The 48817-nt window shown below is 66.7% G+C and carries 42 protein-coding genes, 2 tRNA genes, 2 pseudogenes and 1 riboswitch; of the genes and pseudogenes, 24 read left to right on the top strand and 22 right to left on the bottom strand.

Features of this window, described 5'->3' with window-relative positions:
• The first annotated feature begins 222 nt into the window (after positions 1-222).
• Positions 223-882 (top strand): class I SAM-dependent methyltransferase, encoded by a 660-nt coding sequence (locus BSZ39_RS02290; protein ID WP_073715783.1) that lies wholly within the window; start codon positions 223-225, stop codon positions 880-882.
• On the opposite strand, the gene BSZ39_RS02295 is transcribed toward BSZ39_RS02290, so the two are convergent.
• From BSZ39_RS02295 to BSZ39_RS14090, 9 genes are all read right to left on the bottom strand, one after another.
• A complete protein-coding gene (locus BSZ39_RS02295; protein WP_083602877.1) occupies positions 879-1166 on the bottom strand; it encodes a WXG100 family type VII secretion target in 288 nt (95 codons plus the stop codon). The genes BSZ39_RS02290 and BSZ39_RS02295 overlap by 4 nt on opposite strands.
• A 138-nt stretch (positions 1167-1304) precedes the next feature.
• Positions 1305-2411: an HD domain-containing protein gene (locus BSZ39_RS02300; RefSeq protein ID WP_073715784.1), complete on the bottom strand. Its 1107-nt coding sequence runs from the start codon at positions 2409-2411 to the stop codon at positions 1305-1307.
• 66 nt (positions 2412-2477) lie between these two features.
• Positions 2478-3950, bottom strand: coding sequence for a sensor histidine kinase (locus BSZ39_RS02305; protein WP_073715785.1), 1473 nt, complete (start codon positions 3948-3950; stop codon positions 2478-2480).
• A complete protein-coding gene (locus BSZ39_RS02310; protein WP_073715786.1) occupies positions 3947-4660 on the bottom strand; it encodes a response regulator transcription factor in 714 nt (237 codons plus the stop codon). The genes BSZ39_RS02305 and BSZ39_RS02310 overlap by 4 nt, the downstream gene beginning before the upstream one ends.
• 11 nt (positions 4661-4671) lie before the next feature.
• Positions 4672-5940, bottom strand: coding sequence for a M18 family aminopeptidase (locus BSZ39_RS02315; protein WP_143180331.1), 1269 nt, complete (start codon positions 5938-5940; stop codon positions 4672-4674).
• A 32-nt stretch (positions 5941-5972) separates the two neighbouring features.
• Entirely contained in the window at positions 5973-7445 is a 1473-nt protein-coding gene (locus BSZ39_RS02320) for an amidohydrolase (RefSeq protein ID WP_073715788.1), read from the bottom strand.
• Positions 7446-7448: 3 nt separating this feature from the next.
• Complete coding sequence (locus BSZ39_RS02325) at positions 7449-8015, bottom strand: NYN domain-containing protein (RefSeq protein ID WP_073715789.1); 567 nt, start codon at positions 8013-8015, stop codon at positions 7449-7451.
• A 65-nt stretch (positions 8016-8080) separates the two neighbouring features.
• On the bottom strand, positions 8081-8929 hold the full coding sequence (locus BSZ39_RS02330; RefSeq protein ID WP_083602878.1) for a PspA/IM30 family protein: 849 nt from the start codon (positions 8927-8929) through the stop codon (positions 8081-8083).
• 73 nt (positions 8930-9002) lie between these two features.
• Entirely contained in the window at positions 9003-11036 is a 2034-nt protein-coding gene (locus BSZ39_RS14090) for a TPM domain-containing protein (protein ID WP_073715790.1), read from the bottom strand.
• 70 nt (positions 11037-11106) lie between these two features.
• On the opposite strand from BSZ39_RS14090, the gene BSZ39_RS02340 reads away from it, so the two are divergent.
• From BSZ39_RS02340 to BSZ39_RS02355, 4 genes are read left to right on the top strand one after another with little or no spacing between them, the layout of a single operon-like run.
• Positions 11107-11820 carry a type 1 glutamine amidotransferase gene (locus tag BSZ39_RS02340; RefSeq protein WP_222842844.1) on the top strand — a complete coding sequence of 238 codons (714 nt, stop codon included), beginning with the start codon at positions 11107-11109 and terminating at the stop codon, positions 11818-11820.
• Between the two features lie 55 nt (positions 11821-11875).
• On the top strand, positions 11876-12253 hold the full coding sequence (locus BSZ39_RS02345; protein WP_073715791.1) for a cold-shock protein: 378 nt from the start codon (positions 11876-11878) through the stop codon (positions 12251-12253).
• A 7-nt stretch (positions 12254-12260) separates the two neighbouring features.
• Positions 12261-13022: a DUF3027 domain-containing protein gene (locus BSZ39_RS02350; RefSeq protein ID WP_073715792.1), complete on the top strand. Its 762-nt coding sequence runs from the start codon at positions 12261-12263 to the stop codon at positions 13020-13022.
• Complete coding sequence (locus BSZ39_RS02355; protein WP_222842845.1) at positions 13019-14284, top strand: MFS transporter; 1266 nt, start codon at positions 13019-13021, stop codon at positions 14282-14284. The genes BSZ39_RS02350 and BSZ39_RS02355 overlap by 4 nt, the downstream gene beginning before the upstream one ends.
• A 31-nt stretch (positions 14285-14315) precedes the next feature.
• On the opposite strand, the gene BSZ39_RS02360 is transcribed toward BSZ39_RS02355, so the two are convergent.
• Positions 14316-15263 (bottom strand): NAD(P)-dependent oxidoreductase, encoded by a 948-nt coding sequence (locus tag BSZ39_RS02360; RefSeq protein WP_073715793.1) that lies wholly within the window; start codon positions 15261-15263, stop codon positions 14316-14318.
• 76 nt (positions 15264-15339) lie between these two features.
• Between BSZ39_RS02360 and BSZ39_RS02365 the strand changes: the two genes are divergently transcribed.
• From BSZ39_RS02365 to BSZ39_RS02380, 4 genes are all read left to right on the top strand, one after another.
• Positions 15340-16803, top strand: coding sequence for an NCS2 family permease (locus tag BSZ39_RS02365; protein WP_073715794.1), 1464 nt, complete (start codon positions 15340-15342; stop codon positions 16801-16803).
• A 106-nt stretch (positions 16804-16909) separates the two neighbouring features.
• A complete protein-coding gene (locus BSZ39_RS02370) occupies positions 16910-18883 on the top strand; it encodes an OPT family oligopeptide transporter (RefSeq protein WP_073715795.1) in 1974 nt (657 codons plus the stop codon).
• Positions 18884-19104: 221 nt separating this feature from the next.
• Positions 19105-19593, top strand: coding sequence for a MarR family winged helix-turn-helix transcriptional regulator (locus tag BSZ39_RS02375; protein WP_083602882.1), 489 nt, complete (start codon positions 19105-19107; stop codon positions 19591-19593).
• A complete protein-coding gene (locus BSZ39_RS02380) occupies positions 19590-20948 on the top strand; it encodes an MFS transporter (RefSeq protein WP_073715796.1) in 1359 nt (452 codons plus the stop codon). The genes BSZ39_RS02375 and BSZ39_RS02380 overlap by 4 nt, the downstream gene beginning before the upstream one ends.
• Here the strand turns inward: BSZ39_RS02380 and BSZ39_RS02385 are convergent.
• The gene (locus BSZ39_RS02385; protein ID WP_073715797.1) at positions 20945-22054 is read right to left on the bottom strand and encodes a phosphoserine transaminase; all 1110 of its coding nucleotides are present in this window, start codon (positions 22052-22054) and stop codon (positions 20945-20947) included. The genes BSZ39_RS02380 and BSZ39_RS02385 overlap by 4 nt on opposite strands.
• A gap of 50 nt (positions 22055-22104) precedes the next feature.
• Here BSZ39_RS02385 and BSZ39_RS02390 point away from each other — a divergent pair, with 50 nt between their 5' ends.
• The 3 genes from BSZ39_RS02390 to BSZ39_RS02400 all read left to right on the top strand — a co-directional run bounded on the left by BSZ39_RS02390 (position 22105) and on the right by BSZ39_RS02400 (position 25067).
• A complete protein-coding gene (locus BSZ39_RS02390; protein WP_073715798.1) occupies positions 22105-22785 on the top strand; it encodes a metal-dependent transcriptional regulator in 681 nt (226 codons plus the stop codon).
• Between the two features lie 162 nt (positions 22786-22947).
• Positions 22948-23097, top strand: a riboswitch (cyclic di-AMP (ydaO/yuaA leader).
• Positions 23096-23905: a C40 family peptidase gene (locus BSZ39_RS02395; RefSeq protein WP_073715799.1), complete on the top strand. Its 810-nt coding sequence runs from the start codon at positions 23096-23098 to the stop codon at positions 23903-23905. Its footprint overlaps the riboswitch before it by 2 nt.
• Positions 23906-24137: 232 nt before the next feature.
• Positions 24138-25067: a universal stress protein gene (locus BSZ39_RS02400; RefSeq protein WP_073715800.1), complete on the top strand. Its 930-nt coding sequence runs from the start codon at positions 24138-24140 to the stop codon at positions 25065-25067.
• Between the two features lie 68 nt (positions 25068-25135).
• On the opposite strand, the gene rocD is transcribed toward BSZ39_RS02400, so the two are convergent.
• Positions 25136-26359, bottom strand: coding sequence for an ornithine--oxo-acid transaminase (rocD, locus tag BSZ39_RS02405; RefSeq protein WP_073715801.1), 1224 nt, complete (start codon positions 26357-26359; stop codon positions 25136-25138).
• A 174-nt stretch (positions 26360-26533) separates the two neighbouring features.
• Here rocD and BSZ39_RS02410 point away from each other — a divergent pair.
• The 3 genes from BSZ39_RS02410 to BSZ39_RS02420 all read left to right on the top strand — a co-directional run bounded on the left by BSZ39_RS02410 (position 26534) and on the right by BSZ39_RS02420 (position 31279).
• Positions 26534-26606: transfer RNA gene (locus tag BSZ39_RS02410), tRNA-Arg, on the top strand.
• A 172-nt stretch (positions 26607-26778) separates the two neighbouring features.
• Positions 26779-31065, top strand: a complete 4287-nt coding sequence (locus BSZ39_RS02415; RefSeq protein WP_073715802.1) for a hypothetical protein — start codon at positions 26779-26781, stop codon at positions 31063-31065.
• A 1-nt stretch (position 31066) separates the two neighbouring features.
• Positions 31067-31279: a hypothetical protein gene (locus tag BSZ39_RS02420; RefSeq protein WP_073715803.1), complete on the top strand. Its 213-nt coding sequence runs from the start codon at positions 31067-31069 to the stop codon at positions 31277-31279.
• 11 nt (positions 31280-31290) lie between these two features.
• Here the strand turns inward: BSZ39_RS02420 and BSZ39_RS02425 are convergent, their stop codons facing one another.
• The 4 genes from BSZ39_RS02425 to BSZ39_RS02440 form a co-directional block, all read right to left on the bottom strand.
• The gene (locus BSZ39_RS02425; protein WP_073715804.1) at positions 31291-32046 is read right to left on the bottom strand and encodes a hypothetical protein; all 756 of its coding nucleotides are present in this window, start codon (positions 32044-32046) and stop codon (positions 31291-31293) included.
• Between the two features lie 332 nt (positions 32047-32378).
• Positions 32379-32771: a large conductance mechanosensitive channel protein MscL gene (mscL, locus tag BSZ39_RS02430; protein ID WP_073715805.1), complete on the bottom strand. Its 393-nt coding sequence runs from the start codon at positions 32769-32771 to the stop codon at positions 32379-32381.
• A 47-nt stretch (positions 32772-32818) separates the two neighbouring features.
• Positions 32819-33481 (bottom strand): SAF domain-containing protein, encoded by a 663-nt coding sequence (locus tag BSZ39_RS02435; RefSeq protein ID WP_073715806.1) that lies wholly within the window; start codon positions 33479-33481, stop codon positions 32819-32821.
• A gap of 94 nt (positions 33482-33575) precedes the next feature.
• Positions 33576-33797: an FmdB family zinc ribbon protein gene (locus BSZ39_RS02440; RefSeq protein WP_073715807.1), complete on the bottom strand. Its 222-nt coding sequence runs from the start codon at positions 33795-33797 to the stop codon at positions 33576-33578.
• 169 nt (positions 33798-33966) lie between these two features.
• Between BSZ39_RS02440 and BSZ39_RS02445 the strand changes: the two genes are divergently transcribed.
• Positions 33967-36549, top strand: coding sequence for a penicillin acylase family protein (locus BSZ39_RS02445; protein WP_222842846.1), 2583 nt, complete (start codon positions 33967-33969; stop codon positions 36547-36549).
• On the opposite strand, the gene BSZ39_RS02450 is transcribed toward BSZ39_RS02445, so the two are convergent.
• Positions 36546-37217 (bottom strand): 5-formyltetrahydrofolate cyclo-ligase, encoded by a 672-nt coding sequence (locus tag BSZ39_RS02450; protein ID WP_073715808.1) that lies wholly within the window; start codon positions 37215-37217, stop codon positions 36546-36548. The two genes, BSZ39_RS02445 and BSZ39_RS02450, sit on opposite strands and share 4 nt — an antisense overlap.
• 88 nt (positions 37218-37305) lie before the next feature.
• On the opposite strand from BSZ39_RS02450, the gene BSZ39_RS02455 reads away from it, so the two are divergent.
• The 4 genes from BSZ39_RS02455 to BSZ39_RS02470 all read left to right on the top strand — a co-directional run bounded on the left by BSZ39_RS02455 (position 37306) and on the right by BSZ39_RS02470 (position 41130).
• A complete protein-coding gene (locus BSZ39_RS02455) occupies positions 37306-38256 on the top strand; it encodes a UTP--glucose-1-phosphate uridylyltransferase (RefSeq protein WP_073715809.1) in 951 nt (316 codons plus the stop codon).
• Positions 38257-38265: 9 nt separating this feature from the next.
• A complete protein-coding gene (locus BSZ39_RS02460; protein ID WP_073715810.1) occupies positions 38266-39486 on the top strand; it encodes a molybdopterin molybdotransferase MoeA in 1221 nt (406 codons plus the stop codon).
• A 3-nt stretch (positions 39487-39489) separates the two neighbouring features.
• Complete coding sequence (locus tag BSZ39_RS02465; protein WP_073715811.1) at positions 39490-40074, top strand: GNAT family N-acetyltransferase; 585 nt, start codon at positions 39490-39492, stop codon at positions 40072-40074.
• Positions 40075-40140: 66 nt separating this feature from the next.
• Entirely contained in the window at positions 40141-41130 is a 990-nt protein-coding gene (locus BSZ39_RS02470) for a hypothetical protein (RefSeq protein ID WP_073715812.1), read from the top strand.
• Here BSZ39_RS02470 and BSZ39_RS13360 read toward each other — a convergent pair whose 3' ends face one another.
• On the bottom strand, positions 41131-41295 hold the full coding sequence (locus BSZ39_RS13360; RefSeq protein WP_143180333.1) for a hypothetical protein: 165 nt from the start codon (positions 41293-41295) through the stop codon (positions 41131-41133).
• 140 nt (positions 41296-41435) lie between these two features.
• On the opposite strand from BSZ39_RS13360, the gene BSZ39_RS02475 reads away from it, so the two are divergent.
• The 3 genes and pseudogenes from BSZ39_RS02475 (at position 41436) to BSZ39_RS02490 (ending at position 43340) form a co-directional block, all read left to right on the top strand.
• Positions 41436-41511: transfer RNA gene (locus tag BSZ39_RS02475), tRNA-Ala, on the top strand.
• Between the two features lie 726 nt (positions 41512-42237).
• A pseudogene (locus tag BSZ39_RS14965) lies at positions 42238-42381 on the top strand (transposase); the annotation flags it as partial.
• 317 nt (positions 42382-42698) lie between these two features.
• On the top strand, positions 42699-43340 hold the full coding sequence (locus BSZ39_RS02490; RefSeq protein ID WP_073715813.1) for a polysaccharide deacetylase family protein: 642 nt from the start codon (positions 42699-42701) through the stop codon (positions 43338-43340).
• Here BSZ39_RS02490 and BSZ39_RS02495 read toward each other — a convergent pair.
• From BSZ39_RS02495 to BSZ39_RS02505, 3 genes are read right to left on the bottom strand one after another with little or no spacing between them, the layout of a single operon-like run.
• Complete coding sequence (locus BSZ39_RS02495) at positions 43255-44040, bottom strand: siderophore-interacting protein (protein ID WP_073715814.1); 786 nt, start codon at positions 44038-44040, stop codon at positions 43255-43257. The genes BSZ39_RS02490 and BSZ39_RS02495 overlap by 86 nt on opposite strands.
• A 4-nt stretch (positions 44041-44044) precedes the next feature.
• Entirely contained in the window at positions 44045-45799 is a 1755-nt protein-coding gene (locus tag BSZ39_RS02500; protein ID WP_158025073.1) for an ABC transporter ATP-binding protein, read from the bottom strand.
• Positions 45800-45816: 17 nt separating this feature from the next.
• Complete coding sequence (locus BSZ39_RS02505; protein WP_073715816.1) at positions 45817-47451, bottom strand: ABC transporter transmembrane domain-containing protein; 1635 nt, start codon at positions 47449-47451, stop codon at positions 45817-45819.
• A gap of 198 nt (positions 47452-47649) precedes the next feature.
• Here BSZ39_RS02505 and BSZ39_RS02510 point away from each other — a divergent pair, with 198 nt between their 5' ends.
• On the top strand, positions 47650-48408 hold the full coding sequence (locus BSZ39_RS02510; RefSeq protein ID WP_143180334.1) for a helix-turn-helix transcriptional regulator: 759 nt from the start codon (positions 47650-47652) through the stop codon (positions 48406-48408).
• 221 nt (positions 48409-48629) lie between these two features.
• Here the strand turns inward: BSZ39_RS02510 and BSZ39_RS14480 are convergent.
• Positions 48630-48817, bottom strand: a pseudogene (locus BSZ39_RS14480) (transposase); the annotation flags it as partial.

The following is a 48817-nucleotide window of genomic DNA, read 5'->3' on the forward strand; positions in this document are numbered from 1 at the left end:
GGTCACGAACTTCTGCAGGGTACTTACTCGGTGCAGGCATGTTCCTATCCTCTCGGTTAGATCAAACCCTCCACCACACCCGGGGCGATCCAAACTCGTCGAACAGGTCCTCGTCAGTGAGGATCTCTTTGCCATGTCATTGGCTACGTGGTAACCCCACCACATCACGCCCATGGCAAAAAGGTAGCAGGTATCACCGACGTTGTGGCCTAACCTGAAGCCATGTCTGACTGGGATGAAAAATATCGTGACGCACAGGTTTGGGTTGGCGATGCTGCAACCCCGCTTGTTTCCGCGGTTGAAACGTTCGCATCGGACCAGGTAGCCGCGCGCTCACCCGAGGCACCGGTCGCGATCGACATCGGCGCGGGGGAGGGGCGGCACGCCCGCTATCTCGCGAGCCTGGGGTACCACGTGATCGCGATCGAGCAATCGGGCGTGGCGATCGAGCGGGCCAAAAACATTTGTGAGGATCAGGACATCGAGTGGGTCCATTCCACGGTCGAAGACTATGAGCCGCAGAGCGCTGCCGACCTCATTGTCCTCGGCTACATTCAGCTGCCGACCAATGAGCTCGGCCTAATCCTGGCTCGGGCCGCGTCCTGGCTCGCGCCGGGCGGGCACTTGGTGCTCGTCGGCCACGATATTTCGAACCTCACCGAGGGGGTGGGCGGGCCGCAAAACCCGGATGTGCTGCACCACCTGCCGAACCTGTTGCCCTATGTCGCCGACACGTCGGTCGTGCAGGCGAAGGTCGTCGAGCGCTTCCAGTCCGAGACCGCATCGGGCGATGCAACTCAGGAGCGGCCCGCGCTCGACACGTTGTTGCATGTATACCGAACCGACCGACCCTCACGGGCCGGTCGGTCCGAGGATCGCTAGCCGGCGAAGACGGCGCGCGAGGCGGCTTCCACGTCCTCGTACTGCCGGGCGACGCCCGCGAGGGCCTGGGAGATTTCTTCCAGGTGCGTCTCAACCTGCTGCTGGACGAGGTGCCAGCGGCGGGCGCAGTCGCCGAACGCTTCGGCCGCGCCGCCGAGCCACGAGCCCTGGAGGGACTGCAGGTTGGCCATGAGGCCGTGGACCTCCGCGCGGACAGAGGACACGGAAGCGGTGGTGCGGGCCGAGGCCGCCTGGAGTTCGGTTGAGTTGACGGTGAACTGCATGATGCTTCTCCTAATCGGGGTGACCAGGGGGTCCTGGTACCTCGACGCTAGGAGCGCGCGCGGCGGCACGAATGACGGCGGCAGCCGCCATGGAATGGGAGAACGTTACGCGGCGGCGTGTGGATAGCCGCGGCCAGGTCAGTCGATCTGCAGCGGCTTGAACAGCGAGCCGGTCGCGTCGTCATCCTTCGGGCGCGTGGGGCGCTCGCCGCTGGGGCGCGGCGGATCGCGGTCGGGGTCCTCGACCTCGAGCTCGGTGCGCCGCTCCATCCGCACGGTCTTGGCGTTGCGGCGCGGCAAGCTGCGCAGATCGGACGGTTCGCGCTCGATACCCCAGGCCGTCGGGGTCTCGGCCGCGGGTTTTTCGGTACGCGGCTCTTCGCCTACGGGACGGCCCACGACTTCGGCGGCAGGCTTTTCGCCGGCCCGGCGCGGCTTCGGCTCGGGTTCGGTTTCCAGCGTCGGAGGCTTCGACACCTGGCCTTCCGCCACCTTCGCGGGGATCGCGTGCTTGTGAGCGCCCGGCTCATACTCTTCCGCGGGTTTCGTCTCGAGGCATTCGCGTTCGGCCTTCAGCCGCGCGAGTTCCGCGGCGAGGTTCTCGCGCGCGGCGTCCTCCCACATCTTCGCCATCGGGGAGGCGAACAGGTGGGTGCGCCCCAGCAGTTTCGTGATGATCGTGATGCGGGCGTCGAGGTAGTCGACGATCTCGAGGTGGGAAAACTCTTTTCGCACGTTCTCGCGGTACTTGCGATACTTTTGCGGCTCGACGGCAAGCGATCCGAGGTCGGCGTCGGAGAGTACCTGGCAGTCGATGTCGCTGCACTGCTGCGCGTGCCCCTTGAGCTTGAGGATCATTTCGCAGATTTGCTCGATCGTCTGCTCCGGCACGCCAAGGGCCGCGAGTTCCTCGGCGGCGAGCGCGGCGCTCTTATCCTTGTCCTCGCCGGCGGCGCGGCGGTACTCGGCCATCATCGAGGTATCGAAGATCGCGCCGTGGTACCAGGCGGCGAGCCGGACGGCGTCGGGATTGTGGGCTTCCTCGGCGAGGGTGTCGACTCGCTGCAGCACTTCGATGAGGTGGGGGAGCCCGTGATGGAAACGGTTGGACTCTTGCCACCGCTCGATGAGCCGTTCGGCCGTTGCCTTAAGCTCACTCGGATCGGCGGTGGCTCCGAGCGTGCGTGCGCTGCGCACGAACGCTGAGGCGAGCCATTGGGGTGCGGGTGCACCGCCTGTATTCACTTGAATCCTCCAAGACGAAAAGACTGGCCCCGCCATGCTAGACCCGCGAGGGGTCGAAACTCCAACTCATTGGTCCGCGCTAGCCGCGGAATTTCCCGGTGTGGGCAACAGAACACGAACCGTCAGCCCACCGCCGTCAGTAGTGCGGACCTTGATTTCGCCCTGGTGGGCGTCGACGATCGCCGCGACGATAGCAAGCCCTAGGCCGGAGCCGCCGGACTTGCGGGCCCGGGAGGTGTCGACGCGGTAGAAGCGGCGGAAGATCTTGGCGGCCTCTTCGGGCGGGACGCCGGGGCCGTGGTCGCGGATCTCGACGACGGCGCGGCCGTCCTCGTTGCCGACCGCGAATTCGACAGGGGAGCCCGCGGGCGTGTGCTTGACGAGGTTACCGACGAGGTTCGCGAGCACCTGGCGGATCTTGTCCGGGTCGGCGCAGGCCTTGGTCTCGTGCGGTTCGCCGCCGGCAAGCGAGATGACCTGCACGGTGCGGGTGGTATCGAGGACCGAGAGGTCCTTCGCGGAATCGGAGGCGAGCGCTTTGAGGTCGACGACCTCGATGTGCATCGGGCGGCCCTCATCGAGGCGCGCGAGTTGCAACAGGTCGGCGACGAGTTCGCCCATGCGTGCGGCTTCGCTCTCGATGCGGCCGATCGCTTCGGGCAGCGACTCGGCGGGGATTCCGCCCATGCGGTAGAGCTCGGCGTAGCCGCGGATCGTCGCGACGGGCGTGCGCAGCTCGTGGGACGCGTCGGAGATGAACTGGCGGGTGCGTGCCTCGGAGGCGGTGCGGTCGGCGAAGGCCTGCTCGATTTGGGCGAGCATGACGTTCAGCGATTGCGCGAGCGAGCCGACTTCCGTCGTCGGGGGCCGTGGCCGGATACGACGCGACAGGTCCCCGGCGGCGATCGCGCCCGCGGTCGCTTCGATCTCGCGCAGCGGGTTGAGGTGGCGGCGGATCGCGATCCACGAGACGAGGCCGCCGATGACGACGAGGAGGATCGAGGTGCCGACTAGCAAGCCGATCGAGTCCTCCAGCGGCCGCAGCACGCTCGCCGTCGGCAGCCCGACGGTGAAGACACCGATGACGGACTGGTTCGACTGGTTGATGATCGGCACCTGGTAGATCCGCCACGGGCCGCCCGCCTGCGCGTTTGGCACGGTGACGGCCTGGTTCGCGATCGTCGAGGTCGCGTCCTTAAGTGACGTGACGACGGGCCTGCCGAAGCGCTGGATCGTCTCCTTGCTGACGAACGTCTCGCTGCGCCCGTCGACGAGGTCGATCTTTAGGTAGTAGTCGGTCGACAGCTGGTCCTCGTCGGCGGACTGTTCGAGCCACTGCACGGGGCTCGCCGACATCGCCTCCGCGGTCGCAGCGAGCTGCAGGTCGAGCTGGTTGACGAGCGAGGAGCGCAGGATCGAGCTCGTCACGAGGAACGCGACGAACAGGCCGAAGGATAAGAGCACCGCAAACGTCGTCACCAGGCGCGTGGAGAGGGGGATCTCTTCGAACCTGGACGTGCGCGGCGCGACGAGGGTCATCCCTTCGCCTCCTCCTCACGCAGCATGTAGCCGACGCCGCGGCGGGTGTGGATGAGGACGGGTTTGTCCGGCATCTCGACCTTGCGGCGCAGGTAGGAGATATAGGACTCGACGATGTTGGCGTCCCCCATGAAGTCGTATTCCCACACGTGGTCGAGGATCTGCGATTTCGATACGACGCGCTCCGCGTTGATCATCAGGTAGCGCAGCAGCTTGTACTCCGTCGGCGACAAATCGATGAGTTCGCCGCCGCGGTGCACCTCGTGGGTGTCGTCGTTCAAGACGAGGTCCGCGTACGTCATCGTCGACTCGTCGGTCAGCGTCGGGCGCGTGCGGCGCAGCACCGCGTTGATGCGGGCGACGACTTCCTCGAGCGAGAACGGCTTCGTCACGTAATCGTCGCCGCCCTCCTGCAGACCCGTGAGCTTATCGGCGACGTCATCGCGGGCGGTGAGGAACAGGACCGGGACCTCGATGCGCGCCGAGCGCATCCGGCGGATCACGGTGAAACCGTCCATATCGGGGAGCATGACGTCCAGGACGACGAGGTCGAACGGTTTCGTGCGTGCCAGGTGCAGCGCGGCGTTGCCGTCGGCGGCCGTTTCGACGTCGAAGCCTGCGAATCGCAGCGAGGCGGCGAGCAGGTCGAGAATATTGGGCTCGTCGTCGACGACGAGGAGGCGAGGCTTAGGTTCCTCCGTGGTGCGCATCTGGTCCCCCTTTACAGATCGATAGCGGTGTAGAACGCGGCGATCACCGCGGCAAGCGCCGGCAGGTCCTTCGTGCCCGCGAGTTCGCGCGCGGAGTGCATCGACAGCAGCGGGGCGCCGACGTCGACCGTCGTGAGGCCGAGGCGGGTCGCGGAGATCGGGCCGATCGTCGAACCGCAAGGCATCGCGTTATTGGACACGAACACCTGCGCCTCGATTCCTGCGGCCGCGACGGCGCGGTTCCACAGCGAGATGCCGACCGCGTCGGTCGCGTAGCGCTGCTGTGAGTTGACCTTCAGGACCGGGCCCGCGTTCAGCAGCGGGTGCGTCTCCGGGTCGTGGCGCTCCGCGTAGTTCGGGTGGACGGCGTGCGCGGCATCGACGCTCAGCAGCGCCGAGCGGGCGAACATCGCGGCGGTATCGTCCGCGCTTGCGCCGAGCGCTCCCGCGGTACGGGTGAGCACGTCGGCGAGGATGGGGCCGGCGGCGCCGGAGCGGGTCGAGCTGCCGACCTCCTCGTGATCGAAGGCAGCAAAAACGAGGATGTCGCGCGTGTGCTCGGCGAGGTTTTCCAGTGCCCACAGCGTCGCGTGCGTCGAGGACAGGTTGTCGAGGCGGCCCGCGGCGAAGAAGTCTTCGTTCGCGCCGATGACGGCCGGCGCCTGCGTGTCGATGGCGTAAATATCGTGGCCGGTCACATCGGCCGCAGTAAGTCCCGCCGTGCGCGCGATGATGTCGAGGATGTCCGCGTTTTCGTCGCCGACAGCGTAGATCGGGGCGGTGTGCTGCTGCGGATCGAGCTTCAGGCCCTCGGCGCCGATCTTGCGGTCGAGGTGGATCGCGAGCTGCGGGACCCGCGCGATCGGGCCGGTGCGCACGAGGTGGACGACGCCGTCCTTATCGACGATCCGGCCCGCGAAGGCGAGGTCGCGGTCGAGCCAGGAGTTCAGCAGCGGGCCGCCGTAGACCTCGACGCCCACGGACTGCCAGCCCGCGCGCGCAATGGCAGGCTTCGGCTTGAGCTTCAGCGAGGGGGAGTCGGTGTGCGTGCCGACGATGCGGAAGGCCGAGGAGGTATCGGCGCCGTCGGGCACGAGCCACGCCATGAGCGCGCCGTCGCGGATGATGTAGTGCCCGCCCGGGCTTGCGTCCCACGGCGCGGATTCCTCGTTGCGGGTGTAGCCGGCTTCGCTCAGCCGCCGACCGAGTTCCGTTGCAGCGTGGAAGGAGGACGGGGATGCGGTAATAAAGTCAGCGAGATCGGCGATGAAGTCAGTCATGTGGCTCATTATCTCACCGCGACCGCGTTCGCCTAATCGGCGTGGGTGACCCGGCCCGCGCAGATCGTGGCGAGCACGCGCATGGCGCGCAGGTCGGCCGCGCTGATGCCGGGGGCGAGCGGGTCGGCTGCGAGCAGCGCGAGGTCGGCGGGGGAGCCGGGCAGGATCCGTCCGACGCCGCCCGTCGAGCTGAACAGCGCCGTCGCGGGGGTCAGGCGTTCTCCCGGCTCCCACGGGTCGGTCTCGGGTTCGCCGCGTCCGACGGCGGCCGCGATCTGCAGCCACGGGTCGAGTGGCGAGACGGGCGCATCGGAGCCGAGCGTGAGCGTCACGCCGGCTTTGGAGAGCCGCTGGAATTCGTAGGGCACCTTGCCTGGCCACAGCTGCGCGGATGGTTCGCGGTCATCGAGCAGGTGCGCGGGCTGGATCGAGGCAGTGATGTGGCGCTCGCCCATCTCAACGATGTCGTCGGCGCGCATGAGCTGGGCGTGTTCGATCGAGCCGCGCACGCCCGTGGTCGAAAAAACTTTTAGTGCGATGGCGTTCGCGTGGTCGCCGATCGCGTGGATCGCGCACTCGATGCCGGCCTCGTGGGCGCGCGCCGCGAGGCGCGTGAGCTCGTCCTCGCTCACGGACAGGACGCCGTGCCCGCCGCCGGGATAGGCGTCGAAGCAGTAGGCGGTCTTCGTGTTGAGCGAGCCGTCGGAAATGATCTTCAGCGGCCCGAGCGTCACGAGCCCGTCTTCGCTTAAGGCATCGCCGGTGGCAAGGCCGCGCTCGATCGCGGCGCCCAAGAATTCGGGATAGAACCCGGCTCGCACCCGCAGCTGGGTGAGGCTGCGCGCGTTGCGCTCACGCCACACATCCAGGTGGTTCCCGAAGTCGAAGTCGGTGATGCCGACGACGCCACGGCTCGCGGCATCCGCGATCGCCGCGCGCAGCGGCTCGTCCGGGTCGGCGGCCGGCAACGCGTCGACTGCGGGGGACAGGGTGAACCATTCTCCTTCGCGCACGAGGCCCTCGCGCAACGGCAGCCCGAGGAGGTTTTGCGCCGCGCTGTTCAGCCAGGCCGAGTGCAGGTCGTGGCTCACCGCGATCGCGGGGATCTCGCCCATGACCGTATCGAGCAGGGATGTCGTGGGCGCGGGATCCCACAGGGCGCCGTGATAGCCCATGCCGATGACGGCGCCGCCCGCGATCGGCGGGTTGGCACGTGCCTCCTCGGCGAGCAGTCTCGCGCACTGCCGGGCACTCGTGGCCCCCGACAGGTCGAGGCGGGTGAAGGTTTGCGCCCAGTTGCCGAAGTGCACGTGCGCGTCCCACAGTCCGGGGATGAGGAACGCGCCATCGGCGTCGAGCGCGCCGGTAAGCGGAGCGCTGCCCGACGGTTCGATCCGTTCGACCGCCCCGCCTTCGAGGTGGACGTCGACGAGTTCGTCCGTTGGCGCCCCGACGATGCGGGCGCGGCTGATCGCGCGCACCTCCTCGCCCACGTGGCCGGTCATGGTTTAGAGGAATTCTTCGGGACGGAATTCGGACAGCGGAATGATCTTCACGCGCGGCAGCGCGACCTGGAAGGCCTTGACGTCGGTCTCCAGGTCGAAGATTTCCAGGCCCTTTTCATCGAGGGCGGCGAGTTTGGCGTTGAGGAATTCGCGGAAGCACAGGACCCCGACGCGCGAACCGTTGTCGAGGAGCGCCTCGACCTGCGGGATGAAGTCGCCGTCGTGGGAGGCGAGCAGGACATGGGAGGGGCCGCGGTCGACGAGAGCTTCGAGCGTGCGCTGGATACCGACGTCGACGACCTTCTCGATTCCCGAGCCGGCCAGCGGGACGGGCCGGTATTCCATGGCGATGAGGGCCTGGACGAAGCTGATGGGCAGCTGGCCGGAGGTGGCGTTAAGGAAGAACAGGGCGCGCACGTCGCGCCCGAAGCGGTGATCGGCGAAGTCGAGGATCCGGTCCCAGCGGGGCCGCTCATCGGGGTGGGGACGCCGGTTCAGGACCGACATTCCGAGGGTAGCGTCAATATTTTCGCCGTCAGCTAAGAGATATGTTGTTTGGTCATTACCCATAGCTCCAGCCTACTGGCACGCCGCGGCGGCGGGCCCAAAACTGGGCCCGCCGCCGAGAGCAGAAATTAGTGGCCGGTGGCCCGGTCAGAGGAATCGAAGGAGTCCTTCGAGTACTGCTTCGCGCGCTGCGCGTATTCCTCATCGTCGTGGTTGACGTCCTCGACGATCTCGGCCTCCTGATCGGAGGTGATCTGCGGGGTGGAGCCGGAACGCAGGGCGGCGAGGCGGGCCTCGATCTCGGCGTTCTTGTTGTGGTCTTCCAGCTCCGCGAACTGCGACTCGAGAGAGGCGCCAGCGATTTCCTGCTTGCCGGCAACGCGGGCCTCTTCGCGGCGGACCTGCTCTTCCCAGCGGGAGATCTCGGTCGTCGGGTCGAGGACGTTGATCGAGGAGATCGCATCGGTCACGCGGGACTGGGCCTCGGCGGACTTCTGGCGGGCGATCAGCTGGTCGCGCTTGGACTTCAGCTCATCGAGCTTGTCCTTCATCTGGACAAGGCCATCCTTGAGCTTGTCGACGACCTCGTTTTGCTGCGTGATCATCGGCTCGGCGGCCTTGACCTCGTTTTCCGCGTTGATCTGCTTGGTGATCGCGACGCGGGCGAGCTTGTCGAACTTCTCGGCGCCATCGCTGTCGCCAGCGGAGCGGAGCTCTTCGGCCTTCTGGGCGGCGGCGCGGGCCTTGTTACCCCAGTCGCGGGCCTCGGCCTTGTCGGACTCGTAGTCCTTTTCGGCCAGGCGCAGGTTACCGATGGTGACCGAGACGGCCTCTTCGGCTTCGCGAATCGAGTTGGTGTAATCGCGCACGAGCTGGTCGAGCATCTTCTGCGGATCCTCGGCACGGTCGAGGAGCGCGTTGATATTGGCTCGAGTCAGCTGGGCGATCCGGCCCAGAATGGTCTGCTTTTCTGCCATGGGGTTTCCTTTCGGTTACGCGACCGGGAGGTCACAGTGAAGAGGTAATCGAGTCGGACACTTGTAAAAGGGGTTAGAACCGGCCTCCGCCGCCGCCGAAGCCGCCGCCGAAGCCGCCGCCTCCGCCGCCGAAGCCGCCACCGCCGAAGCCGCCGCCAAATCCACCGCCGCCGCGGTGGCCGCCGCCACCGAGCATGCCGCCGAGGATATTGCCGAGGACCTGACCGGCGATGATCGTGCCAAGGACGTCCGAGGTACCGGAGCGGTTCCGGCCGCCATAGCCGTGCCATTCATCCGGATCCCAGCCGGGAGGCATCGCCGGATCCCGCCAGGGACCGCCGAGGTTGGCGCCGGAGTTAAGGTCGGCCTGGGCGATTCGGGTCGCCGCATCGACCTTCTGCAGGCCGAGGCTCGCGGCCTGCACGGCCTGGACCGGATCGTTTTCGGCGAGGTCATGGGCGCGCTCGGACAGGTCCACCGCTTCGGTGAACATCGAGCGGGCACGTGGCCCGACGCGGGCGCGGTGCGTGTGGAGCAGCCCGTCGAGGTTGCGCAGGCGGGAATCGAGCTGGCCGAGCCGATCGGCGAGGTTGCGCTTCGCGCGCACCTGCTGCTCTTCGGCCGTACGGTAGGGCTCGAGGGCCCGGTCGATCGCGTCCTCGGCCTGGCTGAGGGCGGCGAGCGCGCCGACGGGATCGCCGTTGCGCTGCGCTTCGTGTCCCTGGGAGATCGCGGCCTGGGCGGCCTTGCGTTCCGCGGCGAGCTCGCCCTTGTTCGACAGCAGCCGGTCCGCGTCCTGCAGATCGGAGCTGATCGAGGCGATCGCGGCGGGCAGCTGCTTGGCAGCGTGCGCGAGTTCCTTATCGGCCCGGTTGACGGCCTCGAGGAGCTCCGCGGCCTGACCGATCGCGCCTTCGGCGAGGCGCGCCTGAACGACGGCCGAGGCGCGGTCGTTCTTCGTGACGCGGTCCTGGCCAGCGGCGATCGCCTGCTTGGCCGTATCGAGGAAGCCGCGAGCGCGCTCCGGGTTACCGAGGAAGGATGCAAGCGCGCGATCCGGGTAGCGGTTCGACAGCGTCGCGAGGATCGAGCGCGAGCCTTCCAGGCGTGAGCGCACTTCGGTTTCGCGCGTCGACATTTCGGCAAGGACCTGCTCGACGCGGGACTGCATATCGCGCATCTGGGAGAACTGCTGGAGGTGGGCGTGGACGTTGTCCTTCGCCTCGTCCGTCAGATCGAGGATCTCGCGGAAGCGGTCCATGACCTCGGCCTCGGGCAGCTGGGTCGCGGGATCGTCGAGATGCTTTTGGATCGCGAACGCCTGCGCGAGGAGCTTTTCGGCGGCCGTGAGCGACTTCGTGAATTCCTCGGTCTGCTGCAGCCCGAACTCCGCCTGCGCGAAGCCGAGCTCGTCGCGGGCGCCGCGGATCGCGTCATCGACGTCGACGAGTGCGGCGCCGGCCTGCTGGGCGAGGCCCTTGAGCGTCGTGGCGCGCTGCTGGCGTTCCTTGCCGCGCTTACGGGCGCGCGAAATGCCGTAGCCGGCAAGCGCAATGCCGCCGACGCCGACGGCCGCGACGGGCAACACGGGCAAGCCCGGCGTCAGCGCGTTATCGATGCCGGAGCTCGCGGCGGAAACGGCGCCGGCCCAGTCATTGCGGGACAGCGCGGCGCGCACGTCGGCGTTACCGATCGACGTCAGCTGCGAGGCCGACAGTTTCGATTCCGCGGCGCGCGCGAGGTAGTAGGCGCGGTCCTTCACGGCGATTGTCAGCAGGTACTGGTCCGTGCCGAGGCCCGAGGCCTGCGCGGTCTGCTTGGTCCACGACTCCGGGCTCATCCCGTCAAAGGAGTTGACGAAGACGACCCACAGGTCGGACTGATGCTTGGACTGCAGTTCGGAAATCCCTTTGGTGAGCTTCGCCTTCTGATCGGGCGACAGCACGCCCGCCCTATCCGTGATCCGCTCCGGGAGCCGCTCGGGGGCTTCGATCGGTGCGGTGAGCGGGGGTGCGAGCGGGGCGCTCGAGGCGATCGCTGCGGCGCCCGGCAGCACGACGAGGAGGCCGATCGCGCCTCCAGCCAAGGTCGTGACGAACTTCTTCACGCTCCTATCATCATGGGCGGGGATATGACCCGCAACACTATCGGCGCAAATTACGCGCTAAGCTTCCCGCGTGCCTTGCCTCATCACCGTGATCCAACACGACGACGACGTCCCCCTCGCCCGCTTCGAGAACTGGCTCGCCGCCGATAGCGATATCAAGCTGCGTGTCGTCTATGGGCGCACGACCCCGATCCCCACCGAGGCGGGCGATGCGCTGATCGTGTTAGGCGGCGAAGCCAACACCTACGCGACCGAAGAGTTCCCGCATCTTGCGGCCACGCGCACGCTCATGCGCACGAGCATGGAGGAGGACCTGCCCGTCCTCGGGATCTGCCTGGGCGCCCAACTCCTTGCCGTCGAGACCGGCGGCCGCGTCACCGTCGGGCATCCCGACGGGCGCGAGGTCGGGCCCGTCGACGTCACGTGGGAGGAGGATGCTGCGGCCGACCCGATACTCGGGCCGCTCGCGACCGCGAGCACCCGCGTCGCCGAATTGCACTCCGATGCCATCACCGAGCTCGGGCCGGACGCGACCGCCCTCGGCCGCTCGGAGCGGTACCTGCAGGCCTTCCGCGTCGGCAGCGCACTCGGCGTCCAGTTCCATCCCGAGGTCGCGCCCGAACAGGTCGGCGCCTGGACCGCGACGTATGAGGACGTCGACTCCGACGCCGTCGTGCGCGACCTGCGCGCCGCCGACGGCGAGATTGCGCCCGCGTCGCAGGCGCTCGCGGCGGCGTTCGTGGCCGAGGTTCGCGCGAGCGCAGCGCGTCGCAACTCCCGATAGAATGGGGGAGCTCGCGTCTGGCGAGCCCTGCGTACTACTGGGGAGGAAGCACACCATGCCCACTGGCAAGGTCAAGTGGTTCGACGCCGATAAGGGTTTCGGTTTCATCACCGGCGACGACGGCGGTGAGGTTTTCCTGCACGCATCGGCCCTGCCGGAGAGCACGACGACGCTGCGTGCCGGCACCAAGCTCGACTATTCCATCGCCGACGGCCGCCGCGGCCCGCAGGCCATGTTCGTCGAACTCGCCGAGCCCATCCCCTCGGTCTCGCGCAACCTGCGCCGCAAGCCTACCGAGATGGTCCCGATCGTCGAGGACCTCATCCGGATGCTCGACGCCTCCTCCAACCAGCTGCGACGCGGCCGCTACCCCGAGCACGGCCACAAGCTCGCCCAAGTACTGCGGGCCGTCGCCAACGATTTCGACGCCTAAGGACATCATGAGCGCACCGAGTAAGAAGCCGGCCGAGGACAAGGTCCTCGCGGGCGCGATCGACGAGGCTCGTGCCGCCGCGATCGAGCTCGCGGGCGAAGACAAAGTGGGGGCGCACGCCGCCTTCGTCCTCGAGGACGTGCGCCTCGGCACGCACCGATTCGTCTGCACCGACCCGGGATACCGCGGCTGGTGCTGGGCCGTCACCCTCGCGCGTGTGCCGCGCGGCCGTGCCGCGACCATCTGCGAGGTCGTCCTGCAGCCCGGCGACGACTCGCTGCTCGCGCCCGACTGGATCCCCTACGCCCAGCGCCTGCGCCCCGAGGACGTCAGCCCTGGCGACACCCTGCCCTACGTCCCGCACGACGAACGCCTCGTCACCCAGGACGCGGATACCACGAGTGAGTCCGATGAGGACTTCGACGAGATGGGCCTCGGCCGCAAGCGCGTCCTGTCACCCGCGGGCCGCGCCGCCGCCGCCGAACGCTGGTACGCCGGCAAGGCGGGCCCGAACACGCCCGGCTCCCGGCGCGCCAAGGCGAAGTGCACCACGTGCGGATTCCTGCTGAAGCTCTCGGGCTCGACGAGCCACATGTTCGGCGTCTGCGCGAACGAATGGTCGGTCGACGACGGCCGCGTCGTCAGCCTCGACCACGGCTGCGGCGCGCATTCGGAGACCGACCTGCCCCAAAGCAGCGGCGACTGGCAGCCGTCCGCCCCGGTCATCGACGAATTCGACATCGAACCGTTTGACCTGAAAAACTCGTGACGGCTCCCGTCGGCATGCCCGAAGGGCCGATGTTCCCGCTGCGGACCGTCGTCCTTGGCACGTTCGTCCCCACGATCTTCTTCGAGCTCGGGGCCGGCGCCGTCATTCCGATCATCGTCGCGACCGCGACCAACATCGGCTTTAGCCTGTCCGGCGCCGCCTTCCTCGTCACCGTCCTCGCGATCGGCCAGATCCTCATGGACGTGCCCGCGGGTGCGATCGCCGGTCGCGTCGGCGACCGTTTCTCGATGCTCGCCGCCTCCGTTGTCGCGATCATCGGCCTCATCCTCGCCGGGCTCGCGTCGAACCCGCCCATGCTCGTGATCGCCGTCCTGCTCATCGGCGGCGCGTCCTCCTCATATTTCCTTGCACGCCAGTCCTACCTCACCGAGATCACGCACCCGCTGCGCCGCGCCCGCGTCATGTCGACGCTCGGCGGCATCCATCGCGTCGGCTATTTCATCGGCCCGTTCGCGGGCGCCGGCGTCATCTACCTCGCGGGCCTGCGCGCGGTCTACGTCCTCGCGATCGTCTCGACGCTCATCGCGATGGTTTTCGTCGCCGCCTTCGGACACGAAAAGGGTGCCGAGCTCCCGACGATGAAACAGCGTCTAGCCGCCGCGACGACGAAGCCCGCCGTCTCGATGCGCCAGATCGTCACCCAGTACTGGCCGGTGTTTTCCACCCTCGGCATCGCCGTTCTGCTCATCGGCGCCGTGCGCGCCGCCCGCGTCAACGTCCTGCCCCTGTGGACCGAACACCTCGGCATCTCCCCGGAGACGACCTCCCTCGTCTTCGGCATCGCGAACGCCGCCGACATGCTGCTGTTCTACCCCGCCGGCAAGCTCATGGACTCGCGCGGGCGCCTGTGGGTCGGCATCCCCGCGATGACCATCATGGGCGCCTCCCTTGTCGCCCTTCCGTTCACGACGACGGTCTTCGCCGTCTCGATCGTCGCGACCATCCTCGGTCTCGGCAACGGCATCTCCTCGGGCATCCTCATGACGCTCGGCGCCGACGTCGCCCCGAGCGAGGGCCGCAGCCAGTTCCTCGGCGTCTGGCGCCTGTTCTCCGACTTCGGCGGCGTCGCCGGGCCCGCGATCCTCGCAGGCGGTGCGCTCCTCGGCTCGCTCGCGGGCGGCATCTGGGTCATGGGCGGAATCTCGATCCTGTCCTGCCTGGCCCAGGCCCGCTGGGTGCCGAAGTGGAGCGTGCACGCCTCCCGCTCGACCCGCAGAGCTGCGGGCCTACTCGACGACTAGGCGGACGCGACCGGCAGCTCAGCGTCGAGGCTCACAGCTCGACCCGGTTGATGAGGTCTGCCAGGCGGCCGGTGCGGATGGCTTCGGCATTCGCCTCGATCGTCGGTTCGGGGTTGTCCGGCCGTCCACCCGCGGCGTGCGGCGTGATGAGCAGGTTCGGCGCGTCCCACAGCGGCGAGTTATCCGGGAGGGGCTCCTTGCTTGTCACGTCGGTCGCGGCGCCCGCGATCTGACCTTCCTTAAGGGCATCGATCACGTCCGCCTCATTCCACGTGGTCGCGCGCCCGACGTTGATGACGAAGGCGTGCTTCGGCAGCAGCACCAGGCGGCGCGCATCAAGCGCATCGTTCGTCGACTTGCTCGTCGGCAGCACCATGACGAGGACGTCCGTCTCGGCGAGTGCGGCGTCCACGTAGTCTTCGGTGAGGACCTCATAGCCGTGGCGCTCGCCCGCGCTGCGGGCCACGCCGCGCACCTTCGCTCCGACGACCGAAAAGACATCGGCGATGCGCGAGCCGATCGAGCCGAAGCCCCAGACGAGTACGTTCGCGTTGATGAGCGTCGTGATGCGGTCGCCGGGATGCAGCGGCTGGCTGCCGCCGATCTCGCTCGCCCAGCGGTGGTCGGCCTGCGCATCGAGGCAGTCGGGCAGGCGGCGCACGAGCGCGAGGGTCATCCCGAGCGCATGCTCGGCGACGGTCCGATCGTGAAAGCCGCGGCCGGTCGTGATCTCGACACCTGTCGGGACGGCGCCGGAAGCGAGCAGGGCGTCGGGTCCGGCGGCGAGCGTTTGGATCCAGCGCAGGTTCGGTAGGGCGGGCAGGACCTCATTCAGCCAACGGTGACCAAAACCCCACATCACTATTGCGTCAGCATCGCGTTCCGTTTCGGCAATAGGTTCCCCAAAAGTGTATGAAGCAATCTCGTCCTTTGGCAGATTGAGGTCAAGAACGACATCGTCGGGCACCAAAATCTTCATAACGCTGCCTTTCTCGCGGCGGTCCATCTGGGTGCCAGTATGCAGGAGAGAGTGAAAAATATGGGACGATTCCCTCGTGAACTCTCCCGTCACCACCCCTCAGTACACCGGTTTTCTCGGCACTTTAGACCGCTTTTTCCAAATCACGCAGCGTGGCTCCTCCGTGAGTCGCGAGCTGCGCGGTGGACTCGTGACCTTCTTCGCGATGTCCTACATCCTTGTCCTAAACCCGATCATCCTGTCCGGCATGGACTCCTCGGGCGGCTTCCTCGGCCGCGGTACGGAGGCCAACATCCCGGCGATCGCCGCAGGCACCGCGCTCGTCGCGGGCGTGCTCTCCCTGATCATGGGCCTGTGGGCGAACTACCCACTCGCGCTCGCCTCGGGCATGGGCCTGAACGCAATGGTCGCCTTCACGCTCGTCGGCGCGTCCGGCCTCACGTGGGCCGAAGCGATGGGTCTGATCGTGTGGGAAGGCATCATCATCCTCGTGCTCGTCCTCACGGGCTTCCGCGAGGCCGTCTTTAGGGCCGTGCCCGCCCAGATGAAGACGGCGATCTCCGTCGGCATCGGCCTGTTCATCGCGCTCGTCGGCCTCGTCAACGCCGGCATCGTGCGCCCGGGCGGCACGCCGCTGCAACTCGGCATCAACGGTTCGCTCGCCGGATGGCCCGCGCTCGTCTTCGTCGTCGGCCTGCTTGTGACGATCGTCCTCATGGTCCGCAAGGTCCGCGGTGCGATCCTCATCGGCATCCTGTCCGCGACCGTCGTCGGCATCATCATCCAGCTGTTCACGCACCTAGGTGCTAAGAGCGAGGAGAACCCGACCGGCTGGGGCCTCACCATCCCCGAGCTCAAGGGCTCGCCCGTCTCGCTGCCCGACTTCTCAACGCTCGGCCAATTCGACCTGTTCGGCTCGTTCGGCAAGATCGGCTTCCTCGCCGTGTTGCTGCTCGTCTTCTCACTCATGCTCGCCGACTTCTTCGACACGATGGGCACCATGGTCGCCATCGGCGGCGAGGCCGGCCTGCTCGATGAGGAAGGCAACCCGCCGCGCACGCGCCAGATCCTCGTTGTCGACTCCATCGGTGCCGCCGCGGGTGGTATGGGTGGCGTCTCGTCGGCGACGAGCTACGTCGAATCCTCTGCGGGCGTTGGCGAAGGCGCCCGCACCGGCCTCGCGACCGTCGTCACGGGCCTGCTGTTCATGCTGTCGATGTTCCTCGCGCCCATCGTCGAACTCGTGCCCTCGGAGGCCGCGTCGACCGCGCTCGTGGCCGTCGGCTTCCTCATGATGACCCAGGTGACCGAGATCGAGTGGCATCGCCCCGAGATCGCGATCCCGTCGTTCCTCACGATCGCCCTCATGCCGTTCGCGTACTCGATCACGGTCGGCATTGGTGCGGGATTCGTCACCTACCTCATCATCGAACTTGCACTCGGCCGGGTAAAGAAGATCCACCCCCTCATGTGGATCGTTTCCCTGCTGTTTGTGCTGTATTTCGTGCTCGGACCGCTGCAGTCCCTGCTCGGCGTCTAGCGGACCATGAGTGCCGGTCCACGGGGATTTAGTCCCCGAGGACCGGCACTTTACTGCGGTAGCCTGAACCGCATTGTTTCTGTCTTCCATCTGGAAAGAGACTCCGTTGTCATCTGACACCACCACATCACCCGTCCGGGAACTGACGATCCGCGGGATCATCATCGGTGGAATCATCACCCTGGTGTTCACCGCCGCCAACGTCTATCTCGGACTCAAGGTCGGCCTCACCTTCGCGACATCGATCCCCGCCGCGGTGATCTCGATGGCGATCCTCCGCTTCTTCGCGGAGCACTCCGTCGTCGAGAACAACATCGTGCAGACGATCGCATCGGCAGCGGGCACGCTGTCCGCGATCATCTTCGTGCTCCCGGGCCTCGTCATCGTCGGCTGGTGGACCGGTTTCCCCTACTGGACGACCGCGGCCCTGTGCGCGCTCGGCGGCATCCTCGGCGTCATGTACTCGATCCCGCTGCGCCGTGCCATGGTCACCGGGTCCGATCTGCCCTATCCCGAAGGCGTCGCCGCAGCCGAAGTGCTGCGCGTTGGCGACACGGAGGGCGCGGCCGAGGATAACCAGCAGGGCCTGCGCGTCATCATCGCCGGTGCGCTCGCGGCCGCCGGCATGTCGCTCGGTGCGGCCCTGAAGGTCGTCGCCAACTCCATCGGCGCCGCATTCCGCGTCGGCTCCGGCGGCACGCTGTTCGGCGCGAGCCTCTCGCTCGCGCTCATCGGCGTCGGCCACCTCGTCGGCGTCACGGTCGGTATCGCGATGATCGTCGGCATGATCGTCTCCTACGGCATCCTGCTGCCGATGCGCTCGGCGGGCACGCTGCCGGCCAGCGGGGACATCTCCGATGTCGTCTCGGCCGCCTTCGCGACCGACGTGCGGTTCATCGGCGCCGGCGCGATCGCGATCGCCGCGATCTGGACGCTCATCAAGCTGATCTCGCCGATCGCGCGCGGCATCAAGGAAGCATTCGAATCGACCCGGGCCCGCCGCGCAGGTGGCCACGTCGAGCTCACCGAGCGCGACCTGCCGATGACCGTCGTCGTCGGCACGACTCTCGCCTCGATGCTGCCGATCGGCATCCTGCTGTGGCTGTTCGTCCAGGACACGCCGCTCGCGCACAACTCCGTCGGCCTCGTCGCGATCGCGGTCATCTACATCCTGCTCATCGGCCTCGTCATCGCGGCCGTCTGCGGCTACATGGCCGGTCTCATCGGCGCGTCCAACAGCCCGATCTCCGGCGTGGGTATCCTTGTCGCGATCACCGCGGCGTTGCTCATCAAGACCGTGCACAGCCACAACCCGAACGAGATCACCGCGCTCGTCGCGTTCACCTTGTTCGTGGCGGCTGTCGTCTTCGGCGTCGCGACGATCTCGAACGACAACCTGCAGGACCTGAAGACCGGCCAGCTCGTCGGCGCAACGCCCTGGAAGCAGCAGGTCGCGCTCGTCATCGGCGTCCTGTTCGGCTCGATAATCATCCCGCCGGTCCTCGGCCTCATGAACACCGCGTTCGGCTTCGCCGGCGCCCCCAACGCGGGCCCCGACGCGCTCGCCGCCCCGCAGGCTTCGCTCATCTCCTCGCTCGTCAAGGGCGTGCTCGGTGGCGACCTCAACTGGGGCCTCATCGGCCTCGGTGCTCTCATCGGCATCGGCGCGATCATCATCGACGAGGTCCTCGGGATCACGACGAAGAAGAAGTGGGCGCTCCCGCCGCTCGCCGTCGGCATGGGCATGTACCTGCCGATGGACCTCACGCTCATCATCCCGATCGGTGCGGTCCTCGGCCTGCTGTACGACCGCTGGGCCGCCTGCACCGCGCGGCCGGAGCACGCGAAGCGTCTCGGCATCCTCGTAGCCACCGGCCTCATCGTAGGCGAGAGCCTCTTCGGCGTCCTCCTCGCCGGCATCATCGCGACCTCGGGCTCCGAGATGCCGCTGGCGATCGTCGGGGAGGGCTTTGCCACGATGGCGAACTACCTCGGCGTTGCCGCGTTCGTCGTCATCATCCTGGGCCTGTATCGCTGGGTCCAACAGCGCGCAGCAGCGGCGCAGGGGGAAGCCGCCTAGCCGCACTCACGCTCCTCGGGCCGTCACGCCCTATGGTGTGGCGGCTCGCGTTTTTTGCCTTAAAGGTAAAGAAACATCGGTGACACATCTTTAATTTGGGCTATGAATCAAGGGTAAAATACTTAGTGGCGTTCATTGAGCGACCGTTCTCATCTATCTTTAGCAAGAGTAATGAGCTAACCTAAGGGTGTTACGAAAGCTTGATGACCGACTGAGGCATGATGACGGCGACGAAAGCACCCGAAGAACTCCAGCTAGCCGATACCTTGATTGGCGCTCCCTACGGCCCTGCCGAAGACGATCTGACGACCCTCGTTCGGGTCGCCGTCTATCGCACCGCCCGGCGCCTTCGCTCCGAGGCCCAGGCCGCTGCCGATATCACCCAATCGCAGTTCTGCGTCCTCGCCTCCCTCGACCGCTACGGCGCACTCACACCCGGTGAGCTCGCCGAACAGGAGCGTGTCCAACCACCTTCCATGACCCGCACGGTCGCCGCCCTCGATGAACTTGGCTTCGTCGAGCGCGGGCCGCATCCGTCGGATCGTCGTCAGGTTCTCGTTCATCTCACGCCCGACGGGCGCGAGGTGCTTACGATGGTGCGCCGCCGCCGCACCGCATGGCTCACCGAGGCCCTATCCGAACTTGACCCTGAGCAGCGCAAGGCCGTGCGCGAGACGGCCGAACTGCTGCTGACGATGGTGGAGCGATGAAGAAGATTTTCCATTCCTTATCTTTTGTTAATTACCGGATCTGGTTCTTTGGCGCCCTCGTGGCGAACATCGGCACGTGGATGCAGCGCATCGCCCAGGACTGGCTCGTGCTGCGCATCCTTACCGACAACTCCGGCTTCGCCGTCGGCGTGACGACCGCTCTCCAGTTCGCGCCGCTGCTCGTGCTCACCCCGGTCGCGGGCGTCCTTGCCGACCGTGTCAACCGCCGCAAACTCCTCATGTGGACGCAGGCCGGCATGGGCCTGACCGCCCTCATCCAGGCGATTCTCGTGCTGTCCGGGCACGCCCAGCTTTGGCACATCTACGTCCTGGCCCTGGCGCTCGGCGCGATCGCCGCGATCGACGCGCCCGCCCGCCAGATCTTCGTCGGCGAAATGGTGCCCTCCGCCTCGCTGCCGAATGCCGTTGCACTAAACTCGATGTCGTTTAACGCCGCGCGCCTCGTCGGCCCGGGCGTCTCCGGCATCCTCATCGCGGCCGTCGGCACCGGCTGGGTCTTCCTCATTAACGCGATCTCCTTTGGCGCGACGATCATCGCGCTCGGGATGATGAAGATCAGCGAGCTGCGCGAACTGCCGCGCGCCCCGCGAAGCAAGGGGCAGGTCCGCGACGGCCTGCGCTACGTGCGCCGCCGCACCGACATCCTCGTCATCATGATCGTCGCGGGCGTCGTGTCTGCGCTCGGGCTCAACTTCCAGCTCACGAGCGCCGTCATGGCGACCCAGGTCTTCGACCAGAAGGCGACCGGCTACGGCGTCATCGGCTCGATCATGGCGATCGGCTCGGTCGCCGGTGCGCTTATGGCCGCCCGCCGCCCCCAGCCGCGCGTGCGCCTCGTCATCATGTCCGCGTTCGTCTTCGGTATCGCCGCGGGCATCAACGCCCTCGCGCCGACGTGGGAACTGTACCTCCTGACCTCCATCGCGGTCGGTTTCTGCTCGCTCACGATGATCACCTCGGCGAACACCGCGATCCAGATGTCGACCGAGCCCTCGATGCGCGGCCGCGTCATGTCTCTGTACACGCTCGTCTTCCTCGGCACGACCCCGATCGGCGCGCCGTTCGTCGGCTGGGTCGCCGAGACAATCTCGCCGCGCTGGTCCGTCGGCATCGGTGCCCTCGCCTCGATCCTCGTCGCCGTCGGCGCAGGCATCTGGGCGAAGCAGCACTGGCGCGTGGAGGTCCACTACCAGTGGCACCGCCCCTACGTGGACATCGACGGCCCCGGCGAGCGGGCCGCCCGTCGCGAGGAAAACCTCGTCCCGCACACCGAAGAAATCCAGCAGGATCCCGTCCTGAACGCCGAATGCGTCAAGGGCGAGCAGCGCGTCTAGCGCGCAAGCGCCCAGTCAAGCCATTCGATGAGGGCGGCAACGTCCGCGGCGTCGACCGACGGATAGCAACCGATCCGGATCTGGTTGCGGCCGAGCGAGCGGTAGGGCGCGATATCGACGATTCCCGCCCGCGCCGCGAGCTCGGCACGCACCTCGTCGGCATCGACCTCAAAAAGATCGATCGTCGCGACGACGGGGGAGCGGTGCCGCGGCTCCGCAACAAACGGCGCCGCGCGGTCGTGACCTTCGGCCCATATATATAAGGACTCCGACAGCCCCCGGCAGTGCGCCTCCGCAGCGGCGAGCCCGCCGCGCTCGATCAGGTAGTCGAGCTGGCCCGCGAGCAGCGCGAGCGTCGCGATCGCGGGCGTGTTGTAGGTCTGGTCCTTGCGCGAGTTGTTGAGCGCGGTGGCGAGGTTCAGCATCGGCGGCACCCAGCGCTCGCGCGTGACGCGCTCGATGCGCTCGATCGCTGCGGGGGACAGCGCCGCGAACCACAGGCCGCCATCGGAGCCGAGCGCCTTTTGTGCGGAGAAGTAATAGACGTCGATTCCCGCAAGGTCGACGGAGACCGCGCCCGCGATCGACGTGGCATCGACGACGACGAGTTGATCGGCGTCGTGCTCGCCCACGGGGTCGAGCGGCGAGAGCATGCCCGTCGAGGTCTCGTTGTGGGCGAAGGCGAGGGTATCGGCGTCGTCCGCGCCGTTGACGCCGACCCACTGGCCAGGCTCGGCCCGATGGATGATCGACTCTCCGAGGTGCGGCGCGGCATCGGTGAGCGCGGCGAACTTGCCGCCGAACTCGCCGCACACCGCGTGGGCCGCGCGCTCGCGCACGAGCGAGAACGTCAGCGCCTCCCACATGAGCGAGGCACCCCCGTTGCCGAGCGCGATCTCGTAGCCCTCGGGCACCTTCAGGAGCTCGGCGAGTTGTGTGCGCACCTGGCCCACCAGCTCGATCACGGGCCGGGCGCGATGCGAGGTCCCGAGCGGCGCATGCGCCAATGCGGAAATTTGTTCGGGCCGAATGCGTGTCGGTCCGCTGCCGAATCGGCCGTCTTGAGGCAAGATTGAGGGCACAGGGACAAACGCGGCATCATCCATGTTATGACCATGACACGATTTGTCTCGCCGCGGGACGGAAGGACCACTTCGTGAAAGACCTCATCGATACCACCGAGATGTACCTGAAGACGGTCTACGAGCTCCTAGAAGAAGGAGTTCCGCCCCTGCGCGCCCGCATCGCCGAGCGTCTCGGCCATTCCGGACCGACCGTTTCCCAGACGGTGGCGCGCATGGAGCGCGACGGCCTGCTCGAGGTCGACGACGAGCGCATCATCCGGCTATCCGACGAGGGCTACACCAAGGCCAGCGACGTCATGCGCAAGCACCGCCTGGCCGAACGCCTCCTCATCGACGTCATCGGGCTCGAATGGGAATTCGCGCACGACGAGGCGTGTCGGTGGGAGCACGTGATGAGTGACCGCGTCGAATCGAAGCTCCTTGACGTCCTGAGCGCGAACGACGTCGACCCCTACGGCAACCCCATCCCCGAAGTCGGCGCCCCGCCCGCGATCGCGGGGGACCAAGGTCTCATCCCATTGCTTGAAGTTTCGGGCGAAACGGAGCGGAAAGCGACCGTTGTACGCATCGGTGAACCCCTCCAGGTTGATATCGATCTTTTGACGCGCTTTACCGAAGCCGGGGTCCTCCCAGGTGCTGACATTACGGTCAGTGAGCAGGACGGTTACCACGTAGTGGGTGCCACACGATCGGATGTATTTCTGGAGGTTCCCGATAATATCTCCCGGCACATCTTCATCAAGTTCGCCTGACCCTTGTTGATGGTCTACAAAATTCATCCCTGGGTATGACCCCATACGTGTCGACATGCGTAACCGAAACGTGACATTAGGGGTTGACGGCATTAGTCTCGACACCAGCTTGTGAAACCCTCCTTTGCAAGTTCACCGGCGGCGCCTAATCTCGCCACCGCTCGGTGTCTCGGACCTAACATGTGGCGAGGACGGGGGAACCATCTCCGGTTCCTAACTGAATCTCAGGTAGAACCTTGGGGTTAAGTGTGCAAACACCGGGCACTCCGCCCGCACCCGACAGCTCACCCCGTAGGCATGGAGACAATACGTGACCGTTACTTCGAACAAGGCCCGTTACGGGGCTAAGCGCACCGTCTTCAGCCAAGTTAAAGATCTCACCGGTGCCATGACCTCCGGCAACCCCCGCAAGAGCGCTGTGATTGCCGCTTCCTCCGGTCTCGCCCTCACCATGGTCTCCACGGCCGCTGGTGCTGCCACGGCCCCGACCCCGCAGCTCGCCGCACAGGCGAAGGTCGACACCACCCACATCTCTCAGCAGGCAAAGAGCGCGCTGTCCGCGCCCGTGACCGTCCAGGTGGCCAAGGACGCCGAGTGGAACTCGGGCGCCACCGTTTCGGTCGACGCGAAGAAGGCCCCCAAGCCCGTCGTGCGCCCCGCCGCCCCCGCGGCCTCCGAGCGTGACAACAACCGCGCCACCCGCTCTACGACCCGCACCGCTCCGGCGGCCGCTGCTAAGAAGGAAACCGCTGAGGCCCCCGTCCAGTCGGCTCCCGCCAGCGGCATCGGCGCGCAGGTCGTCGCCATCGCTCTCCGCTACGTCGGCACCCCGTACGTGCACGGCGGCAGCGCCCCCGGCGCCTTCGACTGCTCCGGCTTCACCTCCTACGTGTACGCGCAGGTTGGCATCAAGCTGCCCCGCTCCTCGAGCGCACAGCGCCACGCTGGCCGCGTCGTCTCGGCTTCCGAGGCTCGCCCCGGCGACCTCGTCTGGTGGCCCGGCCACGTCGGCATCTACCTCGGCAACGGCCAGCACATCGCCGCCCGCAACCCGGGCACCCCGCTGAAGGTCAGCCCGATCTACCGTGGTGGCGCGACCTTCATCCGCGTTACCGGCTAAGACCTCCCTCGAGTGTGCGATGGGTCCCGTGAAGTCCGATCCGGGATCCATCGCGGCCTATCCAGCAGCGTGATGCTGCGCCCCTAAAAAGTAAAACGGCTCCGCTTCGGCGGGGCCGTTTTCTTCTTGCCCAAAAATGTGTCGAGGGCCATGCGCTGAAAGCAAAAACGGGGCAAAATAGAAAGGGAAGCCACTCGCTGCGGAGTGGCGAGTACATAAGGAAGGTCACGCCATGACTCACGAACCAGTGGTGCTAGTTGGGGTAGACGGTTCACCCGCTGCTCTCGGCGCCGTCGATTGGGCAGTGGCGCACGCGAAGCGTCTCGGGTGGCGACTGCACATCGTCTGCGCTTACGCGCTGCCCTCATTCCCGGCCACCTCGATCGACGGCGGCTATGCGGCACTCGATGACACCCAGATCCATAACGGCGCCCAGCAGGTGCTGCACGAGGCCGTGCAGCGCGCGGGCGACGGGCTCGAGGTCACCTCGGCCCTAGAAAACGGCGACCCCACCGCCGTCCTCGTCGAACTGTCCAAGCAGGCCGGCCTCGTCGTCATCGGATCCCACAAGGGCTCCGGTTTCACCGATCGACTCCTCGGCGCCGTCTCCTCGGCGCTGCCCGCCCACTCGCACTGCCCGACGATCGTCGTCCCGCTGCGCGAGGAGGGCAAGGAGCCACTCATCCCGATCCGTCGCATCGTCGTCGGTGTCGACGGCTCCGAATCCGCGAAGGGTGCGCTGCACCAAGCCGTGCGCGAAGCGTCCCTGTGGGAAGCGGAGATCACCGCGATCGCCGCGGTCGCCATCGCTTCGGCGGCCGGCACCCTCGCCTGGATGCCCGCCACCGTCGACCGCGACCGGATCCTCGCCGACGTGCGCGAAGGCCTCGACGTCGCGATCGAAGGCGCGACGGCCGGCTTCCCGGAAGTGCGCGTGCGCCGCCACGCCCTCGATGGCAACGCTGCCGCGTTGCTCGCCGAGTTCTCCACGGCCGTCGACCTCGTCGTCGTCGGCACCCGCGGACGCGGCGGCTTCGCCGGCCTCATGCTCGGCTCGACCTCCCAGGCGCTGCTGCAGCACTCGGTCTGCCCCGTCATGGTCGTGCCGTCCAAGTTCGACGCCGAAGAGCGCTCGCCCACCGAACTCTGGCAACACCGCTAACGCGGAGAAAAACGCCGCGGTCGGGAGAAGGGGATTCCCTCTCCCGCCCGCGGCGCTTTGTGTCTGACTTAGACGATGCCGATCTCGGCGGCCTGCTCGTTCAGGACCGACTCCAGGATGTCCATCGCGTAGTTCAGGTCCTCTTCACTGATGGTCAGCGGGGGAGCGAGGCGGATGGTCGAGCCGTGCGTGTCCTTGCACAGCATGCCGCGCTCGGCGAGGCGCTCACACAGCTGGCGGCCCGTCAGTCCCAGGCGCGGCTCGACATCGATGCCGGCCCATAGGCCGCGATGCCGTACCTCGGCCAGGTGGCCGTCTTCCTGGATCTTGTCGAGGCGCTCACCGAGGATCTCGCCCAGACGCTTCGCGCGCTCCTGGACCTCACCCTCCTTGAGGATCTTGATGACGGCGCGGCCGACCGCGCATGCCAGCGGGTTGCCGCCGAACGTCGAGCCGTGCGTGCCCGGCGTCAGGACGGACAGGACATCGCGGCGACCGACAACGGCCGAGACCGGCAGCACACCGCCGCCGAGGGCCTTGCCGAGCGTCGTGAGGTCCGCGCGGATGCCGTACAGATCCTGAGCGAGGGTATCGCCCGTGCGGCCGAGGCCGGACTGGATCTCGTCGAGGATCATGAGCACGTCGTTCTCCGTGCACAGCTCGCGCAGGTCGGGCAGGAAGTTCTCCGGGGGCATGACGACGCCGGACTCACCCTGGATCGGTTCGAAGAGCGCCGCGACGGTGTTCTCATCGATCGCTTCCTTGACTGCCTCGATGTCGCCGTAGGGGACGACACGGAAGCCCGGGGTGTAGGGGCCGTAGCCGTTCTTGGCGTCGGCATCCGTGGAGAAGGACACGATCGTCGTGGTGCGACCGTGGAAGGAGTTCTCGGCCACGACAATGTTGGCCTGCTCTGGAGCGACGCCCTTGACCTCATAGCCCCACTTACGGGCGGCCTTGATAGCGGACTCCACGGCTTCCGCGCCGGTGTTCATCGGGAGCATCATCTCGGTGCCCGTGAGCTCCGTCAGCTCCTTCGCGAACGGCAGCATCTGGTCGTGGTCGAAGGCCCGCGAAACCAAGGTGAGCTTGTGCAGCTGGTCGACGACCGCCTGGTTCAGTTCCGGGTTGTTGTGCCCGAAGTTCAGGGCCGAGTAGCCGGCCAAGCAGTCAAGGTACTTCTTGCCGTCGACGTCCGTCACCCAGCAGTTGTCACCGGAAACGAGGGTGACCTCGAGGGGACGGTAGTTGGGAGCCAGCACAGCCGTGCGGTCGAGGGTAGATTGCAGCATTTAACCTCCTGTTAAGTAAATGTGAAGTGGGACACACCTCCGCTTCATCATAGCTGCGGATACCAGGAAAGGTAACCCCTGGCAACCGGGTGATTTGTTAGAAAGGTCCGCTGAGCGGCAAAAGCCCAGAAGCTGGTAGTCTGGCACGGTGCAAGACCTGCAATAGTTTGCCTTGCCCTCGTAGCTCAGTGGATAGAGCACCGCTCTCCTAAAGCGGGTGTCGGACGTTCGAATCGTCTCGGGGGCACCGGTAGTGGATATTTCACATTCGATTTGCCAGTACCCAAATCTCTGGTGCATAATCGTTCACAGATGCCGCGTGACGCCTGCCCCCCTGCGTGTCGCGCGGCATCCTTCTTTTTGCCCCGGCCTCGGTGTCGCACCCCCAGTTTCAGCCCGCTTTCAACTAGCGTGGAAGAATGACCCCGCCTCGGATTTTTGGTCGCCGCCGCGCCAGCGCGAGCGAACGCGACCGCGCCCCGGAACCCTCCGCGCCGCGGGCCGCCAAGGCGCCCGCACGAGCGACTCGCGCCCACAAGAGGGATGCTCAGTCGTCCCCGGCGTCCCGGGTGACGAGCCCCGCGATCGCGCGCGAGACCGAGTTCCTCGTCCGCCGTGCACTGTCCACGTGGCAATCCCGCACTGATGACCTCGCGGGCCTGTCGGTGCTGACCGATATCGACGAACTCGGCGCGACCATCCTCGACCTCACCAACGCCCATCCGTCCGGCATCGCGCAGCTGTACGCCGCACGCCCGACGCGCCTGACCAACCTCCTGCGAGAGGGGAGCGCCTACTCACGTGGCCGCCGCTCCGCGAAGGCCGTCGTCGAGCGCGCCGACGAGCTTGAAGCCCAGCACGGCCAGGCCCCCATCTACCTCGCGATCGGCGTTGCCTCCTGGTCGGAGGTCGTCGACATGCCCGTCTCGCCCGCTGCGGCCCCGCAGCCGAAGGACGACTCGCGTTTCGCGCCCGCTGGCACCCTGCGTGCGGACGAGGCCGGCCTGCCGCGGCCGGTACCCGCGCGGCCCACGCCATCCCCGTCGGGCGCTCCGACCGAAAAGCGCCTGCGGGAATTCACGGCCCCGATCCTGCTGCGGCCCGTGCGTATCGAGGTCGACCCGCACCCGGACGGCGATATCACGCTGTGCCTCGAGCCCGGCATCGAACTCAACCCGGCCCTGGAAAACTCGCTGCGCTCCGCGGGCGCCGAGATCAAACTCGGCGACCTCGCACGCCTTGTCGTGACCGAGCACGGCTTCACGCCGCGCGCGGCGCTCGCGATGGTCGTCGAACTCGCCCAGCGCTACCTCGCGGGCTTCCACTACGACGAGCGCATCCTCGTCGCTCCGTTCGTGAACCCGGGCCAGCTGCTGTCCTCCGACCTACACGCGCTGTCCTCCGACCTCGTGCGCCGGCCGCTCGTGGCCGCGCTCGCCGGTGACCCGGCGGCCCGCACGCGACTCGCGTCGCCGCTGTCGAAGCCGATCCTCACCGACCGCGACCCCGATGCCGAACGCGGCGTCGGCGACCTCTCTCCGACGCAGCAGGTCATCGTCGAAACCAGCGCCTCCGGCCGCTCCTTCATGGTCGGCACCGTGCCCGGCTCCAACGAATCCGAGGTCATCGCCGCGATCCTCGCCGACGCTGCCGCCTCCGGCCGCTCCGTCGCCCTCGTCTCCGGTAACGCCCGCTGCGCCCGTGCGGACATCGCCGCGATGAACCGACTCGGCCTATCCGACCTCGTCCTCGACCTCACCGGCCCGCGCTGGCGCGCCGACGCGCTCGAACGGCTGCGCTCGGGCTTCGTCGAATACAACGACGACCTCGACGACGCCGCGATTATCGCCAACCGGCAGCGGCTCGTCACGACGCGCGAGACCCTCGGCAACTACGTCGACGCACTCCACCTCGAGCGCGAGCCGTGGGGCGTCTCCGCGCATCACGCGCTGCAAGAACTCGCGCGCCTCACCGCTGGTCGCCCCGGCGCCCGCACGCGGGTCCGCCTGTCGGGCGCAACGCTCGAGGCCCTGACCGAAGAGCGCCGCGAGGCCCTCATCGCCGACCTCGAAGAGGCCGCCGATCTCGGCACGTTCACGCTGCGTCGCCACGAGACCGCCTGGTACGGCGCGAACCTCACCGAGGCATCGCAGGCCGATCACGCTCTGAAGGTCGCCGAACGCCTCGCCATCCGGCTGCTGCCGGAGCTCATGGACCGCGCGGAATCCATCACGACGGACACGGGCCTTATGAAGATGGAGACCGTCGCCGACCTGCGTGAACAGCTCGACATGCTCCAGGGCGTTCGCAGCGCGCTCGACGTGTTCCTGCCCCAAATCTTCGAGACGTCCGCCGCGCAGATGGTCATCGCAACGGCCTCGCGCCAGTGGCGCGATGAGCACGACGTGGCCATGAAGGGCTCGACGCGTCGCCGCCTGCGCAAGCAGGCCGCCGACCTTGTGCGTCCCGGCCGTCAGGTCGATGACCTGCACGCCGAACTCGTCCACGTCCAAAAACAGGCAATCATCTGGCGCCGCCACTGCCCGGCCGGCGGTTGGCCGCGACTGCCCCAAGGCATGGCCGCCACCGAGCAACTCGTCGACGAGGTCGCCGCCGAACTCGCGATCCTTGAGCCGATCCTCGGCTCGGACCTGCAAAACACGAAGCTCGACGAACTCCTCAACCGTATGCATGCGCTGTCGACCGACGTCGACGGGCTCGGCACGCTGCCCGAGCGCACCCGCGTCATCGGTCGCATCCGCGACGCCGGCGCGGAGCCGCTGCTCGAGGACTTCATGGAGCGCCGCATCGACAAGGAGATGGTACGTCCCGAGGCCGAACTGTGCTGGTGGGCCTCGATCCTCGAAACGATCCTGCGTTCCGACCGCCTCCTCGCCGGCTACAACGGCGCCGAACTGACGCAGCTGGCCGACGACTTCCGCGAGTTTGACCGCGCCCAGGTCGAGTCGCTGCCCGGGCCCGTCCGCCGAGCGATCGGCCGCCGACTGCTTCGCGAGGTCGGCAAGGACAAGGAACTCGCCCGCGACCTGTACCGCGAGCTGTCCTCCTCCCACCCGGACAACCTGCGATCGCTCGTCGGCCGCTACCGCGACCTCATCCAGGCGCTGCGCCCCATCTGGGTGTTCACTCCCGTCCAGATCTCGCAGATCCTCGAGCCCGACGCGATGCTCGACATCGTCGTCATCGACGGCATCCAGCACACGCCCACCGCGCACCTCGTCGGCGTCCTCGCCCGCGCCCGCCAGGTCGTCGTCATCGGCGACCCTCGCCGACGCAGCGAATCCGCGATCGCGGACCTCGCGACGATCCTGCCGCACCGGGACCTGCCGACGAACCGCTCCGACCGCGAAGAGCACGTCGCCGCGTTCCTCGCCTCGCACGGCTACGACGGCCTCGTCGACTCCATCCCGGCGCCGCCCTCGCGCTCGACGATGCGCATCGACTACGTCGAAGGCTTCGGCATGCCCGCGCCCGGCGCGGATGCGATCGAATCCGTGCAGGCCGAGGTCGACCGCGTCGTCGATCTCGTCATCGAGCACGCGCTGACGAAACCGGACGAGTCCCTCGCCGTCATTGCGCTGAACGAGCGGCACGCCGAACGCGTCTCCGCCGCGATCACGCGCATCGTCGCGGACTCCCCGGCGATCCAGGACTTCTTCGATACCGACGTCCTCGAGCCCTTCGTCGTCACCGATATCTCGGGCGCGCAGGGCCTGCAGCGCGATAGTGTCATCCTGTCGGTCGGCTACGGCAAGACCCCGCACGGCCGCGTCCTGCACCGCCTCGGCCAGATCTCTGGCCCCGACGGGCTCTCGCTGCTCATCGACGCCCTCGACGCGGTCCGCCACGAACTCGTCGTCGTCTCCTGCTTCGCCGCCCGCGACCTCGATCGCGACCGCCTGCGCAGCGCCGGCGGCGAACTCCTATACGACCTCCTCGCGCACATCGACTCCGAGAACGTCACCTCGCCGTCGGTCGCGGGCGAACTCGAGGACACCGCACCCGACCGCCTGCTCGTCGACCTCGCCGACCGCCTCTGGCGCCTCGGTCTGACCGTCGTCCCGCGCTACGGCGTGCCCGGCGGCGTACGCATCCCACTCGCCATCGGCCACCCGCACCTGCCCGGCGAACTCCTCCTCGCCGTCGTCACGGACGACGAAGCCTACGTCCGCGAGCCGTCGGTGCGCGTGCGCGAACGCCACCGCATCGAGCGCCTGCGCGAACGCGGCTGGACCGTCTACCAGGCCTTCTCCACGTCCGTCTTCATGGACCCGCAAGCCGAGGCCGAACGTATCGTCGAACGCGTCGTCGACGTCCTGCGCTCGCGCGGCGACGAGGACCCCGACGCGCCGGTGGCGCCTGCTGACGAGGTCGAGCCGGGCGAAGAGCAGAGCGCCGACGAGGTCGAAACTGAGGACGAGGCAGCCGAGGAGACCGGGGCCGACGCTCCCGCGGAGCCGGTCGAGCCGAAGGAACGCGGCCCCCACCCGGGCATCGTGCCGGGCCTGCCGCTGTCCGCGTACTCGGATGACCAGCTCGACGACATGGTCGCCTGGATCGACTCCGACGGCCTGCCGCGCAGCGACGAGGAGTTCCTCGCCGAGCTGCGCGAGGAGATGGAAATCGAGCGCCGCGGCGCCCAGATCGACGCCGTCCTCCTCGCCGCCATTCGCCGCCGGAGCTGACGTGCGCAAAAAGAAGCCGCGCCGCGTCACCGTCCTGTCGGAGGTCGACAAGCGCGAGCGCGAGGCGAACAAGGACGCCCCCGTGCAGCGCTCGCACTCGTCCGTCCTACCGACAGCGTCCGAGAGCGAGTCCGCCGGCGCCTGGCACGATGGCGACGACTCCAACGACGCGCGCCTGCTCGAGAACCTGCCGCCCCACTGGGGGCGTCAGTAGTCCGGTTACCGCTATAGGTATCCGAGCTGCGAGAGAATCCATCCGCCGATGTAGCAGGAGTAAACCACCATCAGTGGCGAACAGAAGACGAGGGGGCGGAAGACCCTCCTATCGATGGCTTTCGTGAGGATCATCAATATCCATTGTGTGATGACGGATTCAGCGATCAGCGGAGGCGGTCTGCGGTTAATCGCATGACTCATCTGTTGTGGTAACCGAAGCTTGTCGTTGCCTGCGCATGAAAGACAGAGTCCGAGGAGGGAAGCGGGCACCAAGGACTGGGGGTCCGGGGTCACCAGCAAGTACTTCGCAACGGTCGAGATATCGATTTGGTCCGCCGAGTCCAGTAGCGAGACAACGGCGCTCAGTTTGCCTTCGATGTGGGGTGCAATGATCTCCAGGCCAATCACCTTCAATACTCCTGACTTGGAAGCGAGCGTCTGGTAGGACACCAGAGCGACAGTCGTGAGGAGCGAAACTCCAATCACGAAAAGAGCGGACGCCAGAAGCGCCATCAGGAACTGTTTTGAGGTAATTGGCGAGCCGAACACGACTACGCGCGTGAGCAGTGGGAGCGCCAGTTCGTAGGACCAAAGTCGCGTGATGACTCGAAGAAGCCGATGCCTGGAGGGAGCCGTGTTTCTGCTATCGGGTGCATGATGCGGGCTCTGGTCGTCTTCATAGCCTGCCGCTTCCTGGGCCTCGCGAGATCCGTCTGGGTCAGAAGCAAAGGGATCGGAGAACAACTCGTGTGCGTTCTCAGCCATCGTGATGAGAATCGGAGCGATTCTGCGCTCGCTGACGTTCTCTCACCGAGCTGCACTAATGACCGCGATTTGTCCTTCGACAATACAAAGCGCAGTTCGTGCATTCTCGTTGCTTGTGGTTGGGTGTGGCGTTGACACGTTGACTCCGTGAGGGTCGGAGCCCCTTTCAGTAGGGGCCTTCACCTTCTATACGGGCAGAGCATTTTGGTTCATGGACAGCTAGGTCTGGTTGCTGAGGTAATCCAAGAATTCAAAGTGCGGGAGAGCAAGTGAAGAGCACATGCAAAAGCCGCCCGGAAATAATTTTTCCGGGCGGCTCTTGGTTGACGGTGCTACATGGGCGGCTGCTGCTTGGCGAGCAGGTCGCGGATCTCTTCGAGGAGGCGGACGTCGTCCGCGGGGGCCTCGGGCTCTTCGTTCTTGGCCTTGCGCATGGCGGCCATCTTGTTCATCGGAACAACGATGAGGAAGTAGATCGCGAGCGCGACGAGGAGGAAGTAGATGATGGCGTTGATGACGAGGCCGAACGAGATCGTGGCCGGGCCGAGCTTGACGGCCCAAGCGGAGGCGAAGTTGACGTCACCGAACAGACCGCCGATGAGCGGGTTGATGATGCCCTCGACGAGAGCTTCGACGACTTTTCCGAAGGCGGCGCCGATAACGATACCGACGGCCATTTCCATCGCGTTACCGCGGGAAATGAATTCCTTGAATCCCTGCAACATGAATGTGCTCCTGACATGGGCGCGGCGGGTACCGCGGTTGGTTACGGTCAGCGGCTCGGCAAGACCGCACGGAGCGGTCCGGTCGATAGCGCCTCAAGTAAAACTCTAGTCTCCGAGGCTTGAATCGCGACCAAGACATCGGTGATGTCGTCAACTTTCGATTCAAACAGACCTGAATCCTTGTGACTGAACACCGCGAGCACGCGGGCGGCGGATCCGACCCGGGCAACTTCGTCATCGGTGGAGGCATATAACCAGACCTCTTGGCCAACCTTCGCAACCGAGAGGGAGCCTCGATCGGCGAACGTCACCGGGACGACGACTTCGCCGGGAGCGAGGGAATAGCCAAGGTTGGGGCCTGCGACCATGGACTCCGTAAGAACGGTTCCAGGGCTCAGGCCAATGATCGCGGAATTGCCGACAATGTCCGTCAGTTCGGTCGCCGCATTGGCCGGGAGGACAGCGGACGGGACCGCGGTAAGCGCCACGTCGGACTCTGACACGTTCTCGCCGGAGTTGATGTCACGGGTAACCACGACGACCGTTCGCTGGTCCGGTTGGGGAGCAAACTGGCCGACGGTCCACCACACACCCGCGAGCGCGACGAGTGCCGTGAGGACGTGTCGAACGCGGTACAGCGCGATCCGTACCCGGCGGATCGGGGATGTAGCCGTCGAGCGGGGACGGGCAGAGCGGGGGAGTGCAGCCATAGCCCGAGGTTAGGGAAACGAGAGCAGCGCGAAGCGCCGAGAATCCTCGGTTGGGAAATGGAGGGCAGTAAATCGTGCCGGTGGATAGCGGCGGCTAGCGGCTGGTCTTCTTGCTCGAGGACGTGGACGAGGAGGTCGTGCCACGCGAGTCAGTGCGGTAGAAGCCGGAGCCCTTGAACATCACGGCGCTGGGCTGGAACAGCTTGCGCAAGCGGCCACCGCAGCCCTCACAGATCTTGAGCGAGTCTTCGCTGAAGGATTGGTGGATCTCGAATTCGTCCGCGCAGTTGGTGCAGCGGTAAGCGTATGTCGGCATCTCGTCCTCGCATCCTCCAGTTTTTGGCACTCGACCTTTCTGAGTGCTAATACTATGCCCTTAGAGTCCAAACGCCATAACGGCGGCGACCGGTTTAGCGGATTCTCGGTAGGCTCAAGGGGTGATGAGCTCTAGAGTTGCGAAACGAGTAGGAATCTACACCGCCATTGTGCTGGTGCTCCTCCTTGTGATCACGGCCGGTGTCGGCTTGTACACCATTCGGCGCCCGCTGCCGACCATGGACGGCACAATCCGACTGTCGGAGTTTTCCTCGACCGTCACGATCGAACGCGACGCCCGCGGAATCCCTACGATCACCGCCGAAACCGATGCCGATCTCATGCGCGCCCAGGGGTATGTGCACGCCCAGGATCGCTTCTTTGAAATGGACTACCGTCGCCACGTCACGAGCGGCCGCATGGCCGAGCTCGTCGGTAACGTCCCGGCCGCGATCGAGGCTGACAAGGTTATTCGCACTCTCGGTTGGCGCAAGGTCGCCGAAGAAGAATGGTCGCTCATCAGCCAGGAATCTCGTGACCTGCTCACTGCCTATACCGAAGGCGTGAACGCCTATCTGAAGTCGCGCGAAGCCAGCGAACTCGGCGTCGAATACACGATCCTCGGCCTGCAGGCCCAGACCCCGGAGATCGAGCGCTGGCATCCCGTCGACTCCCTCGCGTGGCTGAAGGCCATGGCGTGGGACCTGAAGAACAATTTCGAAGACGAACTCAACCGCGCGAAGGCCTATCAGAGCCTCGGCGATGCCGACCGCGTCGAGCAGCTCTACCCGCCCTATCCCATCGACAAGCACGCCCCGATCGTCGCGGGCCCGAACGCTCCGAAGGATCCCATCGTCCCGCTGCCCAACGGCGAGCAGAAGGACTCGGCAATGGGGAACTTCGCCGACACGCAAGTCCTCGCGGCGCTCGCGAGTGCACGAAAGGCCGTGCAAGCTATCCCACAGCAGATCGCCGGGGGAGAGGGCACCGGCTCGAATTCCTTCGTCATCTCCGGTAAGCACACCGACACCGGCAAACCGATTCTCGCCAACGACCCGCACCTCGGTGTTTCCCAGCCGAGCGTCTGGCACCAGGTCGCGTTGAAGTGCAAGGCGAAGAACGATAACTGCACGTTCGACGTCTCCGGCTTCTCTTTCGCCGGTATGCCGGGCATCGTCATCGGCCATAACGACAAACTCTCGTGGGGCCTGACCAACACTGGCGCCGACGTCACCGACTTCTTCCTCGAGCGCCTCACCGACGACGGCGAGGGGTACTTGCGCGGCGGCGACACCGAAAAGCTCGAGACCCGCACCGAGACCATCAAGGTCGCGGGCGAAGAGGAGGGCATCCCGCTCGAGATCCGCTCGACCCTGCACGGCCCGATCGTCTCCGACGTGCTCGGCGGCCTGCCCGAAGTCTCGACGCTGCCCGTGCCAGCCGGCTCGCCGTCTGCGGGCAGCGGCTACGCCGTGTCGCTCGCCTGGACCGCGCTGCAGCCCGGCCGCACGATGGACGCCGTGTTCGCGATCGGCCGCGCGAAAACCGAAGCCGAAGTCCACGCCGCCGCGGCGACGTTCGAGGTCCCGGCCCAAAACATCGTGTGGGCGACCACCGACGGCGACTACGGCTACGTCATGCCCGGAAAGATCCCCGTGCGCGGCGCCGTCTCGGACGCCGTCATCCCCGCCGACGGCGCGTGGCCGCGCCCCGGCTGGGACCCCGCCTACGACTGGCTCGACTACCTCAGCGGCGATCAGCTGCCACGCGTGACCAACCCCGAGGAGGGCTTCATCGTCACCGCGAACCAGCCGATCCTCGCGCCCGGCCAGCGCCCGTTCCTCGGTAAGGACTTCGACTACGGATACCGCTCCCAACAGCTGCGCGGCCGCATCTCCGCCGACATCGCCGCGGGCACGCCGATCACGACGGAGATGGCGCAGCAATACATGCTCGATAACTCCAACCCGTTCGCGAAGGGCCTCATGCCCGCGATCCTGCGGCTCGACATCACCGACCCCTTCATCACCGAAGCGATCGATCTGCTGCGCGAGTGGGAAAAGGACGGCTACGCCCAGGACGCCGACTCGCCCGGCGCGGCATACTTCTCGGCTGTGTGGGCGCACCTCGTGTCCCGCACGTTTGACGACGACCTGCCCGACACGCTGAGCCTCGGCAACAACTCCAAGACGCTCGCGATCATGATCAACCTCATGGACGACCCGCAGTCGGTGTGGTGGGACGACCGCACGACTGTTAACGTGCGCGAGACGCGTGACGAGATCCTCACCCAGGCCCTGACGAAGGCCCGCTATGAGCTGACGAACGTCCAGGGCAAGGACTCCAACCGCTGGAACTGGGGCAGCCTGCACAAGTTCCACCCGCAGCATGCGCTGCTCGGTGGCGAGGGTGTCCCCGCGCCCGTGCGCTGGCTCGTGAACCCCGCTCCGGTCGAGGTCTCGGGTGGCTCGTCGATCGTGAATGCGACGGGCTGGAAGATCGTTGCCGGCCAGCGCGAGCGCTTCGACTACCAGGTGACGTCCGGGCCCTCGATGCGCATGGTCGCCGACATGTCGAACCTCGATAACTCCACCTGGGTGAACCTCACCGGCAACTCCGGCCACCCGGCCTCGCCGCACTACACCGACCAGATCGATGCTTGGGCATCCGGTGAGTACTACCCGTGGCCGTTTAGCCCCGACGCGGTCACGAAGGCCGCGACGAATACCTTAAAAATCGAGCCGAAGTCCTAGCGGCTGTAGGCCGGCTGCGCGAGCTCCTTCGCGACGCGGTTCATGGGGCTGCCCTCGAGCAGGAACCACTCGCTCGGGGTGATGACGGCCTTGATCGGGATATCGAACTCTTCGCGGGGCAGGAGCTCGCCGCGGATGAGCTCCTCGTCAAAGACGCACGTGAACGTGGGGACGTCCTCGTCGACCAGGGCGAGCATGCGGTCATACCAGCCGCCGCCCTGCCCGAGCCGTGTGCCAAGCCCGTCGATCGCGAGGCCGGGCGTGATGATGACTTCGGCGTCGCGGATGGCGTCCGCGGGCAGGATCGGGCCGCTCGGCTCCGGCGGGCGGCCGGGCGCGCGACGCTGCAGATCGTCCTCGCCGCGGTAGTAGGCCCAGGCGCGGGCAAGGCCCGGGCCGAGGACCGGCAGCAGGATGCGCACCCCGTGGCCGGACAGGGCACCGAGGAGCTGGGAGGTATCGGGTTCGCCGGGCTCGGAGACGTAGGCGGCGACGGTGCGCGCGTCGGCGACAGCCTCGAGGCCGTGCTGCGCAAACATGTGGGCTTCGGCTTGTTCGTCCCGGGGGGAACGGCTAGCTCGGGCGGCTCGTAAGGAGGTCCGACAAAGCCTCTTTGCTTCGTCTAGTTCCAAGCCTGCAACGTCGGGTAATACACTCGGGCCGGTCATACTTCCATGGTCCCATCAGGCTCGGACACTCTCCACTGGTTCCGCCCTTAGGGGAACGAGGCGGCAGCAAAAGGGATAATCTGGGGACATGACTGATGTCTCCCGTACCCGCGCTGTCAAGGCCGTCATCCCGGTTGCTGGACTCGGAACGCGACTACTTCCCGCATCAAAGGCGATCCCGAAGGAAATGATCACCGTCGTCGACCGGCCCGCCATCCAATACGTGGTCGAAGAGGCCGCGAGCGCTGGCCTCGCCGACGTCCTCCTCATTACCAACCGTGGCAAGGATGCAATCGCCGACCACTTCGACGACGCGCCCGACCTCGTCGCGATGCTGCGCCGCGACGGCAAGGATGCGCTCGCGGATTCCGTCGAACACTCGGCGGGCCTCGGCCATATCCACGAGGTGCGCCAGGGTGAGGCCAAGGGCCTCGGTCACGCCGTTGCGCAGGCGCGCGACCACGTCGGCGATCAGCCGTTCGCCGTCCTGCTCGGCGACGATTTCGTCGACCCGCGCGATGAACTGCTGTCCACGATGCTCGACGTGCAGGCGAAGGTCGGCGGCTCCGTCATCGCGCTGCTCGAGGTCGAGCCCGAGCAGATCAGCCTGTACGGCGCTGCGGTCATCGAGCCGGCGCCCGAGGCCGAGCGCGGCGATGACGTCGTGCGCGTGACCTCGACCGTCGAAAAGCCTGCTGTCGAGGATGCGCCCTCGAACCTCGCGATCATCGGCCGCTACGTCCTGTCGCCCGCCGTCTTCGACGTCCTTGATCGGACCACACCTGGCAAGGGCGGCGAGATCCAGTTGACCGACGCGCTCGAAGAACTCGCGACGATGGATGCGGCGGACGGCGGCGGCGTCTACGGCGTCGTCTTTCGCGGCCGCCGCTACGACACCGGCGCGAAACTCGACTACCTCAAGGCGATCGTGCAGATCGGCGCCGACCGCGACGACCTCGGCGAGGACTTCGTGAGCTGGCTGCGCGAATTCGTCGAGAGCTACGAGGCGCCCACCACCCGCATCACTTCCGGCTTCTAAGGAGCGGCCATGCGCACCGTCGCCGAACACGTTCAGGCCTGCCTGCAGGCCGTCGGCATCGTGCCCGACCTCGACGTCGTCCTGCCCGACGCCATGGGCTGCGTCCTCGCCGAGGACGTCACCGCCGGCCAGGACCACCCCTTCGTCGACGCGGCGCTCCTCGATGGCTACGCCGTCGCGAGCAGCGATATCGCGAGCGCGACCCCGTCCACGCCCGTGACGCTGCCCGTCGTCGCGGACATCCACACCGGCGAGCTCGACCGCTCCCACCTCGTCGCCGGCACCGCCGCCCGCATCGCCTCCGGAGCGCCCGTGCCCATCGGGGCCGACGCCGTCGTCCCGGCCGAGTTCACCGATCTCGGCGAAGCAAACGTCGCCGTGAAATCGGCGTGCGCGGCAGGCGAGAACGTGCGCAAACAGGCCGAGGACATGGCCGAAGGCGACGTCGTCCTCAAGGCCGGCACGCGCATCGGCGCGCCCCAGATCGCGCTGCTCGCCGCGGTCGGCCGCGGCCGCGTGCGCGTCCACCCGAAGCCACGCGTCGTCATCATATCGATCGGCGACGAACTCCTCGAGCCCGGTAGGGAACGCACCCCCGGCCAGGTCTTCGACGCGAACTCCCATGCGCTGGCCTGCGCCGCCCAGGACGCAGGCGCGATGACCTACCGCGTGCCCGCCGTCAGCGACGAGCGCGCGACGCTGCGCCAGACGATCACCGACCAGCTCGTGAGAAGCGACCTCATCATCACGACGGGCGGCCTGTCCTACGGCAAGGACGACACCATCAAGGACGTCCTATCCCCGCTCGGCAAGGTGCGCTTCGACCAGGTCGCGATGTGGCCCGGCCGCCAGTTCGGCGTCGGCGCGTTGGGGGAGGAGCCCTACCAGGTCCCAATCTTCTGCCTGCCCGGCGACCCGGTCGCCGTCCAGGTCGCGTTCGAAGCCTTCGTGCGCCCCGCGATCCGCGCGATGTCCGGATACCAGCGCGTCTACCGCCGCACCGTGCGCGCGAAGGCGTCGACGAGCTTCTACTCCGTCGCGGGCAAACGCGAGTTCGTCCGCGTCAAGGTCACGGGCCAGCCGGGCGCCTACCAGGCCGAAATTCTCGGCAATCCCGCCTCGCTGCTCATCTCCGAGCTCGCCAAGGCCAACGCCTACGCCGTCGTCCCCGAATCCACGACGGACGTGCACGCCGGCGACGACCTCACCTGCATGCTCGTCGACGGCTAACCCATGCACGTCTGGCCCACGGTCCTCACCCACGAGGACCTCACGCTGCGGCCCGTGCGCGCCCGCGACGAGCGCGCGTGGGCGCGCGTGCGCGGCGAGAACCGCTACTGGCTCGAACCCTGGGACGTCGCCGACCCGTACGGCGCCCGCTCCCACTCCTTCCGCTCGTGGGCGCGCCACTTCCGCCGCCAGGGCCGCGCGGGCAACGCCCTGCCGTTTGTCCTCGAAATCGGCGAGGATCCGTTCGCTGGCCAGGTCATGGCCAGCCCCATCACCTACGGAGCCGCCCGCACCGCCGTCATCGGCTACTGGATCTCGCGAGACTATGCCGGTCGGGGCTACATGCCGCGCGCTGTCGCCCTCACCTGCGACTACCTGTTCGACGAGCTTGGCATCAACCGGATCGAGATCAACGTACGCCCGGAGAACCACCCCTCGTTGCGCGTCGTCGAGAAGCTGGGCTTTCCCGAGGAGGGCATCGCGCGCGGCCTGCTGTATATCGACGGTGAGTTCCGCGACCACCGCCGCTTCGCCATGCTGAGCCCCGACCGACCACCTGGCGGACTCATTTCGTTGTTTACCTCCTGATTACTTGACACGCCGCCGCCGCTCGCGCCTCGCAGGCGCGCACGCCTTTATGTTGGATTTGTGGGAATGTCATTGTCATCAGCGGTCTTCGCGTTCGCGGTGGCAATCGTCCTGCTCTACCTGATCCCCCAGGCGGTTCACCGCCGGGCGGTGCTGGCGGAGTCCACGGCAGACGACCGGTTCTCCCCGCGCATGCGGATGCTCCCGGTCGACGCCGACGCCCCCGTCACGCTCGCCCGGTCCGTGCGCGGCCCGGTTCTCGATCCGGTGTCCGCCAAGAAACGCCTGGAGGCTCGCGACATGTTACGCCCCACCGCCCCGGTCGCCGCCCGCATGACGGCCCGCGACATTTCGGCTGCGCGCGCGAAGCACGCGGCCCGGATTGCTGAGCGCGCCGCCGCAGTGCGCCGCCGCCAGATCCTCGCCGCCACCCTGCTCGGCCTGTCCGTTCTGCTGTGGGTCGTCGGCTTCGCGACGTCGATCTCCTGGGCGTGGGCGCTCATCCCGACGGCCCTGCTCGCCGCTGTGCTGGAGGCCGGCCGCCGCGTCGCCGCCTCCTACCGCCGCGCCGACCTCGCCTCCCGCAAGTCCATCGCCATGCTCGAGCGGCGCCTGCGCCAGATGCAGCTGCGCGACAACGTCGCCGAGCCCATCCCGAACACCTCGCCCGCCGACGATGTCGAGGTACCGACAGCGCCGAAGCACGCCGCCGCACCCGAGATCGAGCAGGAATCCGTACCCGAGCCCGAGATCGACGAAACCAGCGCGCCCATGGTCGTCGCCGAGGAGGTCCCCGAGGCCGTCGTCGCCGACGTCTCCTGGGACCCGGTCGTCCTGCCCGCGCCTAGCTACACGCTGAAAGCCACCGCGCCACGCGCGGCCATCACGCCCGACGAGGACATCCTGCCGAGCGGAGAAAAGCTCACCCGCACGCCCATGCGCCCCACCCGCCCCAGCATGCTGAACGCCGGCGAAGCCGAGGCGGAAGTCGCCCCGCCCGCACCGGCGATCGATATTGATTCGGCGCTCGCGCGCCGCCGCGTCGCGGGCGAGTAGCTAGCGCCCGAACAACCGAGAAAAGAACCCGCCCTGCGCGGGTTCTTTTTCGTGCCCTTCGCACTGCTGGGACTTCGGAACGTTGGCCATCACCTGATCGACGTGCTGGCCGCAGCCCGCCCACGTCGTCTTGCCACACTTCTTGCACGTCACCGCTCGGCACATCGTTGCTCTCCTTGGGGTAGGGGTACGCCAGCGAGTATACCCATGGGGGTATTAGAGTGCTAGCGCAGTGCTACAGCGTGAGCCGTTACACGAATCCCGGTTTTGGCAGGTCGTCCATCCAGCGTTAATATGGAGGTCCCGGGGCTATGGCGCAGTTGGTAGCGCGTCTCGTTCGCAATGAGAAGGTCAGGGGTTCGAATCCCCTTAGCTCCACCAAATTTTAAAAGACCTCAAGTTTAATCTTGGGGTCTTTTTGCTTTATGGGACTCCGGCGATTAATCAAGCGGGCATACGCGTCACCCGTGTCGCGCGTTCGCGAGCAGCATCCGAAGATGCGCCCGCAAGACGGCTCGCATGCGGTCGACGCTCAGAGCGCCGTGCGGGGTTACGGTGTCCAGAGTCAGCCCGCCAATCACGGCGGCGAAATACCGGCATCGTCCGGGAGGCCTCCGCCGCAGCGGAGAGTAGATCGTGATGCCCGTCAAAGTAGTGGCGCACCGAGCCGATGTTCAGGCCGGACTCATCGGCCACTTTCCGCAATCGCAGCTTCGCGTGCTCATCGTCCCAGCGGCGGCGCAGCTCATCCAGCCGCTCGAACCGGCGCTCCCGCGCACGGTGGTAAGTATCGAACCCGCCCGAATGCGTCCACGCGGTGTTGCCGGCCGCGCCGAGCTCCAGTGTCACGATCGAGGTCGCCGTCCGGGACAGCAGTTCACGGTCGTGGCTCACGAAGAGCACTCCCTTGCCCGTCGCGCACAACTGCTCTTCTAACCAGCGCTTGCCCGGCACGTCCAGGGAGTTATCCGGCTCATGCAACTGCAGCAGATCATCCGGTCCGCGCAGCAGCGCCTCCAGGGCGAGCCGCTTCTGTTCCCCACCTGACAACGTCGACAACGACCGGTCGCGACACCGTTCGAACGGCACCCCGATAGCGGCGACCGTACAGACATCTCGATCGAGTCGCTGAACGCCGAGCTGCGAAAAGCCACCCGCAACCGCGGCCAGTTCCCGAACGACACCGCGGCGCTGAAAACGCTGTGGCTGATGATTTGCAACATCGAAGACAAACGCGCTGCCCAGCGGGCGTCGGCAGCACCTATACGCCTGCTTCGTGAACTTCTTCATTGCCCACCAATTCTTCCTGATCCGTCTGGATCGATCAGGCAGACACTCAAATCACCCGGTCCTAAAACCCCGCCCACTCCATAGAAGCGGTGCGCACTCGCCGGCGTGAACTGAACTTGCTTCAGGAAGGACTCGCAGACCTGGCGCAGAGCACTTGCCGGGCCATCGAGGCTGGTAAGAAGACAGCGCAAGTGGGTACGGCCGCGCGGCAGGCGGCAGCACTGGTAGGCCCGGGCACTGCAAGCGAAAACACCGCGCGCCCAATAGAATCCGCTGACATGGGAAAAGTGTCTCCGCCCCGCCTCGTGAGCCGACGCGACGCCCTCCTCGCGGGCCTGGCGTTACCGCTGCTCGGCGCGGCGTCGTGCGCGGGACCGCAGGGCGCGGGCGGCGGGGAGGCGCCCCCGGAGCGCCCGACGCCCTCGGCGACCGGGCCGGCGAGGGTGGACGTCGATAAGCCTTGGCCCGCGGACGTCGCAGCGAGGTACGACAGCCCCGAGCCCCGCGCGTGGGGCTACGACCTGCCGGGGATCGTGGAGACGCTCGACCCGAGCTCGACGTCGATTGCCCTGACCTTCGACGCCTGCGGCGGGCTGCACGGCTCGCTTATCGACGACCCCCTGCTCGCCCTCCTCGAGCAGCAGGCGGTGCCGGCGACCCTGTTCTGGAACAAGCGCTGGATCGAGCAGAACCCGCAGCGGGCGCGGGACATCGCGGAGAACCCGCTGTTCCAGATCGAAAACCACGGCACCCTGCACAAGCCGCTGTCGGTCAACGGCCGCGCCGCCTACGGCATCCCCGGCACCGAAAGCGCCGCGGAGCTGGTGGGCAGCGTCAGCGTTCCATTTCTGCAGGACGGTTGCCGGTTTTGCTTTCGGTCCAGTAGCCGATTACGTGGTGGCGGTTGCGGGGTGAACTGAGGCGTTTGCGGAGGTCTGAACGGATCGAGCGGCTGGAAGCTGCTTCACACGCAGCCCACGCATACCAGGGCTCACCGGGCGGGGTGAATTCCGCTACGGCGGCCGGCAGCGCGCTTGGGCCGCGGCCGTTTCCAGTCCCAGTCAGCCAGCGGTACTCGACGGAAGCGGCGGATTTGATCTCTTGGATGTCTGCCCTTTCGGGTACTTCGATAATGGCAAGAGCCCGGGTGGCCGTGGGCATTTCTTCGATGATGCGTCCGAGGCCGGGAAGGCCTGTGGCGTCGGCGACGAGAAGGTGGAACGTGGCGTCCGCAGGCGGGCGGTAGTAGGAGCCGCCGCCGTGGAAGGCGCCGATCACGTGGCCGGGCTCCGCACGTTCAGCCCAAGTTGAGGCTATTCCGTCGCCGTGGATGGCAAAGTCGATGTCGAACAACCTGCCTTGGTCGTAGACGGCGCGGACAGTGTAGTGGCGCCACGGGGGTTCTTCTCCTTTCCAGCCGGGACCGTATTCGGGCAGGTTGAAAACGGTTAAATCGGCCTCCGTCTCACCGGGGTGGGGGAGGGCGATGTCGATGTGCTCGTCACCGGAGCCGTCGGTGTTCCAGCGCCAGGCTCCGATGGTGCGAAACGAGATCCGGATCATGTGGGGGGTGAGTCGTGTGACACGCTCGACCTGTGCAGGGGAGCAGGGGACGGCCATGGTGTTATTTCTCCTTAGGTGCAAGAGGTGGTTGGAACGTGCGAGGAAGCTGCTCGTGCCCACGGGCCCACGCCTCCCACAGCGAACGGAAGACGCCGCCGGTCGCGAGCAGTTCGCGGGGCTCGCCGCACTCGATGATGCGGCCGGCTTCAAACACAGCGGTGATGTCGGCGTTTTCAGTATGGGAGAGGCGGTGAGCGATGATGATTGCGGTGCGACCGTGCACGACTGTGTCCACGGCACGGTCGAGTGCCGAATCGGCTCCTGCATGGGCGGAGGCCTCGTCGAGCACCACAACGGGTGGGTCGGCGAGAAGTACGCGAGCGAGCGCGATGTGCTGGAGGCGTTGTTCGTCAAGATCGTGCGGGACGGGCGAGTTGATTCCCCCCGGAAGGTCGGCCGCCCAGTGCGCACCCACTGCGCGGAGAGCGGTGCGTAGCTCGTCGTCGGTGGCGTCTGCGCGGGCAAGGCGCAGGTTATCGGCGAGCGTGCCGGAGAACAGATGCGTCTCCTGGGTGACGAGCATGACCGCCGGCTTACCTGAAGCCTGTGCCGCACGGGTAGCGGGTTGCCCGCCGACGATGACGGAGCCGCAGGTAGGAGCGGCAAGCCCCCCGATGAGGTGCGCAGTGGTCGATTTTCCGGAACCGCTTGCCCCGACGAACACGGCGCGCGCCCCCGAAGGGACGGTGAGTGTGAGATCGGTGACAGCAGCAGTTGACGCCTGGGGGTAGGTAAACGTCACCCCGCGCAGCTCGACGGCTCCGTCGCGGATTTCATAGCGCGGCTGTGCGGGCGCCGTACTGCGCAGCACGCCGACGAGGCGCTCGAGTCCTGCTTGGGCCCGCTGAAGGTCGTCGACGCTGGACAGTAAGTCTCCGATGGGGATGAACAAACGGTGGAAGAAAAGCGCGGCTGCAGTCACCGTCCCCACGGTTATTTCTACCGTTTCCACCCTCCAGAATCCGACGGCGAGCACGGCGGCGAGACCTGTGAACTCCGCCAGGTTGAGCGTCCCGTTGAACACGTTTCGCGCTTTTCCTGCCGCACGGGCGGTCTCTACAGCAGTGAGGCTGCGTTCGGCTATCAGGCCGAGGCGGAAAGGGGCAAGGCGGTAGGTGCGAACGGTCTCTTGTCCGGCAACGCTTTCTATGATCGCTTGCCCACGGTCGGACTCCTCGCACCGCAGCTGCACGTACAAGGGGCGGGAACGGCGAAGAAAGCGTGACACGGCGACTAGCTGAAGTGGGACAGCACTCAACGCGGCTAGCGCGAGGAAAGGGTCGAGTGCGGCGATGCCTACTGCGGTGAGCACGATCGTGAACAGGGCGCTGACAAAGCGCGGCAGCACCTCAGACCCGGCCTCAGTGACCGCCTCGACATCCCGGGTTAGCCGTGACACCACGTCTGAGCTTCCCGCTCGTTCGATCGTCGTCGCATCGATCCGCATCGCTGCAGCGAACACGTCCTCGCGTAATTCAGAGAGCGAGCCTTGTATGCAGATGACCAACAGCCGGCCGCCTAACAACGAGGTGGCGGCCGAGAGGACGCCCGCCGCGATGAGGGAACCGGCTGTGAGCCAGATGCGCCACGCACCAACACCTGAAAGGACGATATCGACGATCCAGCCGAGCAAAGGGGGGATTGCCAACGCGCTGGCTGAGCAGGTCAATAGCAACGCCAGTGTGGCAGCAAGCAGGCCTCGTCGTCGCGTGAGGAGGCTGCGGACAGTGCGCGCAGTCTCGCGTACGGATGCCACGGGTAGCGAATGAGTCACTAACGCACCTCGTTTCGTGTGTTTTCGTGTGAGGTGAAGTCGACGACCGTCGCGCAGCTGCCGAGGAGAATGGGGTCGCTCGTGACCAGTACTATGGTGCGGCCGCATCCGGCGAGGCCAGCCCCAACGCGCTGCGTCGTGATGGGGTCGAGGGCGGTAGCGGGTTCCTCGAGTACGAGAACGTCGGCTGGCGTATGCAGTGCTCGAGCCAGAAGTAGCCGCTGCCGCTGCCCGCCGGACAGGCGGCGCCCATGCTCGCCGACGGGTGCGTCGGGTGAGCCGGCGTATTCGATTACGTCGTCCAGCGCGGTTGCCCTCACCACGCCGTCGTCGAGCGGGCAGGAATCACTCGCCCACAGCGTGACATTGTCGCGGATGCTGCCGGTGAACACGTAGGCATCGTGAGGCGGGGCCAGCACGTGCCCCCGGTAGGCAGCGCAGCCGATGCTCAACGCATCGGCCTCGCCCAGGATGAGCTCCCCCGGCGCGGGTGTCGTGCGGAAACCCAGGCGGGACGCTACGTCGTGAGCCTGCTTGGCGTCGACGACACGGAGGCCGACCATCCGGCCCGGCTTCGACTCAACTGCGGGGCCATTCACCGGGTTCCACCGCAGCATTCCGTGAGCCGGGCGGGCTCCCCGTCCCTCCGGGAGGCAGTGCGGTTCAACGAGCAGATCCTGCAGGCGGCGGGCGGATGCGCGTTTGTGCGCCCAGTTTGCTCCGAAGGTGCCGATGTGGTCGAGGGAGCCCTGCAGGAACTGAGCCAGCCCCACCACGGTGATCAGCTGTCCCGGGGTGATGGCTCCGTGCAGTGCCATCCACCCGGCAGCGGCAGCTAACGAGCTGAGGTAGAGGATCGACACCCCTGTGCTGACGGCCTGGTACGTCAAGAGCGAACGGGATGCGCGGATCGCGCCCTCACGGGAGGCTGCGCTCGCTTCACGGTAACGTGCGACGATCTGCTGGTGAGCGGCGAGGCCGTGAATGATCCTCAACCCCTCCATGGCGTCCGTGGCCACGTCGCTCGCCCGCGAGACTGCGCTCTGTTCGGCCAGGCCCAGCCGTTCGAGCGGCTGGGCCAACGCGGCCATTCCCCACAGCATGAGAACTGCCCCGACCAGAACGGCGAGGCCGAGCGGGAGCGAGATGAGCAGCAGCGCCGCCACCGCAGTAAGCAGGGCCGCAAGGGTGGCCGCTTGTTCGGCGATGTTCCACGAGACTCCGGCAACCCGATACGTGTCGCTTGTGGTGATGGACAGCACCTCGCCAGTCCGGCGGGTTCTCATTCCGCGCGTATCCAGCACCCGTGCGACCGCTATTTGCCGTAAGTCGTGCTCGCCGCGCCCGTAGATGCGGATCATCGACAGGCTCGCCCCTTGGTAGCTGAACGATAGGACGAGGAACACGGCTCCCAGCACACCGAGCCACAACGCCAGAGCGCCGGGGTCGCGAGGCAGCACCGCGCGGTCAATGACCACACCGATCAGGATGGGAACAGCCGCCTCGCTCGCTTGGTGAAGCATGAACCCGAGGGTCGCCAGCGAAAGCCGCCACCAGCGTCCGCCGCGCGTCAGCGCCAACCGCATGACCCGAACTGGGCGGTCTCGCTGCAACGGCGCGATGTTTGTGGTCATTGTTGGCAGGATAGGCGCCCGGTCAGTCTCAAAGGCGACACATGTTGTCGTCCGTCGGACACGTGTTGGTAGGTTACGCTTACCTAAGTACAAGTGTGATCGTGGAACTGTTGAGGAGCGGTGGTGACTCTACTTGATTCCTCGTTGGCCAACGAGTGCATCAATTGCCCTGAGAACTTTCCGGTGAGAGGGCGGATCGTGCCCGAAGGGTACCTGCTTACCACCCGCTATCTCCGGTACGCGTATATCGACGACGCCGATGGATGCTCGACGGATGCGCACGCCCACCCCGAGCATGTCGTGTTCTGGCCGGAGCGAGCTTGTGCCGAAGTCGAGGTGGATGGCGTTCGCCACAGCCTCTCCGTTGGCCAAGGTCTGTGGGTGCCCGCCGGGACGCGGCACGCAGTCAGCCGCGACCCCTCGACTACTCTGGCTGCCCTGTATCTGTTGCCCGAGGCGTGGGACGGGCGCGCACCGGACGTGCACCCGGTTTCTGTGAATGCCGCGCTGCGCGAGCTTCTCAGCCACCTAGCGGAAACCGGTATGCCCCGCCAGCAGCGGTTGCGCGCCCAAAGAGTGTGCCTCGAACTCGTCGCGGATGCGGCGTTTCCCGTAATCGAGCTGCCGCTTCCTCAGGATTCACGCATCGCCCCGATCTGCCGGTCGATTATGAGCAACCCTGCCGACAATCGCTCGATTGGGGACTGGGCGTGGGTCACCTCTACGAGTGCCCGTACTCTCGCACGCGTCTTCCGCGCCGAGACGGGGATGACGTTCAGCCAGTGGCGTACGGCTGCACGCATGTCGGCCGCCGTCCGCCTCCTCAGCGGCGGTACGCCCGTCGGGGTGGTGGCCCGCCGCGTCGGCTACGCCACGATCAGCGCCTTCAGCGCCGCGTTCCACCGCCTTATGGGGCGCCCGCCGCACCTTTTCTTGCCTGCCAACATCGACGTCTGACGGGAAACCCGGTTTGTGGGGCGGCGGTATCGGGAAACGCCCGTCGCCGACGAATGAGGCAAGGTTCCCCGCGGGACTTCGCTTTGCGCCAGTAGGGACGGAGCGCTGGTGGCGGGCTGGCCGCTGCTCGAGGCTCTCGGCCTTAAGCCTGTCGACGGCGCCGTTGAGCTGCAGCACAAGGCCGGTGATCCGGCGAGCTTTACCGTCAGTATGGAGCAGCACATCCCTAGCACTTCACGATGCCCGTCGGCGTTGACCCCAGTGGCGAGCATGACGACCGCGTTGATGACCCGGCCGCCTTCCCTGCCCTTCATCGTCAACGCGTCGGCAGTCACGAACGTGAACGGCCCAGCATCGGTCAGCGGGCGGTGCCGAAACTCGGCCACGTGCTCGTCCAGATCGGCGGCCA

This window comes from Bowdeniella nasicola (genome assembly GCF_001907295.1).
GTDB classification, from domain to species: domain Bacteria; phylum Actinomycetota; class Actinomycetes; order Actinomycetales; family Actinomycetaceae; genus Bowdeniella; species Bowdeniella nasicola.

Coding starts and splice junctions, on each gene's coding strand:
- BSZ39_RS02290 (WP_073715783.1), top strand. CDS start 223: ATGTCTGACTGGGATGAAAAATATCGTGACGCACAGGTTTGGGTTGGC.
- BSZ39_RS02295 (WP_083602877.1), bottom strand. CDS start 1,166: ATGCAGTTCACCGTCAACTCAACCGAACTCCAGGCGGCCTCGGCCCGC.
- BSZ39_RS02305 (WP_073715785.1), bottom strand. CDS start 3,950: ATGACCCTCGTCGCGCCGCGCACGTCCAGGTTCGAAGAGATCCCCCTC.
- BSZ39_RS02310 (WP_073715786.1), bottom strand. CDS start 4,660: ATGCGCACCACGGAGGAACCTAAGCCTCGCCTCCTCGTCGTCGACGAC.
- BSZ39_RS02315 (WP_143180331.1), bottom strand. CDS start 5,940: ATGACTGACTTCATCGCCGATCTCGCTGACTTTATTACCGCATCCCCG.
- BSZ39_RS02320 (WP_073715788.1), bottom strand. CDS start 7,445: ATGACCGGCCACGTGGGCGAGGAGGTGCGCGCGATCAGCCGCGCCCGC.
- BSZ39_RS02325 (WP_073715789.1), bottom strand. CDS start 8,015: ATGGGTAATGACCAAACAACATATCTCTTAGCTGACGGCGAAAATATT.
- BSZ39_RS02330 (WP_083602878.1), bottom strand. CDS start 8,929: ATGGCAGAAAAGCAGACCATTCTGGGCCGGATCGCCCAGCTGACTCGA.
- BSZ39_RS02345 (WP_073715791.1), top strand. CDS start 11,876: ATGCCCACTGGCAAGGTCAAGTGGTTCGACGCCGATAAGGGTTTCGGT.
- BSZ39_RS02350 (WP_073715792.1), top strand. CDS start 12,261: ATGAGCGCACCGAGTAAGAAGCCGGCCGAGGACAAGGTCCTCGCGGGC.
- BSZ39_RS02360 (WP_073715793.1), bottom strand. CDS start 15,263: ATGAAGATTTTGGTGCCCGACGATGTCGTTCTTGACCTCAATCTGCCA.
- BSZ39_RS02375 (WP_083602882.1), top strand. CDS start 19,105: ATGACGGCGACGAAAGCACCCGAAGAACTCCAGCTAGCCGATACCTTG.
- BSZ39_RS02380 (WP_073715796.1), top strand. CDS start 19,590: ATGAAGAAGATTTTCCATTCCTTATCTTTTGTTAATTACCGGATCTGG.
- BSZ39_RS02385 (WP_073715797.1), bottom strand. CDS start 22,054: ATGGATGATGCCGCGTTTGTCCCTGTGCCCTCAATCTTGCCTCAAGAC.
- BSZ39_RS02400 (WP_073715800.1), top strand. CDS start 24,138: ATGACTCACGAACCAGTGGTGCTAGTTGGGGTAGACGGTTCACCCGCT.
- rocD (WP_073715801.1), bottom strand. CDS start 26,359: ATGCTGCAATCTACCCTCGACCGCACGGCTGTGCTGGCTCCCAACTAC.
- BSZ39_RS02415 (WP_073715802.1), top strand. CDS start 26,779: ATGACCCCGCCTCGGATTTTTGGTCGCCGCCGCGCCAGCGCGAGCGAA.
- BSZ39_RS02425 (WP_073715804.1), bottom strand. CDS start 32,046: ATGGCTGAGAACGCACACGAGTTGTTCTCCGATCCCTTTGCTTCTGAC.
- mscL (WP_073715805.1), bottom strand. CDS start 32,771: ATGTTGCAGGGATTCAAGGAATTCATTTCCCGCGGTAACGCGATGGAA.
- BSZ39_RS02435 (WP_073715806.1), bottom strand. CDS start 33,481: ATGGCTGCACTCCCCCGCTCTGCCCGTCCCCGCTCGACGGCTACATCC.
- BSZ39_RS02440 (WP_073715807.1), bottom strand. CDS start 33,797: ATGCCGACATACGCTTACCGCTGCACCAACTGCGCGGACGAATTCGAG.
- BSZ39_RS02450 (WP_073715808.1), bottom strand. CDS start 37,217: ATGACCGGCCCGAGTGTATTACCCGACGTTGCAGGCTTGGAACTAGAC.
- BSZ39_RS02455 (WP_073715809.1), top strand. CDS start 37,306: ATGACTGATGTCTCCCGTACCCGCGCTGTCAAGGCCGTCATCCCGGTT.
- BSZ39_RS02460 (WP_073715810.1), top strand. CDS start 38,266: ATGCGCACCGTCGCCGAACACGTTCAGGCCTGCCTGCAGGCCGTCGGC.
- BSZ39_RS02465 (WP_073715811.1), top strand. CDS start 39,490: ATGCACGTCTGGCCCACGGTCCTCACCCACGAGGACCTCACGCTGCGG.
- BSZ39_RS02470 (WP_073715812.1), top strand. CDS start 40,141: ATGTCATTGTCATCAGCGGTCTTCGCGTTCGCGGTGGCAATCGTCCTG.
- BSZ39_RS13360 (WP_143180333.1), bottom strand. CDS start 41,295: ATGTGCCGAGCGGTGACGTGCAAGAAGTGTGGCAAGACGACGTGGGCG.
- BSZ39_RS02490 (WP_073715813.1), top strand. CDS start 42,699: ATGGGAAAAGTGTCTCCGCCCCGCCTCGTGAGCCGACGCGACGCCCTC.
- BSZ39_RS02495 (WP_073715814.1), bottom strand. CDS start 44,040: ATGGCCGTCCCCTGCTCCCCTGCACAGGTCGAGCGTGTCACACGACTC.
- BSZ39_RS02505 (WP_073715816.1), bottom strand. CDS start 47,451: ATGACCACAAACATCGCGCCGTTGCAGCGAGACCGCCCAGTTCGGGTC.